The 51,196-nt window shown below is 43.9% G+C and carries 41 protein-coding genes and 1 riboswitch; of the genes, 13 read left to right on the top strand and 28 right to left on the bottom strand.

The genetic code is table 11. The features are described 5' to 3' along the window. Positions 1–517: hypothetical protein (locus tag AB4238_RS04885; RefSeq protein WP_372031888.1), on the top strand; the 517-nt coding region annotated here is incomplete at its 5' end. Positions 518–567: 50 nt separating this feature from the next. On the opposite strand, the gene AB4238_RS04880 is transcribed toward AB4238_RS04885, so the two are convergent. Beyond that, positions 568–1,473: a LysR family transcriptional regulator gene (locus AB4238_RS04880; protein WP_372031885.1), complete on the bottom strand. Its 906-nt coding sequence runs from the start codon at positions 1,471–1,473 to the stop codon at positions 568–570. A gap of 171 nt (positions 1,474–1,644) precedes the next feature. On the opposite strand from AB4238_RS04880, the gene AB4238_RS04875 reads away from it, so the two are divergent. Next, complete coding sequence (locus AB4238_RS04875; protein ID WP_372031883.1) at positions 1,645–2,832, top strand: hypothetical protein; 1,188 nt, start codon at positions 1,645–1,647, stop codon at positions 2,830–2,832. A gap of 124 nt (positions 2,833–2,956) precedes the next feature. Here AB4238_RS04875 and AB4238_RS04870 read toward each other — a convergent pair whose 3' ends face one another. After that, positions 2,957–3,535 (bottom strand): thymidine kinase, encoded by a 579-nt coding sequence (locus tag AB4238_RS04870; protein ID WP_372031881.1) that lies wholly within the window; start codon positions 3,533–3,535, stop codon positions 2,957–2,959. A gap of 376 nt (positions 3,536–3,911) precedes the next feature. Here AB4238_RS04870 and AB4238_RS04865 point away from each other — a divergent pair, with 376 nt between their 5' ends. Then, positions 3,912–6,050 (top strand): M3 family metallopeptidase, encoded by a 2,139-nt coding sequence (locus AB4238_RS04865; RefSeq protein ID WP_372031879.1) that lies wholly within the window; start codon positions 3,912–3,914, stop codon positions 6,048–6,050. Between the two features lie 99 nt (positions 6,051–6,149). On the opposite strand, the gene AB4238_RS04860 is transcribed toward AB4238_RS04865, so the two are convergent. From AB4238_RS04860 to AB4238_RS04850, 3 genes are all read right to left on the bottom strand, one after another. Further along, positions 6,150–7,721, bottom strand: a complete 1,572-nt coding sequence (locus AB4238_RS04860; protein ID WP_372031876.1) for a Na+/H+ antiporter NhaC family protein — start codon at positions 7,719–7,721, stop codon at positions 6,150–6,152. A gap of 79 nt (positions 7,722–7,800) precedes the next feature. Further along, positions 7,801–8,021, bottom strand: a riboswitch (Lysine riboswitch). A gap of 195 nt (positions 8,022–8,216) precedes the next feature. Then, positions 8,217–9,140 carry an electron transfer flavoprotein subunit alpha/FixB family protein gene (locus AB4238_RS04855; RefSeq protein WP_372031874.1) on the bottom strand — a complete coding sequence of 308 codons (924 nt, stop codon included), beginning with the start codon at positions 9,138–9,140 and terminating at the stop codon, positions 8,217–8,219. Beyond that, positions 9,140–9,889: an electron transfer flavoprotein subunit beta/FixA family protein gene (locus tag AB4238_RS04850; protein ID WP_372031872.1), complete on the bottom strand. Its 750-nt coding sequence runs from the start codon at positions 9,887–9,889 to the stop codon at positions 9,140–9,142. The genes AB4238_RS04855 and AB4238_RS04850 overlap by 1 nt, the downstream gene beginning before the upstream one ends. 340 nt (positions 9,890–10,229) lie before the next feature. Here AB4238_RS04850 and AB4238_RS04845 point away from each other — a divergent pair, with 340 nt between their 5' ends. The 6 genes from AB4238_RS04845 (at position 10,230) to AB4238_RS04820 (ending at position 17,101) form a co-directional block, all read left to right on the top strand. After that, the gene (locus AB4238_RS04845; protein ID WP_371993699.1) at positions 10,230–10,622 is read left to right on the top strand and encodes an H-NS family nucleoid-associated regulatory protein; all 393 of its coding nucleotides are present in this window, start codon (positions 10,230–10,232) and stop codon (positions 10,620–10,622) included. A 159-nt stretch (positions 10,623–10,781) separates the two neighbouring features. Beyond that, positions 10,782–13,829: an amidohydrolase family protein gene (locus AB4238_RS04840; protein ID WP_372031869.1), complete on the top strand. Its 3,048-nt coding sequence runs from the start codon at positions 10,782–10,784 to the stop codon at positions 13,827–13,829. Positions 13,830–13,918: 89 nt separating this feature from the next. Beyond that, positions 13,919–15,196, top strand: coding sequence for an amidohydrolase family protein (locus AB4238_RS04835; protein ID WP_372031891.1), 1,278 nt, complete (start codon positions 13,919–13,921; stop codon positions 15,194–15,196). A 130-nt stretch (positions 15,197–15,326) separates the two neighbouring features. Further along, positions 15,327–15,710: an Rcs stress response system protein RcsF gene (gene rcsF, locus AB4238_RS04830; protein ID WP_372031866.1), complete on the top strand. Its 384-nt coding sequence runs from the start codon at positions 15,327–15,329 to the stop codon at positions 15,708–15,710. Between the two features lie 22 nt (positions 15,711–15,732). Then, complete coding sequence (tsaA, locus tag AB4238_RS04825) at positions 15,733–16,485, top strand: tRNA (N6-threonylcarbamoyladenosine(37)-N6)-methyltransferase TrmO (protein ID WP_372031864.1); 753 nt, start codon at positions 15,733–15,735, stop codon at positions 16,483–16,485. Further along, positions 16,478–17,101 (top strand): DapH/DapD/GlmU-related protein, encoded by a 624-nt coding sequence (locus AB4238_RS04820; protein ID WP_372031861.1) that lies wholly within the window; start codon positions 16,478–16,480, stop codon positions 17,099–17,101. The genes tsaA and AB4238_RS04820 overlap by 8 nt, the downstream gene beginning before the upstream one ends. Positions 17,102–17,135: 34 nt before the next feature. Here AB4238_RS04820 and AB4238_RS04815 read toward each other — a convergent pair whose 3' ends face one another. From AB4238_RS04815 to AB4238_RS04805, 3 genes are all read right to left on the bottom strand, one after another. After that, the gene (locus AB4238_RS04815) at positions 17,136–17,600 is read right to left on the bottom strand and encodes a GNAT family N-acetyltransferase (protein ID WP_372031859.1); all 465 of its coding nucleotides are present in this window, start codon (positions 17,598–17,600) and stop codon (positions 17,136–17,138) included. 127 nt (positions 17,601–17,727) lie between these two features. Next, positions 17,728–18,150, bottom strand: coding sequence for a cupin domain-containing protein (locus AB4238_RS04810; protein WP_372031856.1), 423 nt, complete (start codon positions 18,148–18,150; stop codon positions 17,728–17,730). A gap of 56 nt (positions 18,151–18,206) precedes the next feature. Continuing rightward, the gene (locus AB4238_RS04805) at positions 18,207–18,557 is read right to left on the bottom strand and encodes a DUF805 domain-containing protein (protein ID WP_372031853.1); all 351 of its coding nucleotides are present in this window, start codon (positions 18,555–18,557) and stop codon (positions 18,207–18,209) included. A 797-nt stretch (positions 18,558–19,354) separates the two neighbouring features. On the opposite strand from AB4238_RS04805, the gene AB4238_RS04800 reads away from it, so the two are divergent. After that, positions 19,355–21,067, top strand: a complete 1,713-nt coding sequence (locus AB4238_RS04800; protein WP_372031851.1) for a proline--tRNA ligase — start codon at positions 19,355–19,357, stop codon at positions 21,065–21,067. 131 nt (positions 21,068–21,198) lie between these two features. Here AB4238_RS04800 and AB4238_RS04795 read toward each other — a convergent pair whose 3' ends face one another. The 8 genes from AB4238_RS04795 to AB4238_RS04760 form a co-directional block, all read right to left on the bottom strand. Beyond that, the gene (locus AB4238_RS04795; protein ID WP_372031850.1) at positions 21,199–22,419 is read right to left on the bottom strand and encodes a phenylacetate--CoA ligase family protein; all 1,221 of its coding nucleotides are present in this window, start codon (positions 22,417–22,419) and stop codon (positions 21,199–21,201) included. A 13-nt stretch (positions 22,420–22,432) separates the two neighbouring features. Beyond that, complete coding sequence (locus AB4238_RS04790) at positions 22,433–23,251, bottom strand: ABC transporter ATP-binding protein (RefSeq protein ID WP_372031848.1); 819 nt, start codon at positions 23,249–23,251, stop codon at positions 22,433–22,435. A 100-nt stretch (positions 23,252–23,351) separates the two neighbouring features. Then, the gene (locus tag AB4238_RS04785) at positions 23,352–24,638 is read right to left on the bottom strand and encodes an ABC transporter substrate-binding protein (protein ID WP_372031846.1); all 1,287 of its coding nucleotides are present in this window, start codon (positions 24,636–24,638) and stop codon (positions 23,352–23,354) included. Positions 24,639–24,713: 75 nt separating this feature from the next. After that, complete coding sequence (locus tag AB4238_RS04780) at positions 24,714–25,787, bottom strand: branched-chain amino acid ABC transporter permease (protein WP_372031843.1); 1,074 nt, start codon at positions 25,785–25,787, stop codon at positions 24,714–24,716. Between the two features lie 52 nt (positions 25,788–25,839). Beyond that, positions 25,840–26,733 carry a branched-chain amino acid ABC transporter permease gene (locus AB4238_RS04775; RefSeq protein ID WP_372031841.1) on the bottom strand — a complete coding sequence of 298 codons (894 nt, stop codon included), beginning with the start codon at positions 26,731–26,733 and terminating at the stop codon, positions 25,840–25,842. Continuing rightward, positions 26,730–28,694, bottom strand: a complete 1,965-nt coding sequence (locus tag AB4238_RS04770; RefSeq protein WP_372031838.1) for a long-chain fatty acid--CoA ligase — start codon at positions 28,692–28,694, stop codon at positions 26,730–26,732. Before AB4238_RS04770 ends, AB4238_RS04775 begins: the two co-directional genes overlap by 4 nt. Continuing rightward, the gene (locus AB4238_RS04765; protein ID WP_220737368.1) at positions 28,694–29,491 is read right to left on the bottom strand and encodes an ABC transporter ATP-binding protein; all 798 of its coding nucleotides are present in this window, start codon (positions 29,489–29,491) and stop codon (positions 28,694–28,696) included. Before AB4238_RS04765 ends, AB4238_RS04770 begins: the two co-directional genes overlap by 1 nt. 154 nt (positions 29,492–29,645) lie before the next feature. Further along, a complete protein-coding gene (locus AB4238_RS04760; protein ID WP_372031835.1) occupies positions 29,646–30,686 on the bottom strand; it encodes a DcaP family trimeric outer membrane transporter in 1,041 nt (346 codons plus the stop codon). Between the two features lie 268 nt (positions 30,687–30,954). On the opposite strand from AB4238_RS04760, the gene AB4238_RS04755 reads away from it, so the two are divergent. Next, positions 30,955–34,443 (top strand): PAS-domain containing protein, encoded by a 3,489-nt coding sequence (locus tag AB4238_RS04755; protein ID WP_372031832.1) that lies wholly within the window; start codon positions 30,955–30,957, stop codon positions 34,441–34,443. A 50-nt stretch (positions 34,444–34,493) separates the two neighbouring features. Here AB4238_RS04755 and AB4238_RS04750 read toward each other — a convergent pair whose 3' ends face one another. After that, positions 34,494–35,144 carry a response regulator gene (locus tag AB4238_RS04750; protein WP_372031829.1) on the bottom strand — a complete coding sequence of 217 codons (651 nt, stop codon included), beginning with the start codon at positions 35,142–35,144 and terminating at the stop codon, positions 34,494–34,496. A 404-nt stretch (positions 35,145–35,548) separates the two neighbouring features. On the opposite strand from AB4238_RS04750, the gene AB4238_RS04745 reads away from it, so the two are divergent. Then, positions 35,549–36,679 carry a patatin-like phospholipase family protein gene (locus AB4238_RS04745; RefSeq protein WP_372031826.1) on the top strand — a complete coding sequence of 377 codons (1,131 nt, stop codon included), beginning with the start codon at positions 35,549–35,551 and terminating at the stop codon, positions 36,677–36,679. Between the two features lie 53 nt (positions 36,680–36,732). Here the strand turns inward: AB4238_RS04745 and AB4238_RS04740 are convergent, their stop codons facing one another. Together AB4238_RS04740 and AB4238_RS04735 are read right to left on the bottom strand one after the other, a co-directional pair. Continuing rightward, positions 36,733–37,446 carry an SGNH/GDSL hydrolase family protein gene (locus AB4238_RS04740; protein WP_372031824.1) on the bottom strand — a complete coding sequence of 238 codons (714 nt, stop codon included), beginning with the start codon at positions 37,444–37,446 and terminating at the stop codon, positions 36,733–36,735. A gap of 22 nt (positions 37,447–37,468) precedes the next feature. Next, positions 37,469–39,418, bottom strand: coding sequence for a monovalent cation:proton antiporter-2 (CPA2) family protein (locus AB4238_RS04735; protein WP_372031823.1), 1,950 nt, complete (start codon positions 39,416–39,418; stop codon positions 37,469–37,471). A gap of 364 nt (positions 39,419–39,782) precedes the next feature. Here AB4238_RS04735 and AB4238_RS04730 point away from each other — a divergent pair, with 364 nt between their 5' ends. After that, a complete protein-coding gene (locus tag AB4238_RS04730; protein WP_372031820.1) occupies positions 39,783–40,673 on the top strand; it encodes a GGDEF domain-containing protein in 891 nt (296 codons plus the stop codon). A gap of 16 nt (positions 40,674–40,689) precedes the next feature. On the opposite strand, the gene tilS is transcribed toward AB4238_RS04730, so the two are convergent. The 9 genes from tilS to AB4238_RS04685 form a co-directional block, all read right to left on the bottom strand. Beyond that, on the bottom strand, positions 40,690–42,048 hold the full coding sequence (gene tilS, locus AB4238_RS04725; protein ID WP_372031818.1) for a tRNA lysidine(34) synthetase TilS: 1,359 nt from the start codon (positions 42,046–42,048) through the stop codon (positions 40,690–40,692). Between the two features lie 3 nt (positions 42,049–42,051). Beyond that, on the bottom strand, positions 42,052–45,522 hold the full coding sequence (gene dnaE, locus AB4238_RS04720) for a DNA polymerase III subunit alpha (protein WP_372031816.1): 3,471 nt from the start codon (positions 45,520–45,522) through the stop codon (positions 42,052–42,054). A 191-nt stretch (positions 45,523–45,713) separates the two neighbouring features. Further along, positions 45,714–46,322: a ribonuclease HII gene (gene rnhB, locus AB4238_RS04715; RefSeq protein WP_372031813.1), complete on the bottom strand. Its 609-nt coding sequence runs from the start codon at positions 46,320–46,322 to the stop codon at positions 45,714–45,716. Continuing rightward, positions 46,322–47,473, bottom strand: a complete 1,152-nt coding sequence (gene lpxB, locus AB4238_RS04710; RefSeq protein ID WP_372031810.1) for a lipid-A-disaccharide synthase — start codon at positions 47,471–47,473, stop codon at positions 46,322–46,324. Before lpxB ends, rnhB begins: the two co-directional genes overlap by 1 nt. Positions 47,474–47,541: 68 nt before the next feature. After that, positions 47,542–48,312 carry an acyl-ACP--UDP-N-acetylglucosamine O-acyltransferase gene (gene lpxA / locus AB4238_RS04705; protein WP_372031808.1) on the bottom strand — a complete coding sequence of 257 codons (771 nt, stop codon included), beginning with the start codon at positions 48,310–48,312 and terminating at the stop codon, positions 47,542–47,544. After that, entirely contained in the window at positions 48,309–48,770 is a 462-nt protein-coding gene (fabZ, locus tag AB4238_RS04700) for a 3-hydroxyacyl-ACP dehydratase FabZ (RefSeq protein ID WP_044555987.1), read from the bottom strand. The genes lpxA and fabZ overlap by 4 nt, the downstream gene beginning before the upstream one ends. A 38-nt stretch (positions 48,771–48,808) precedes the next feature. Next, positions 48,809–49,825 (bottom strand): UDP-3-O-(3-hydroxymyristoyl)glucosamine N-acyltransferase, encoded by a 1,017-nt coding sequence (gene lpxD / locus AB4238_RS04695; RefSeq protein ID WP_372031806.1) that lies wholly within the window; start codon positions 49,823–49,825, stop codon positions 48,809–48,811. Between the two features lie 4 nt (positions 49,826–49,829). Beyond that, entirely contained in the window at positions 49,830–50,327 is a 498-nt protein-coding gene (locus AB4238_RS04690) for an OmpH family outer membrane protein (protein WP_220737437.1), read from the bottom strand. Positions 50,328–50,386: 59 nt separating this feature from the next. Beyond that, positions 50,387–51,196 (bottom strand): BamA/TamA family outer membrane protein (locus tag AB4238_RS04685; RefSeq protein WP_372031803.1); only part of this gene is annotated, 810 nt, incomplete at its 5' end.

Genomic DNA, 51,196 nt, shown 5'->3' with positions numbered 1-51,196 from the left:
ATGCAATTGGTATAATAACGCACTCACAAAAGGAATTGAGAAAATGAAAACCTGTAAATCATGCCGTAAAGAAATTGAATCTAAAGCCAGTAAATGTGCATTTTGCCAGTCATATCAAGTTTGGTACCGTAACCCTCAACTTTATGGCTTTATCATAGCGCTACCTATGTTTGTGGTCATTTTCTGGAACTCAGGCTTATTCAACCAAAAAAACTTTATTGACTATGAGCCTAAATTTAAAATTGCTGTAGAGAAGGTGATCAGCGCCAATGATCCAAGATATACCCTGTTCACTTATAAGGTAATAAATGACACTGATTACAAGTGGAGTCGCATAAACTATCAAGTGGTGAGTAAACAAGATGGTGAGCTTTTATCATCAATGACAGGCAGCGACTACAGCTGGGTTATTCAACCAAACTCAGAGTCACTACTCACAGTGCGAGTCGCAAATGTCCCTAATGCTAATCAGTGGTTCTTTGAGATCAAAGATTTAAAATCAGATCCTTATTATTAATTATACAATGTTGTTATCTGGAGCCACATTTTGCAGTGGCTCAATAGCGGTTATTTTGCATAACCGAACCAACTCCTTAAAGCAGCTATTATCAGCTCAATGACCTCTGGATGTGGGTAATCCAACCGATAATAAAGCATTAATTGAATAGATTGATCGACTTCCCTTTGATCGAAATTGAGTGAGACGACTTGGCCTAACTTTATTGCTGTATGAACGATATATTCAGGTAGCAAAGCGATACCTAAATTCTTTTTTACTAAAGAAACGACAGTGTTAACATCGCTGCACTCTATCGCCTCCAAAGTATTAAATAAGGCAGTATCATTTTGCCCTGTTTTTTCATATGGCGAAGACCAAATTGCGGTCTGAGAAAGTAACATATCTAAGTTCACTTCCGATTCTCGGCATAATAGATTGTCCGGATGGGCAATTAAAGCGGTATTTTCTTCGCCAACTAATGCGCCGCCTAAGTTTGGATAAAGAGAGTCGGCAATGATGCCAAGGGCAAAGTCGACATCTTTATTATCAATAGCCAATTGAACGTGGGTCATATCGGCATTCTTAAGTGCAATATGCAGGTTGGGCCAAGCTCTTTTTAATTCATGAATGATATCTGCTACGCCCTCGCCATCAAGTAACTCGCCAAAACTTATCGTTACGCTTAAAGGGCTGGCGTCACTACTGATCGACAAAGCAAGGTTTTCTAACTTGGCCAGATAGTCTATGGCTATTTTTGCCTTAGGGAGCAATAACTCACCTTTCTCACTCAAGACGACCACCAATCCATTACTTTGTCTATCAAACAGTAAATAGCCGAGGTTATCTTCCAATTCGCAAATCCAACGACTTACTGTGGAGGGTGATTTTCCTAATTGCCGTGCAGCTTTATTAAATGTGCCGGTCTCTGCTGCTGCAATGAAGCATGCCAGATTATGGCTAGATAGTGATAACAATGGTCTGTACCTCTTCTGTGATAATCAATTTATACAACCATTCCAAATATGGGTCAATTTGAATTGTGAACATTTCCATTATGGTGTGAAAATTCATTTCGTCAACAAAGACAACTGAACTAGCAGGCAATAACACTCATATTGCCTTAACTACAATAAGGTGAACTCATTATGAAAAAATCTATACTAAATATCGTTATACTTTCAGCTCTTTCATTTGGTGCTGTCGCAGCTGATAACGTTGCAGGCGATAAACTTGACTACTGGAACCCAGAACGTCCAGCGGTGCAGCTCGGTGCAGAAGTTATTGACCTAACAGGAAAAGGACCAGAGGCCATAGCCCTGTTCCTTGCGACAGTGGATCGCCTACAAGCTGATGATGAAGTATTACAGATAGCAAAAAATGCTGTTGAGAATAACAAGAAGATTGCGCCTGAATACGCAAAAATAATGGAGAGACAGGCCCAAATCCGAGGTGTAGAAGTCCATGAATTATATGCAGCTCTACTGCAAATGGATTGGTCAGTGAATAAATTATTAGCTGAGGCTGACAAAAAGCTGATGGCGGAGAATTTTACTAAGATCCGCGGGTGTACGACTATCGCATTTAATGATAGTGGTATTGTTGCACAGAGCAACGACCTCGGTATCTCTCAACTACAAGAGTTTCCAACTCGCATTGTTAAAACAGACGATGTGATGTTTATTCCAACGGACGGTGGCCATTTCCAAGGTATGGGCAGACATGTAGGCGCTGTACTTAACATTATCGGTGAACCGAGTGCTAAAACGGCATCTGTTGATGCGGATAATCTAGTGACGATTGATGCTGTATTCGCCGCTATAACTCACTCTAAGAGCATTGAGGACGCAATCAGTAAGCTACAAGGTTATACAACGCCTGTCGCAATGAACTTTACCGTTGCCGATGATTCAGCAGCATTAGAGATCTCAGCTGAAGGGCTTGTTGTTGTCCGCGGTGCTGGCGGTATAGGCCATGCAAACCATAACGCTGCAATGAAAAAGCGGATCTTGGGGATGATGCCAATCACTGAAGCAAATGAAATATTTGCAGACTCATTTGCGCGAGAAGCTGCAGCTCAAAACTTTGTAGATTTCGCTAAAGAGAAAACGGTAGATGGCATGAAGTACATCCTTAATCAAAAGCCAATTAACATTACCCTTTATGATAAAGATTTCGTGACAGTTGAAACGATGATCTTCGATACAAAGAAAGGCTGTGCCCATATATCAGGTGATAACCCTCTATTTGGTGAATACTCACAAGTTTGCTTTGACTATGGATTGCTTAGTTCTAGCCTGCTCTCCATAGCAGGCTTTCCAACATTAATCCGATGAGAAGCCTGAGCTTGAAGCTTAATTTTAGCCCGCACCGAAACCCAATAAAAAACCAGTTGCTATCGGCAACTGGTTTTTATTATATAAATCGATAAGAGCAATGAACCGCGAATTAAATAAGCAATTAATCCCAGATAAACTCTCTAAAATGTTTACGGCAAACCGACTCATAGCTTTCGTTGCCGCCAATCGCGACTTGTTCACCTTCTCTCATCGGCTTACCCGTACCGTCAAGACGCACCACCATATTAGCTTTACGACCACAATGACAAATGGTTTTAAGCTCCACTAATTTATCAGCCCAAGCGAGTAGATATTGGCTACCGCTAAACAGTTCGCCTTGGAAGTCTGTTTTAAGGCCGTAACACAGTACTGGAATGTCGAGTATATCGACCACATAAGTAAGTTGCTTAACCTGCTCTTTGCTTAAAAACTGAGATTCATCGATTAAGATACAGTGTAAGGTCTGCTCTTCGTGAGCTGTAGCGACCATTTTAGTTAAATTATCACTGCTGCCAAAAACCTGCGCTTCGGTCTCAATACCGATACGAGAGGCGACTTTACCCACGCCGTATCGATCATCGATAGAGGCAGTCATGACTAAAGTATTCATACCGCGTTCACGGTAATTATATGAAGACTGCAATAATGAAGTCGACTTACCGGCATTCATTGCCGAATAGTAAAAGTAGAGTTGCGCCAAACTGAGAGTCCTTGAAGGATGAATTCAACGCTAGTCTAGCATTGTTGCCCCGCATAAATCATCTCAATTTCACTAGATAGTGAGCCGAGTCATGGCAAACTTTGCCACTGCATTTTGTTAGTTTCAGCAGCGTTTACGACTAGAAAAATACGACTAAGTAGTGAGTTGCCACCTATTTTAAGCTCATCAAATTAGGCATGATTTGGCGCACAACAACTTAGTTAACACCGCCCTACAATTGCACAACACTACCAACATGGCGCAACCTGCTTGAAACCAGATAATCACACCTATCAGAAGAGCTATTAACCAAAGCTTTTAAGAATCAGTTAACGAACCATTGCTAGTGTCAGCAGTAAGCTTTAAAACAACTATAATGAAGGAATTCTTTCCAATCATTGCAGCCGCTATCACGGCTACACTCGCATTAAGCGCCTGTTCAACGTCTAAAACAGAGCAATCAACTGCCACTATGGTTCAAACTCAAAATCCATTTTTACAAGCAAGTGTCTTACAATATCAAGCACCCGATTTTAGCCTGATTAAAGATGACCATTTTGCACCAGCACTCGAGCAAGGGATCAAAGAGCATTACCAAGAGATCCTCACGATTGCCAATAACCCTGATGCAGCCACCTTTGACAATACCATTGTGGCAATGGAGAAAAGTGGTGAGCTGTTAAACCGCATCTCTAAAGTATTTTACAATTTAACCGGTTCCAACAGCAACCCGACCTTGCGTAAAGTCCAAGGTGAGATGGCGCCCAAAATGGCTGCTCATTCAGATAACATTAATTTGAATCCAGCACTATTTTCTCGTGTAGAAAGCATCTATAACACTCGTGCAGATCTTAACTTATCAGCAGAAGCTAACCGCTTGGTTGAGGTCTATTACCAGCGCTTTGTACGCGCAGGCGCTAAGCTCAGTGATAGCCAGAAACAGCAGATTAGAACGTTAAACGAAGAGCAGTCCACCCTCACCAATGAATTTGCCCAGCGTTTAATGCGACTAACTAAAGAGATTGCTATCGTTGTCGATGATAAATCACAGCTAGTGGGTTTATCAGACAGTGCAATCAGAGCCGCTGCAGCCGACGCTAGCGCGAATGGCCATGAAGGCAAATATCAGCTCAATATAACCAATACCACTCGCCAGCCGGTGTTGACTCAATTACAAGATCGTCAGCTACGTCAGCAGGTATGGCAGGCTTCTGCTAACCGTGGTCTTGAAGGCGAAAATGAAACCGCATCTTTTGTTGCTCGACTAGCACAGCTTAGAGCGGAGCGCGCTGAGCTACTTGGGTTTGACAGCTGGGCAGATTATCGTCTTGCACCGCAAATGGCTAAAACACCAGAAGCGGTTTACCAGATGTTTGGCTCTATGGTGCCAGCAGTTGTGGCTAACACCAATAAAGAAGCCGTCGACATTCAAGCCATGATAACTAAAACGGGCGGCGATTTTGAACTTGCTCCATGGGACTGGGCTTATTACGCCGAGCTAGTACGTAAAGACAAATACGATCTTGATGCGAATGCCATCCGCCCATACTTTGAGTTTGACAGAGTATTAGAAGACGGTGTGTTCTTTACTCTAAAGGCACTCTACGGTGTAAGTTTAACCCCTCGCCCAGACCTGCCAGTCTATCACCCTGACGTGAAAGCTTATGAAATGTTTGATGAGGATGGCAGCAGTATCGCTATTTTCTATGCAGACTATTTTGCCCGAGAAGGCAAACGTGGTGGCGCTTGGATGAGCTCTTTTGTGAGCCAGTCCGAGCTGCTTAACAGCAAGCCCGTGGTGGTTAATGTCATGAACATTAAAAAAGCACCTGAGGGCGAGCCTACATTTGTTAGCTATGATGAAGTGACCACCATGTTCCACGAAATGGGCCACGGAACTCACGGTATGTTCTCCAAAGTCACTTATCCGACTCTTTCAGGTACCTCGGTTTCTCGCGATTTTGTTGAGTTCCCATCGACTTTCGAAGAGGATTGGGCCGCACATCCTGAAGTATTAGCTAACTATGCTAAGCACTATGAAACTGGTGAGCCAATCCCAGCAGAGCTACTCAATAAACTGCTAAAATCTCGTAGCTTTAATCAAGGCTTCGATACGCTTGAATATATGTCGGCCGCCCTACTCGATTTAGAATGGCACTCATTGAAAGCGGATGCGCCTCTGCAAGATGTCGCCAGTTTCGAAGCCGCAGCGCTTAAAAAGCACGGCGTTGATCTGCCAGCGGTTCCGCCAAGATATAAGTCAACCTACTTTGCGCATGCATTCCCTGGAGGCTACTCAGCGAGTTATTACGCTTATATGTGGAGTGAAATTTTGGCTGCAGACGCCTTTGCATACGTACAAACACAAGGCGGATTGAACCGAGAAATAGGCATGAAGTTTAGAAAAACTATTCGTGAAGTGGGTAACACCGTCGCGCCTATGGATGCCTATAAAGCCTTTAGAGGGCAAGAACCAACAACCGATGCCCTACTAGAGCGCCGTGGCTTAAACTAGTACTTATACCGACAAAAATGCCGCTCTAATTAGAGCGGCATTTTTTTATGTCTATAAAGCAGCTAATTGAACCACTGCTTTGTCTATCGAATACTCAGCTTAAGCTGTGGTTCGCTGACAAGACTTAATGCGCAGTATAATCACGCTAATCACAAACAATACACTACACGTCAATAAACCTGCTGTCACCGACTCAGTAAAACCAAGTACGATGTAACCCGCCAAACTAATACCTGCGACTATCAGTGCATAAGGCAACTGAGTGATCACATGGTCTATATGGTGGCAGTTTGCGCCTGTAGACGACAAAATAGTGGTATCTGATATTGGCGAACAATGGTCACCAAACACCGCGCCAGCAAGCACTGCGGCAAGCATTGGTAACATCATGCCAGTATGGCTACCCATCGCCATGTCTGCTGCAATCGGTAACATTATACCGAAGGTACCCCAGCTAGTGCCGGTAGAGAATGCTGTTAAGCCTGCCAATATAAATAGCACAGCTGGAAGCATCGCAAACGGAATATTACCAGTGGCTAAGCTCGCCATATACTTACCGGTTTCAAGTTGGCCAATCACGCCCGCTATCGTCCAAGCAAACAACAAGATGTAGATGGCTGGTAGCATAGATTTAGCGCCCTCAACCACACCTTTAACGATCATCTTCTTATCAACGCCTTGATAGATAACCAGTGCAAGAGTAACCACAAGACCAATTAAGGCACCAAAGAACAGTGAAGATCCCACATCAGTATTCTCAAATGCACCGATTAAACTAAATGCTTCGTTCTTAGCTGCGAGGGCGTCGCCGCCACTGCTAACCATAAAGTAAAAAGTAGCAAAAACTAATACTGTAATAGGTAAGAACAAACCAATTATCTTGCCAGTATCGGCTTCAGGCAGATCTGAGTTTGCTCCAGGAGGTAATCCTTTAGTTTCGTCATAAAGGTTACCCTTTTGCGCATTAAGCTCATGCTGGCGCATCGGACCAATATCCAGCCCCATCAAAGCAACACAAAGTAGCAATAACAATGCAAAAATAGCGTAGAAGTTCATCGGGATCATCTGTACAAATGTGCTTAGATGCCCTGAGTCGGTAAAGCCATGAGCCGTTAAAATGCCACCGATCAACGCGATAATATAAGCACCCCAGCTTGATACTGGCGAGATCACACAGATAGGTGCTGCCGTTGAATCAAGTAAATAGGCTAATTTACTACGAGAAATATAGTATCGGTCGGTAAGTGGTCTTGCGACACTGCCGACAACCAAACTATTGAAGTAGTCATCAATAAACACTACACAGCCAAGGAACATGGTGAGTAGTTTTGCATCGCGTTTATTACGAATATGGTTACGAGCCCAATCAGCAAACGCTCGGGCTGCGCCACTCACAGTGATCAATGCAGTGATCATTCCCAGTAGCACTAAGAAACCAAGAATATATAAGTTCCAGCTGTTGAGTGCACCGTCATCCCACACGAGCCCCATCACCTTTTCACCCACATATTGAGCAGTATTGGCTGCAGAAAAATCTGTCAGCAATAGTGCGCCCAGCAGGATCCCTACTCCAAGAGAAAGTAAAACACGACGAGTTAACATCGCCAGTACGATTGCAACTACCGGAGGCAGCAACGAAAGTGCCGAATCGGCATAGCTTAAAATTGTCATTTAATTATTATCTTCGCTAAGTACGAATGGAGGCCGACTGAACTGGTGGGAGTTAGCGTTGAAAGCTGATTACACCTGTCCTATCAGTAGCGCTCCACAGTAATATCGATGTTCGACATCGATATAAATCTTCTTATCTTCCGGATAAGAAATACTATGGCAGTGCTGTTCCTATTTGGTAACAGCCCCAGCAACAAGCCCCGATATGCTATGTCACTTCGGCATCAAATCCTTTCTCAACAAGTCATAGGTATCACCCTACTTGTCGGTACTAATATTAAATGCACCTCTACTTCTAAGGACGCTAAATAGACAGAGCTAATTAACGTGAATGACATAAAAACATAAGCGGCTTTAGGGATGCTACCCTAAAGCCGCTTATCGTGACACAGATCTCAAATATTACCAACTCAAACCCATTACCGATAACAGCGCCACAACCATCAAGTTACAACTGATTGTTTTTTAACTGTCATCAATAAGCTAGCTAATAAATTAAAGCTGTTCTAAAAGCTGAGGTACAGCTTCAAACAGATCAGCTTCTAATCCATAGTCAGCAACTTGGAAAATCGGCGCCTCTGGGTCTTTGTTGATTGCTACAATCACTTTTGAATCTTTCATACCAGCAAGATGCTGAATCGCACCAGAGATGCCAACTGCAATATACAGATCAGGTGCTACGATTTTACCCGTTTGTCCCACTTGCAGGTCGTTAGGCACATAACCCGCGTCGACTGCTGCACGTGAAGCACCTAGTGCACCACCCAGCTTATCTGCTAGTTGCTCCAGCATACCGAAGTGCTCGCTGTTACCTAAAGCGCGACCACCAGAAACAATAACACCAGCGCTACCGAGTTCTGGACGTTCAGATTCCGTTAGGCTTTGAGAAACAAATTCAACTTGTGGTGCAACTTCTTGTGAAAGCGTCACTAGATCTGCGCTGCCATCAGTTGCTACTGCATCAAATGCACTTGAGCGAACTGTCATCACTTTCTTATCATCTAAGCTTTGCACCGTTGCTAATGCATTACCTGCATAAACTGGGCGTACGAAGGTGTCGTTACTGACCACTTCTATCACTTCCGATAGTTGGTTGACGTCAAGCAATGCTGCAACGCGTGGCAATATGTCTTTACCGTGACTTGATGCAGCGGCAAGAACATGCTCGTAGTCTGCAGCAACTTCAGTGATGACATCAGCGATGTTTTCTGCCAAACCATTGGCATAAACGGCCGCATCTGCAACCAAAACATTACGTACACCATTTAGCTGTTGCGCGCTTTTAACTGCATCACCACAGTTATGACCAATAACCAGCACATCAATGTCACCACCAATGGCTTGACCACAAGCAACAACTTTAGCGGTATCCAGTTTAAGACTGGCGTTATCGTGTTCTGCTAATACTAAAATTGCCATTAGATCACCTTCGCTTCATTCTTTAACTTTTCAACCAACTCTTCTACAGAAGACACCATCACACCCGCACTACGTTGAGCAGGCGGGGTAACTTTAATAACGTTTTGATGCGCTTTTAATGTCACATCAAAATCAGCAGGAGTTAGCGACTCAAGCGGCTTGCGCTTTGCCTTCATAATGTTAGGCAACTTAGCATAACGAGGTTCGTTTAGACGTAAGTCAGCAGTGACTACAGCAGGTAAAGGCAGCATCAGCGTTTGTAAACCACCGTCGACTTCGCGGGTTACGGTGAGCTGGTTAGCATCAATCTTTACCTCAGAGGCAAATGTTGCCTGAGGCATTTTGCCAATGGCAGCTAACATTTGACCAGTTTGGTTGTTATCACTGTCAATTGACTGTTTACCTAAGATAACTAAATCAGCCTGCTCTTTTTGCTGTACAGCATGGATAAGTTTGGCCACCGATAACGGAACTAGGTCTTCATCGGTTTCGATATGAATAGCTCGGTCAGCCCCTAGTGCAAGCGCCGTTCTCAACTGCTCTTGTGACGCTTTAGGGCCAATACTGAGTACAACCACTTCAGAAGCGTTACCCGCTTCTTTCAAACGAACAGCTTCTTCTACTGCAATCTCACAAAACGGGTTAATCGCCATTTTAAGGTTTGCGGTATCGACACAAGTATTGTCAGCATTAACCCTGACCTTAACATTGGCATCGACGACACGTTTTACTGGCACCAATACTTTCATAGGGCTTCCTTCTTACGTCTCTTAATGAACGGGATTGTGTGAATAGCCACTTATATAGCACAGTCGCTATTACAGAATTTAGAGTCACTTTACGTGCTGTTGACGTTAACGTCAACCTAGAGTCGAACACCTGTTCATATTTATCTGTTCATCAACAGAGTATTTACCTTATATCTATACTTTTTCATGAATATAACAAGCCTTTTCCAGTTAAATTATAATTAATCCTTTTTAATTATTAATAAAACTAAAATAATATTTGATCCTTATTGAAATAGTTTCTATTATTTAGCCAGAATATATAAATCCATATCAATTTTTTTAATCGGACTTAATCATTATGAGCGAATTTTTAGATATTTTGACCCACGGTCGCCGTTTTAAAGCAGCTGTAAAAGAGTTATCTCTTGAAGACTTGAAAGAAGTTTCAGTAAAGCTAGAAAAAATCATCGAAGAAAAAGCATCTCAAGCAGAAGCTGAAAGCGAAGCAATGGCTGAGCGTAATGCTAAAATTGAAGAAATTCGTAAACAAATGGAAGCCATTGGTTTATCAGTTGATGATATTGGCGGCGCTGGTGTTAAACCTGCTCCTAAGAAGCGTGCTCCACGTCCTGCTAAATACCAAATCGAAGTTAATGGCGAAATGGTGCAATGGACTGGTCAAGGCCGCATGCCAACCGTATTTAAAAATGAATTAGAAAATGGCCGTACTATGGAAGACTTCCTTATCTAAGTTTTCTCATACCGCCTTTAAAAACCCAGCTTTTGCTGGGTTTTTTGTTAATTATCGCTACATATACATTCAAGGTTACAAATACTACTTAGTAATTGGCATTAAGTTAAGATATGCTCACATCTCCACCACTTCCTATAACAAACAATAAGTACGATAATGCATAAACATAAAATAAAAGCCCTTGTCGCCCTACTTAGTGTGTTGAGCAGCCATAGTGTAATAGCCAATGAGCAGCTGACAGATAATACGCCAAAAATCACAGCCTTAAGTCATGCAACTCTGATGTTAGAACCTGGAGAAGTACTGACTAATGCCACTTTATTAATTGAAAACAATCGAATCAAGTCAATTATAAAAGATAATGATATCCCAGCAGGAGCCTTAGAAATAAACCTGTCAGGTCATATTATTTACCCAGGTTTTATTGACCCATTCACTGAATATGCAATCGAATATGAATCCCAGAGTGAAGATAGCGATGGTCCGGTTTATGAAATAAAACGAATTGGTGGTAATGCCGAAAATGGCGCAATTCATTCAGAGAAAGAATGGTTTAATTATGTATACCCCGACAAAGATCAAGCTGAAAAATGGATTAACAATGGCTTTACCAGTGTGCAGTCTAGCTATTTAGATGGCATATTTAGAGGCCGAGGAGTCAGCTTATCTCTGGCAGATAAAAAAGCAAACGATATAATATACAAAGCAAAAGCCAATCAATTTATGGCATTTGATAAAGGCTCATCTATTCAAGACTATCCACAATCATTAATGGGTAGTATGGCGCTCATTCGACAAACGTTCTCCGATGCACTTTGGTATAACAGTAATATAGACAAAAGTACTAGTTCACCTAATAGTGTTGAATTCAATATTGCATTGGAGCGTCTTTCAAACTTGAAAGAACAACGCTTCATCTTTCAAACAAAGAACTTAAATAATCAATTAAGAGCTGCTAGATTATTAAATAAGCAAAAGCTAAAAGGTAGCTTAGTTGGTAATGGCCATGAATACGCTAGAATTGATGAGCTAAAATCTTACCCCTATAGTTTAGTATTGCCTTTAAATTATCCTGCTGCACCAACGATTATCGATAGCGATAGTGAACGAGATGTCAGTTTGGCATCTTTAAGACATTGGGAAACTGCCCCGAGTAATGCCGCCATGGTGGCCAAAGCTGACGTGCCTTTTGCGCTAACGCAATACGGTATTGATGAAGACAAATTTTGGCCTAGACTCAAGCAAGCTATTGAGCGCGGGCTCGATCAGGAAACCGCACTTGCTGCGTTGACCACTGAGGCTGCAGAAATAGCAGGGATCAGTAATATCGCTGGTCAACTGAAGCCTGGCTTTATGGCCGATTTAGTCATTAGTAACGGTAATGTATTTGAAGATGGCAAAATCACCAGCATCTGGTTACAAGGTGAAGAGCGCCAGCTTATCAACCGTGATCTAACCTTACTCGCGCAGCCGTACCAACTCCAAATTAATGAGTTAACTTTTGACCTTAACATTAAACAAGAGCCGAGTTTATCGGGTACCTTGTCCAGTGGCGAACAAGAGATCAGCCTAGCCAATGTTAACTTCCACCAAGGTCGAATGACCTTTAGTGCTGATTTAGCCGACGCTGGTATTGCTGGGATTAGCCGTTTCACATTGTGGTTTGATGACAATGGCATTCGTGGTCGCCTGCTCGATAGCAATAATCAAACTATACCTTTTGGCGGCACTAAGCTTGAACAAATAGCATTAGATGATAACGACTCACTGAATTCGAAGAGCGCAGAGTTACCGCAAATCGCTAAGCAAACGTCACCCAATGTTGCCTATGGTTTATTAACACAACCCGCTCAAGACAAATTGCATATCAAAAACGCCACGATTTGGACATCAGCTGAAAACGGTGTATTGCACAACACTGACTTGATTATCTCTCGCGGAAAAATCGAGGAGATAGGTAGCCAATTAAGTACCCCGTCAGGATATAAAGTCATCGATGCCGCAGGCATGCACCTCACTGCAGGTATTATTGATGAGCACTCACATATTGCGCTAAATGGTGGTACAAACGAAGCGACAGATGCAGTCACTTCAGAAGTAAGAATTGGTGATGTGATTAACCCTGATGATATTGCCATCTACCGCGGCCTTGCTGGCGGTGTCACTACCGCACAGATTTTACACGGCAGTGCAAACCCTATTGGCGGTCAGGCGCAAATCATTCAACTAAAATGGGGAGATAACGCTGAGCAGTTAAAATTTAAAGGCGCTCCTGCAAGTATTAAATTCGCACTCGGTGAAAATGTGAAGCAAAGTAACTGGGGAGACAATTTCGACAGTCGATTCCCTCAGAGTCGTATCGGTGTTAAATCTCTGTTCAGCGAGGCATTTAACGAAGCCTTAGCTTACAGGAAAGCACAACGTGATTATAAAAAAATGCGTTCCAGCGAACGCCGACGCACTGTTGCCCCGCAATACAACTACCGCTTAGAAGCTGTTGCCGAGGTCTTAGAGCAAACACGTAGTGTACATATTCACTCCTATGTGCAATCTGAAATCTTAATGTTTCTTAGATTAGCGGAAGCTTACAACTTTAAAGTAGGTACTTTCACCCATATTCTTGAAGGTTATAAAGTGGCTGATGAAATGGCCAAACATGGTGCCTATGCATCTACCTTCTCTGACTGGTGGGCTTACAAATTTGAAGTTTATGATGCTATCCCGCAAAACACTTGCCTAATGCAAAACAAAGGCGTACTCACCAGCATCAACTCTGACGATTACGAAATGCAGCGCAGACTCAATCAGGAAGCAGCCAAATCGATGATGTATTGCGGCATGAGCGCAGAAGATGCTTGGAAGATGATCACTATTAATCCTGCAATACAGCTAGGCATCGAGGAAAAAGTGGGCTCACTGGTTGAGGGAAAACAAGCTGATATCGTGCTTTGGACTGACTCACCACTGTCGGTTTACGCCAAAGTTGACTCCACTTGGATTCAAGGACGTCGATACTTTAACCGCGAGCAAGATAAATTGGCTCAAATCGAGGTCGAAAAAGAGCGTGCCGCTTTGATCCAAAAAGTGTTACTTAGTGATGATGCCCACAAACAAGGTGAAACCAGTATCGAGTTAAATGAACCCGAATGGCACTGCGACACTCACTTTAATGCATGGCAACAAACTGCTCAAGGAGCACTGTAATGAAGCTCACTCAATCAATCAAAATAGCAGGCTCACTCGCTAGCGTTATTACTTCATGTTTGTTTAGCGGTGCGGTTTATGCCCACGACATGCTGCCAGCACCAGCGCAAACTTCAGCAATACTATTTACCAATGCCACTGTGCACACAGTGACTCAAGGCCAACTGGACAATACCGACGTACTGATCGCAGATGGCAAGATTATCGCTGTTGGACAAAACCTAGCAACCGCGGAACCAGCAGCGGATCTTAGCGAGCAATCAGGTAAGCCAGCAGCTCAATCAGAAACAGCGCTTATTGCCGCCAATGCAGCTATGTTCGATGCTAGCAATAAACACATCTATCCCGGTCTTATTGCACTTGATACCACAATGGGCCTTGTTGAAGTAGAGATGATGCGCCCAAGTAACGATGCCTACGAAGTGGGCTTTATTAATCCACAACTTGAGGCCATTTCCGCCTTTAACCCTGATTCTGAAATCATTCCCACTGTACGTGTTAATGGTATTACTCATGCTCAAGTCGTTCCGCAAGGTGATGGGCTAGCAGGTCAATCAGCACTCGTGTCGATGGACAGTTGGACCATTGAAGATGCATTAGTTGAGTCTAACAAACAGTTTCATCTCTATTGGCCTTATATCCGTTGGATCTCTTCTGATGCTGACAAACGCCAACAACAACTTGATGATCTTGGCAAGCGTGTAAACAAGGTTCATGATGCTTTTACTGACGCTTATCGTTATCAATTGGCACTTAAAGCCGGCAAGATAGCGAAAACAGACCTACGTTGGCAGTCTCTAACCCCACTATTTGACGGTGATGCGCAGTTGTTTATTCATGCACAATCACAAAAACAGATAGAGGAAGCGATTGCACTGAGTAAAATGTATGGCTTTAAAATTGTTATCGTTGGTGGCTATGATGCTTGGCGCTTAGCCGATGCTTTGAGCGAAGTGAATGCTAAAGTTGTCTATACCCAAACATTGAGCTTACCGAAGCGTAAAGATGAACCAATTGATCTAGCCTTCAAAATTCCAGCACTGCTTAAACAAGCCAACGTGCCTTTCGCACTCGGTTTTTCGTCTGATTGGAATAGCCGTAACTTGCCTTTTGCAGCAGGGCAAACAGTGGCTTATGGATTAACTAAGTCACAAGCACTTCAAAGCATCACCCTTGATGCCGCAAGAGTACTTGATATTGACGACATGGGCGCGATTGCGCCTGGCTTTAAAGCCAACATGATTATTGCAACGGGTGATATTTTAGACCCAATGCAAGCGGGCATTGAGGCGGTTTATATTGATGGTCGTAAAATTGATCTAAATAATCGTCATCAACAGCTTTATCAAAAGTATCTAAAGCGCTAGAATTTCAAACTTATAGCGCTAACAAGACCGTTTAATAAAAAGTGCTCTTTATGAGCACTTTTTTGTACGCCTCTGTAGTGAAGGTTAACCCCTTTTACTAACCTAATAACTCATATAACAGGCATTCATTATGAAATACCTACTGCCAGCAACTCTCGTCATTTTACTCAGCGCATGTGCGGGTGAATATGCCTTTAAAAGTAACCTCGATGGCGAAGCAATTAACGATTACTTTAAAGTTGGCGATGTCACCCTCTATGAAGGAAATATTCAACCTAAAGGGCCTTATGAAATAAAAGGTTTAGTTGAAGGCGAAACTTGCCAAATAGGTGAAAGCGATGCACCAGCTTCTATTGTTGAAGCGCGCACACTAGCTCGCCACGCAGCAGCAGATAAGCAAGCAAATGGACTGGTCATTAAAAACTGCCTACTGATCGAAGAGTCTACCCCGAACTGCGTGACTCGCGCGCTGTGTGTTGGCCAAGCCATTGTGACTACTACTGCGCAGGAATAGCCTAACCGCTAATGAAGTGACTATGTCTTTTACTAATCAGATCCAAGCTGTAGCATATTGCCGCACGCCCTATAAACAAAAGTTCGGTATCCCACGCCAACCAGGTCTTGTGAGTGCTGCACGTGGTTTTGTTGAGCTGGCTCCGCCTTTTAATCAAATTGATGCAGTAAGAGGCCTAGAACAATACTCCCACTTATGGTTACTGTTTTGTTTCCATGAAAACTTAGCCCAAGGCTGGAAAACCACGGTTCGCCCTCCTCGCTTGGGTGGAAATGAAAAGCTTGGAGTATTTGCTACGCGCTCAACTTTTAGGCCCAACGGTATTGGTCAATCAGTGGTGAAACTCCATGGCGTGCACAGCGATAACGGTAAAGTCCGCTTGGAGATCTCGGGCATGGACTTACTTGATGGCACCCCAATCGTAGATATTAAGCCTTATATCCCCTTTTCCGACTCGATTAAAGAGGCGGCAGGTGGTATTGCCCAAGAAGCGCCAGTTCTAGCAAAGGTTACTTTTTGCCAAGCAGCTCAACAGCAACTAGAGCTTTACCAGAAAAGCGATAACTATCCAAGACTTGCAGAGTTAATAACCGGGGTACTGGCACAAGATCCACGTCCAGCTTACAAAAAAGCCAAGGCCGACCCCAAGCTTTATCAAGTCGCTCTGTATGACTTAGATATCTTGTGGAAAGTGTTAGCCGATGGCATCGAAGTATTTGAATTACGGCCGTCACAAGTTGGCACCCCCGCCAAGTTGGAGAAAGCGGATGACTGAAGCAGACAAGCCTGACTACCAAACTCAACATAAAAAGCGCCTGTCGTACATGCCATGGCTGTATTTTTCCCTCAAAGAAAAACACCTATCATGGGCTAAACCTTGGCAAGATAAAGTGCAAGCACACTTTTGCAGTGTCGAAACCATCTCTATTGCCGAAAACAGCTTTGTTGCACCAGAGGCAAATCTGTTTGCAGAACGTGGTCGCGAGATTAAAGTCGGCAGACAGTGCATGATTGCCGCCGATAGTTTTATACATGGGCCGCTCACTTTAGGCGATGAGGTTGCAATAAATCATGGTTGCTCAATCGATGGTGGCCGTCATGGCATTATCATTGGCAATCAAACTCGCATTGCCAACAACGTTACCATCTACGCTTTTAATCATGGCATGGCACCGGAAACGCCAATCTATCAACAAGCTTCCAACTCAAAAGGCGTTGTTATTGGTGAAGATGTTTGGATAGGGGCACAAGCTGGTATTGTTGATGGCGTCACTATCGGCTCCCATGCCGTTGTCGGAATGGGGGCTGTGGTCACTAAAGATGTTGCAGATTACGCCATTGTCGCAGGAAACCCTGCAAAGGTGATTGGTGATAGACGAGATAAAACATAAGACTTTATCAATAAAATCAGCCCGTCTCTCTGTGTTAGAACAGTTGCTTCACCATTACGACTGATGCCATCTCAAAGCCTAAAGGGTGCACCCATAAGGTTTCTTCTTTAGCGACAAAACCTAGACCTTGATAAAATTTAACGGCATTTAAAGAGGAAGAGAGCGTTAACTGCTTAACGCCTGCGCGCTGGGCTACCAACAGCAGTTCACTCGCAATCAGCTTTCCATAACCTTTACCTGCGTAATCAGGGGTAACAAAAAGAGCCTCAAGACGACGTTGCTGAATATCGACAAAGCCAAAAGCCAGAAGCTGATTTTGAACCTCAAAAACCAGTGCCTCATGATGCACGAGTACGTCAGCAAACCCGTCAGGCATTGGCGCACTTGACCAGCTAGATACTGTTTCCTGACTATAATGGCTGGAGCAACTTATCAATATCGCCTGAGTCCTTATTTGCCATACCCTGTAAACATCTGCCTTGGTCGCTTTTCTAATCATCTATCCTCCAGTCTACAGGGTTAAATTTTGATAGTTATAAGCAAATTTGAGCGGGTTAGCACAAACTTTGATCGCTCAGTTATTATACATATCATTCGCTATGTATCTCTCTATTAATGAGAAGATGCTAAATAGAAACTTGAATGACCAATATATCAATCACGCTGTCTGAATTATTGACTAATCCGTGCTCGCCAAAAGGTTGATTTAAAATCATGTCGCCTTTCTTTATTGAGATGTCTTTGCCATTTAAATTCATCGCACCTTGTCCTTCAATAACGATATATATCTCTTCATTGTTCGCATGCTTGTGGTAACCCACTGTTGAATTAGGTGGAATCACCACTCTATCGATAAAATCAACATTGCTGCTAAAGTCAGCGCGGTTCCAAATCTCATACAGGTCATATTGGCCACTACCATCATGGGACTTTGCAAGAGATTGCTTTTTTGCATCAAGAAAATTTTTGATCAACTGAATGACCTCTTTATCAATAAACGATACTGTATTTTCAGAATGAGCAGTATTATCTATAACAACTATACGCAAGAAAAAGGCCGAGTCATCACTGAATTCGGCCTTAAAAATATCAATATACGCTTAACTTAACTTGCAGCAACTGCTTTTGGATTACTGCCGTAGCGATTTTCATCATGGCTGTCTTGTACAAAAAAGACGATCAGTACGATAAAGCCAATAATAGGGATGATAAACAGCAACTGCCACCAGCCACTACGGCCAGTATCATGCAATCTTCTAGCACCAATACTTAATGATGGCACAAGCAATGCTAATGAAAAGAGAAGCGAAAACAATTCAGTGCCAAGCAATGAACCCACTAGCGCTAAAGCCAAATAGAAAATAATATAAAACAACATAAACATCCAATACTCAGTTCGTCTTGCACGTCCTGAAAAATCAGCGTATTTCTTTAAAGCTCCGATAAAATAATCCATTACCTTGGACTCTCCTTGTTAGTATCAATTTCTATGCTCAATTTTAAGCGAATCTTCCAGTCTAAATATCTGAATATGGCTTAGCCAATACTCCGTTTCGATATTGCGTCAAAGTTAAATTAAATAGCGTTAATTAACAACCTTTAAAATTGACAAATCGTATTGATAAACACGTTAATCTGCATCCTTGATATAAAACCCAATCGCTAAAATCGACATGTTTGCAATGCTCGAAAGGGCATTCAGGTCTCGATGTAATTGCTAAGGAGTTTGCACTAAGCGCTCTAGACGAATTCACCTGCTAATTTTAGAGCAGATATTCATAGTTGTTATCCCCCAAGTTCACCAGCAAGCAGATCTATACCCGTGCTACCTGAAGTTGCAGGATTCAGTGGGAATTTAATGGGCTTTAATCAAGGTCAGTTATTGCTCCTGCTAAACAGACATTCGCACCATCCCTGGCGCTTGCATTGATTGCCATTAATGGTCGCTCCCTTAGTAAAATCAATAACACCGAGTAAAGCCCATGCTTTTTATATAAGAAACGCCCATCGCAGAAGGCATTGTGCCAGCCCACTTCGTTGTTGCACTAACTTAAAAGAGAATAACCATTTCTACATTAATACGCCTAGAATTGAACAGGCACAATGCCTCTGAAACGAGCATTTTCAAGTAGAACGGGTATATATAATTCCAACTAAAAGCAACAATTTTGATTATTGTCGAAATCCTTAGGTGACATCACTTCTACAAGTGATAAAATGGCGCCCATTCAACTCAAATTTGGACATTCGGTAATGCGCGTAAGCAAGTACCTGCTATCAACTCAAAAAGAAACACCGGCTAATGCAGAAGTCATTAGTCATCAGTTAATGTTACGTGCGGGCATGATCCGTCGTAATGCATCAGGCTTATACAGCTGGTTGCCGACAGGTTTACGTGTACTACGTAAAATTGAAGCGATTGTTCGTGAAGAGATGAACAAAGCGGGTTCTGTAGAGATCCTTATGCCAATGGTGCAGCCTGCTGATCTATGGGTTGAGTCTGGTCGTCTAGAGAAGTTTGGTCCTGAACTACTGCGTTTCCAAGACCGTCACAACCGTGATTTCGTCTTAGGGCCGACTCACGAAGAAGTGATCACTGACATCGTGCGTAAAGAGGTTAACTCTTACAAGCAGTTGCCACTGAATCTATTCCAAATTCAAACAAAATTCCGTGATGAAGTCCGTCCACGTTTCGGTGTGATGCGCTCACGTGAATTCTTGATGAAAGATGCATACTCTTTCCATTTAGATCAAGAAACAATGGACGAGACTTATGAGTCTATGTTCCAAGCTTATAGCAATATCCTTACTCGCTTGGGCCTATCTTTCCGCCCAGTAATGGCAGATACAGGTTCTATCGGTGGCAGCTTGTCACACGAGTTCCACGTATTGGCTAACAGCGGTGAAGACTTAATCGCTTACTCTACCGAAAGCGATTACGCTGCGAACATTGAAAAATGTGAAGCGCCAATGCCGACTGCAACACGTCAAGCAGCTACCGTAGAGATGACGCTAGTCGACACGCCTAAAGCGAAAACGATTGCAGAGCTTGTTGAACATCACGGCATTGCGATTGAAAAAACCGTTAAAACACTTATCGTTAAAGGCGCGACTGAAGAAGCGCCTTTGGTTGCTCTTGTTATTCGTGGTGACCATGATCTTAACGAAGTAAAAGCAGAGAAAATTGAAGCCGTTCTGGCTCCTTTTGAATTTGCAGATGAAGCAGACATTCGTAAAGCAATTGGTGCCGGACCGGGTTCTATCGGCCCTGTTGGTCTTAACATTCCAGTCTTCGTTGATCACGGCGTAGCGGTTATGAGTGACTTTGGCGCAGGTGCAAACCAAGACGATAAGCACTACTTCGGCATCAACTGGGAGCGCGATCTACCGAGTGCACCAGCATTTGATTTGCGTAATATTATCGAAGGCGAAGCCAGCCCTTGTGGTAAAGGCACTATCGCACTGCTTCGCGGTATCGAAGTGGGTCACATCTTCCAGCTGGGTAGCAACTACTCAGAAGCGATGCACGCTAACGTACTTGACCAAAATGGTAAGTCTAAGACACTCCTTATGGGTTGCTACGGCGTGGGTGTTAGCCGCATGGTTGCTGCTGCAATTGAGCAAAACCATGATGACCGCGGAATTATTTGGCCTGCAGCCATTGCTCCGTTCCAAGTCGGTATCTTACCAATGAACATGCATAAGTCTCACCGCGTTAAAGATATGGCTGAAAAGTTATATCAAGATCTGACTAATGCTGGTATGGAAGTCTTGTTTGATGACCGTAAAGAGCGTGCAGGTGTGATGTTTGCTGATATGGAGCTTGTAGGCTTACCAAATGTTGTAGTCATCGGAGACCGTAATATTGATAACGGCGTATTCGAGTATAAGAACCGTCGTACTGGTGAGAAGCAAGATGTACCATTCGATCAAATTGTTGAGTTCTTAAAGGCGCAACAAGCTTAATCCAAATATTAGCGAGCCTAATCCTTCAAAGATTAGACTCAACGAATTAAAATCGCCGATGACTTATCATCGGCGTTTTTGTTTAGTTCAACCTTTCAGCTTTCTATCGTCTATCGTCTATCGTCTATCGTCTATCGTCTATCGTCTATTACGATGCCATCATTAGGCAAACTACCTAAAGGCTCGATACACACCTCAGCAGATAGCTGTGTCACAGCCCGTATGGTTTGCTCAATGGCACTAACATCCACGCTATCTAACGCTGTTTCGGCCACCTCACACAATAAACACATTGTATCGTTATCATTATCTCGACTAACGACCATTCGCAAACGCTGGATTATATTGTGCTGCGATCTTATTCGCTCAACCTGCTCTGGGTGCACAAACAAACCTTTTACTTTAGTGGTTTGATCTGCACGTCCAAGCCAGCCTTTAATACGTATGTTACTGCGACCGCATGCGCTTGAACCTACTAGCTCAGCAGATAGATCCCCTGTGGCAAATCGAATCAATGGATAACTAGGATTAAAGCTAGTGATAACAACTTCACCCACCTCGTCGGACTCTACTGGCATTAGCGTACCGGGTCTCACCAACTCTAAAATAATATCTTCAGCAACGATAAGCCCATCATCAACACTTTCAAATGCAATCAATCCTATATCAGCGGTGGCATAAGCCTGTTTAACTTCGATATCGGCGTCAATAAAAGCCGCTTTTAATGCTGGGGTTAACGCCTCTCCGGTCACTAACGCTTTTGTGAATGGCAATTTTTGTTGCTGACTTTTGGCTTTATCCAGCAGGATTTTTAAAAACGACGGTGTACCGCAATAACCATTAGGCTTAAGGTTTTTAGCCATCTCTAGCTGTAACTCTGTTTGGCCCGGTCCCGCAGGGATCACACTACAACCACACGCTCTCGCCCCCGAGTCCATAATGAAGCCACCCGGTGTTAGATGATAAGACAAGCAGTTCTGTACAATATCCCCCTCCCTAAAACCTGCAGCAAAAAATGCTTGTCCCATGCGCCACCAATCACGCTCATCAACCTCAGGTTCATAAATTGGCCCAGGTGATTGAAACACTCTGCCAATATTGGCCATTTGAGGTACCATTCCAGCAAATGGCATGGCTGCCGCTTGTAGCTTAATTAAATCGGATTTACGGGTAATAGGCAACGTGGCTAAACTCTCTCTGCTATCTATTTGGCTAACATCAATATCAGCAAACAGTTGTTGATAGTAAACTGATGAATCCTTAGCAAAGCTTAAAAAATCACTTAAGCCTGACAGCAATGTTGATTCTCGCAGCGCCATCGACTGCTGCTCTTGAGCACTATAAAAAGACATGTACGAGACTCCTTTACAACCAACGTTTACGGCGTTTATAAGATTTCAAATTTTTGAAGCTTTTACGCTTTTCGTTACCACCGCCGAGATAAAACTCCTTCACATCTTCATTGTTTAATAGTTGCTCCTTGTTACCATCTAGCACTATCTTTCCCGACTCCATAATGTAGCCGTAATTAGCCGCCTTTAGCGCATAATTGGCATTTTGCTCCACCAGCAACATGGTGATCCCTTGGTCGCGATTGATCTTCTCTATGATGCCAAATACCTCTTTAACCAGCAGTGGGGATAACCCCATTGACGGCTCATCCAAGCAGATCATTTTAGGCCGTGCCATTAATGCCCTGCCTATAGCGAGCATTTGCTGCTCGCCACCCGACAAATAGCCCGCGAGGCCAGTTCGCTCTTTTAACCGAGGAAAATAATTGAACACCATATCGATATCTTGATTAACTTGACCATCGTTACGGGTGTAAGCGCCTAGTTTTAAGTTTTCGATAACACTCATATCTTCGACAATACGACGCCCTTCCATGACCTGAAACAAACCGGAACGCACAACATCTTCAGCATTTTTAACGTCAATCCTCTCGCCCATGAAATGAATATCACCGCGAGAGACTTCACCATTTTCTGTTTTCAGCAATCCAGATATCGCTTTCAGGGTGGTTGATTTCCCCGCGCCATTAGGCCCCAGTAAGGTCACGATTTCGCCCTGAGGAACATCAATACTGACCCCACGCAAAACTTGAATCACGTCGTCGTAGACCACTTCAATGTTATTAATCGACAACAATGGGGTCTCAGGCTTTAACTGCACAGCTTGTGACATAACAACTCCAACTTTAATGTTATTACCTAGCAGGTGACCGCTCACCCACTAGGCAGGTATACCGTTTAAGATTTAGTAAGCAAAATTTTGCTAGCGAGGCTTAGTAACCTAACCAATCAACACGGCGTTCCAGTGTCACCTGATTCACTTTTTCAACTCGTACATCACCACCATTAAAATTACCTTTATAGATGTTGACTTGATTGATACCGCGATGGTCTTCAGGTGTCCAAGTTGCCGCTAAGCAGACTCCTTCAAGCCCTTTCGGCACCCAGTTTTTACGTGCGTACATGCCCTTTTTAACGTTCTCTCCGGTAACACCGCCATTTGCTTTGGCCCACTCCATCGACTCTTTCATAAAGTAGGTCGAGCAGACACCGCGAATGTAATGATGCAGACGTTCCTCATCGCCATCGCTATCTGACATCTTTGAGATCTCGCGAACCAGCCTCATACCAGGTACATCATCGGTCCAAAACGGTGTCATTGTGGGGAAAATGTAATTTTTTACCCCCTCTCCCGCTGCCTTAAATACCAACTTGTCGCCGCCCCAAATATTCGACATAAACTGGATATCGGTACCGACGGTATTACAAGATTTAATCAGTGACTGCACCGAGCCACCTAAGTTACCGATGTAGCCGTAGTTGGTTTTAGAGCTTTTAAGGCTTAAGCATTGAGCTTTAAAATCACCGGGCTTCATAGAAATGACCACAGGAGGCTGAACATCAAAACCTAGCTCGGTTGCGTATTCAGCACATGCTGCCTTTGGAGCGTTAGGAAAAGGATGGTTAGCACCAATGTGAGTAAACTTTGGCTTACCTTGCCCTCCTTTGGTTTTCCAATCATTGGCCGCCCACTGCACTAAACCGCGACACGAATCTGAGTAAGATGCACCGTAGAAAAAGTTATAGGGAGCCGGTTTTTTTGTCTTAGGGTTCTTGCCTTGCGGGTCGGTTAAATGCCCTGAGTAGGATGCCGAAAAAACCGGTGTTTTATCTTTGGCTGCAAACGAGATTAACGCTTCAGTATCCGCCGTTCCCCATCCTTGCATCGCCACCATATTCTTGCGTGATTTCCACTTTTTATAAGAAGCGATAGCTTGCGGAACCTTGTAGGCATAATCGATAGTTTCATACTCAAGCTTAGTGCCGTCAATGCCACCATGGGCATTGATATAAGCTAACGAGTCTCGCACACCATCAGCGTATGGCTTACCTACAAACGCTGTTGGCCCCGACATATCAGCCAAATGGCCAACAAAAATGGTCTCCTCAGCGCTCACTAAACCGCTCGCGCTAGCAGTTAAACAAGCAATGCTTGAGCCCAGAGCCAATTTTAGATAGTTCACTTTGCTCAATCTGTTTTTCTCAGTTTTGTTATGCATTGTTATAATCCTTCAAATGTTCAGTCAAAGTTGAAAGCTGTATACCGCTGCTGTACAGCTCGGTAAAACTAGTGGTTAGTAAGCAAACGGGTAGAATTTCCAGTAATTCTTAATCTGGGCCCAACGATGGGCTAGCCCTTCCGGTTCAAAAATCAAAAACAGGATGATGACCAATCCAATCGCCATCTCTTTGATATAGGCAAGGCCATCTGTCACCATGGGGATGTTGCCCCAATCGGTATACTTCATTAGCCCAACAATGCTCTCGAGCATTTCCGGCAGTAACACCATAAATACCACGCCCATTAAGGTGCCTTTTATTGAACCCAAGCCGCCAATAATCACCATTGCCAGAAACTGAATAGACATCAAAATGGTGAAGCCTTCTGCCGAAACGTAACCTAAGTAGTGAGCATATAGCGCGCCGCCAATACCTGCGTAAAATGAAGATATTCCAAATGACAACAAACGATATTTGTTAAGCTTCACCCCCATGATTTCAGCTGAGAGGTAGTGATCTCGCACCGCAACAAACGCACGGCCATCGCGGCTACGCATCAAGTTACAGCCCCAGATATACATAAATACCAGTGCAAATAACGCGATGTAATAGAAGCTCTGATCAGTATCGAATTCAAAGCCAAACAGGTTTACTGGCGCCGCCATAGAGCCAGATGAACCGCCAGAGAACCATTCTGCTCGGGCAAAAAAGTCCTCGATGATGAACTGCGCCGCTAAAGTCGCAATGGCGAGGTATAAACCTTTAATCCTTGCAGCAGGCATGCCGAACATCATGCCAACGGCCATGGTCAGAAAACCTGCCAGCGGAATACACAACACCACCGGAATTTGAAAACTAGTGTTCAACCATGCCGAGGCAAAAGCACCAAAACCAAAGAATGCGCCGTGGCCCAGTGAAATCTGCCCTGTGAACCCCACCAAAATATTGAGACCAAGAGCGGCAATACCAAGGTATGAGATCTGAATAAACAGGGTGAGAAAGTAGCCATCAAGTACCAATGGCGCACCACAAGCAATGGCGATAAGCGCTACCGTCATCAGTCGGATAGTTTTAGTTTCAAATATTGTATTGTCGGCTTTATAGCTGGTGCGGAAATCACCACACGGACGCATCGCTAAGCTAGACATAAAAACTCCTTAAACAAAAAATTGGCGATAATAACTAACGTAGGACAGGCGCTTAAATACGCTCGATGTCACGAGTACCAAACAGGCCGTAGGGCTTAAACCATAGGATGATCAACAGCACGTAAAACGGCGCGATGTCGTACATGTTGCCGATATGCAGGTACTGACTATCAAAGAATTCAGCGACGTTTTCTAAAATGCCAATGGTGATCCCACCCACTATCGCGCCAACAATAGAGTCAAGACCGCCAAGAATAACCGCAGGAAAGACCTTGATGCCGATAGAGGAGAGAGAGTCTGAGACACCATTCACCATGCCGATCACTACACCTGCGGTTGCAGACACAGTCGCTGCAATTCCCCAACTCATGGCGAAAACTTGTTTCACTGATATCCCCAAACTTTGTGCTACTTGCTGGTCAAATGCGGTTGCTCGCATTGCCAAGCCATGTTTGGAGTATTTAAAGAACAAGAAAAAACTGACCATAATAATGAGCGCAATCACGGTACTCATTAAGTACGCCAACTCGATGTTAAGCCCAAAGATTGAGATTGATTGGGTATCGAAAACTTTTGGGTAGCTCTGTGGCGATACACCGAAGATCCACTTAGTCAAAGACTGGAAGAAGATAGATAGGCCAATCGTCACCATGATCACTGAGATAATTGGCTCACCAATCATTGGCCTAAGCACTATCATCTGTAGAAACACACCAAACACAGCCATAAAGCAGAGTGTAAGTAAAAAGCCTAAGAAAAACGGCAGTTGTAAATAGACAAGTAGCGCCCAGCAAACCCAGGCTCCCACCAGCAGAAATTCACCCTGGGCAAAGTTTACAATCTGGGTCGATTTATAAACTAAAACAAAGCACATCCCTACCACACCATAAAGCAGCCCGACAATCAGCCCGTTAATGATGAGTTGCAGTAACAGTTCAAAATTCATGATGCTCTCCTTTGAGATACACTGCCTTGCGCAGCCGCTGGTGATTCAATAACAGTTGCCACCTTAAGTTGAGTTTGAATGCGCGATTTACTGCCATCTTGGAAGGTAATCACGGTATCGATATCAACATGGGGTTTATCGCTATAGAGTGACTCGATAATGTCAGCGTATTTCTCAGCAATAACACCTCGGCGAACTTTACGGGTACGAGTCAGCTCGCCATCGTCAGCATCGAGCTCTTTGTATAGCAGGATAAATTTATTGATCTTCTGCGCATCCGGTAGCGATTGATTAACTATCTCTACCTCTTTAGTCAGTTGCTGATAAACCTCTGGTAACGTTGATAGATTGGTGTAGTTAGTAAACGCCAGCCCTTGTTGTTCCGCCCACTTAGAGACAATACTGAAACGAATACAAAGAATGGCTGATAGAAACGGCTTGTCTTTGCCTAAAATCACCGCTTCGCCGATGAATGATGAGAACTTAAGTTTATTTTCAATATATTGCGGCGAGTATTGGATCCCATGGCTGGTTTTGGCCAGATCTTTAATACGGTCGATGACCACCAAATGTCCCGATGGCTTGAAGTAGCCCGCATCACCGGTATGCATCCAGCCCTCTTTAACGTCTTCATCAAAAGCAGCTTGGTCGCCAAGGTAACCATTGAACATACCCACGGTTTTAGCGATGACTTCACCGACGCCTTCACTGTCGGTATTAATCACCTGCAGCTCGGCAGTATCAAAAGCAACACCCACACTGTCATAGTCAACATCATCTTGATGGTGAATGGTGTAAGCACCACACATCTCGGTTTGACCGTAAAGTTGGCGCAGTGGCACCCCTATACTCTGGAAGAACTTGAATGTGTCGGGCCCCATCGCCGCGCCGCCAGTTGCCGCAGACTTTAGAAATGAAAACCCCAGCCTGTCGCGCAGCGCTTTCATTAACAGGATATCCGCCAACGTCGAACGCTTATCCTGAGCAAGTGCTGTTTCTGCACGTTTCATCGCGAACTCAAACAGCTTTTTCTTCAGTGGCGTCGAGTCCATCATCCGCGCCTGCACGTCGGCTAAAATCCCCTCCCACACTCTCGGGGCGAGTAACACAAAGCTTGGGCCTATTTCACGAAGATCAGCCATCATGGTTTCTTGCTCTTCTACAAAATTAACTATCTGTCTGGCAATCAGTGCTTGGCCGACGGCGTAGACCTGCTCCATGATCCAAGGCAGAGGCAATACCGATACATAGTTGTCGCCAGGCATTCTTGGATCGGCACGCAAGTATGAGCAGCAGTGGTCAATGAACTTACTGCCTTGTAACAGAACAATTTTGGGTTTTGAGGTCGTGCCAGATGTGGTGCAGTAGATAGCAATATTGTCAGCTTTGCCCGCATCGACTAACTCGTCATAAGCACGTGGATGTTGCTTATCAAGCTGCTGACCACTCTTGTATATGTCTTCGATGTTTATCAATCGCGGGTCGTCGTACTTACGCATCCCTCTAGGATCGCAATAGACAATGTATTTTACAGATGGGATTTGATCACCAAGCTCAAGTAACTTGTCACACTGCTCCTCATCCTCAGCAATCACCACCTGCGCATTGCTGCGGTTAAGCAGGTATGCCACCTCTTCATGCAGCGAGTCTTGATAGATCCCTAAAGAGAAACAACATAAGGCATGCGCTGCAACTTCGCCCCAAACCCACTCTGGTCGGTTATCGCCTAATAATGCAATGGTTGTTTCGGCTTCAATGCCCAAATCGCGCAGGGTTAATGACAGCCATTTAACGCGGTTATGGTAATCAAGCCAGCTAAACTCGCTCCAAATGCCAAACTCTTTTTCACGCATGGCAATATCATCACTCCATAGGAGCGCGTTGTGGCGCAATATTTTGGGAAAGGTATCCATATCACCCATATCAAAACGTTCTGCAGCACCTTCATTTGCAGTTTTCATTAACCCACCTCCTGCAGCTGCTCATTATCATCTAGGCCTAAGTAAGCTTGCCTAACATGTTCGTTTGCCATAACTTCGTCCGGTAAACCGCTAACTAATTTCTTGCCGAAATCAAGCACCATCACTTCATGAGAAATATCCATTACCACTCCCATATCGTGCTCAATCATCACCACAGTAATGCCGAACTCTTCGTTGAGATCTAAGATATAGCGCGCCATATCTTCCTTCTCTTCTAGGTTCATGCCCGCCATGGGTTCATCAAGTAGGATTAGTTTGGGATTTAATGCGATGGCACGAGCCAGTTCGACCCGTTTACGCAAGCCGTAGGACAAGGTGCCTGCAATCGACTTTCGTACATGGGAGATATCGAGAAAATCGATTATCTCTTCAACTTGGCGCCTATGTTTAAGCTCCTCTTTTTGCGCAGGAGAAGCCCAGTAAAGCGGTCCGGTTAACCAGTTATTTTTCATCTGGTGATGACGCCCAACCATGATATTGTCGAGAACAGACATATGACCGAATAGCGCCAGGTTTTGGAATGTTCGACCAATGCCTAAATCTGCACGATCATTTGGTCGCATGTGCGTGACTTCTTGGTCATCAAAATGAATCGAGCCTTCATAGGGACGATAGCGACCTGAGATACAGTTAAGCATTGACGTTTTGCCAGCACCGTTAGGCCCAATAATTGAAAATACCGAGCCTTTTTCAACTTCAAAACTGACATCTGTTAGCGCTTTTACGCCACCAAATGCTAAGGAAATCTGTTCAACTTTTAAGATTTTATCTGCCACACCCATACTCCTTTACACTCAACATCGTTCTGCTTGTCGCACTTTTTGCCGCTAAGTACTTATGTCGGACGACTGCCATGGGAATCAAAACTGAATACAAAAATACTCATTCACATCAAAATGACAGCAGGGGGAAACCTGCTGTCATTAATGACTAAAGTGCGTAACGGAAAGAGAGTTGTGCGTAATCGGAGTCGACATCTTGATCGCCAATTTCAAAATTACCCACTTCAAAACCTATCGCTAAATGCGGAGTGAGGTTCTGGAAAAGGTTAAGGCTCCATTGGCTGCGCTCTGCATTACCGATGTCAGTTTCAACTCGACCATATAGCGCGGTACTTCTTAATGTGTCGGTCCAAAAATGACGGTAAGCGGCGAGATAAGATGTGGTGCTTTCAACTTCCTCACCAACTAGATCTCGCGCGACACCGATACCGACATAACGACCCACTTCGCCTTGGTGGAATTGAAAGCGCAGATCATCTTTACCGAAAGTTTTAATGCGTCCAGCAATAGAACCACCAAATGCCGTTTCACTATTGCCTAGATCAGTATTTAGGCTGCGACCAAGTGCAGATATTGAAATATCGCCCCAATCTCCTTTAAAGTTATAGCGGGCAACAACATCGGGAAGGTCATCGTTTGCGGTATCGCCACCAACACTTTCAGGGTTTTCTATTGAGAATTGAAAACCGCCGATGTCGTAACGAATTTGACCTTGACGAATAAAGGCCAAACCCACCGTTGCGCCAGCAAAATCTGCCGTCTCAGGAATCGCGCTCGTATTCATAAAGGTGGTCCAGGTTTGACCTGCGGTTAACCCTTCATATTTGATAAATGCATGACGTATTCTTGGGTTAGCGGAGTTGGAAACAACTTGATTACCACCACCTCCAAGAAAGTCCATTTCAATAAAGCCCATCACATCGCCGTGGACATATTTGGTGTTAAAGCGTGTTTCGTTAGCGAAGATTCTAAATTGAGAAGCACTTGCCTCAAGCGGCGTACCTGTACCAATCCAAAAGTCACGGTAACCAACATCACCACTGACATAACGCGCATCAACTTTAATGTAGCCACCAAATGTTAGCTTGCCATCTTCGCCAACTTCAAAGTCATAACCGGCAGCGGCTGAACTAGCTAGCAAACACAACGAACCTGCTAATGTGATTTTTTTTATTTTAGAAATGAGCATCTTTTATCCCCTTTAATGTCTGCACTCAAGATGAATAATTAAAAGTGTTTGCTCAATTGTGTAATGGTATTAGTGCAGCAGTATTAATACGTTAGGTGCAATACCAACGAATTAAACACATGTGATTAATCAAAATGGATTAATACTTAAGTCGATAGCTTTCAGTGCTCTTAACAACTAAAAAATGTGATATGTTAATTTCTATAACAATTAAGGGAGTTCTCGGTTATTAGTCGAAGGTCTCCCAATAAAAAGGTGTAACGACAGCATGTTTCCTAATTGGCTATTGGTGACTATCAGTATTAGCTATATTGGTTTGCTATTCCTGATGGCTTTTCTTGGCGATAGATATAGAGAAAAGCTTTTTAAACAGCAACATACAATTATCTATTCGTTATCTCTCGGCGTTTATTGCACCTCTTGGGGGTTCCTCGGCACCGCCGGACAAGCAGCCAGTAACTCGTTCTCCTATCTACCTGTTTATATTGCTCCGATTCTACTTTTTATATTTGCTTGGCCATTTATTCAGCGCATTATCCGCGTCTGCCTCAAGCTTAATATTACCTCGATTGCCGATCTACTTGCGGCAAGATTTGGTAAGTCGCAGCTGTTGGCAACTGTGGTCACCTTTGTTGCCCTATTTGGCACCTTGCCGTACATCGCGCTGCAGCTAAAAGCCATTGTTAACTCCTATGAAATTTTAAGACAAGATCACTTGCTCTCCTCTTGGCAGCTAGGCTTAGTTGTGAGTCTTATATTGGCCGGTTTTACCATCATATTTGGCGTGAGAGCCATTGATGTCACTGAGCGTCACCCAGGCATGATGCTAGCCATCGCCTTTGAATCTTTCGTCAAGCTCATCGCCTATCTGACTATTGGTATTTTTGTGTCTTTTTTTCTATTTGACTCTCCCATGGATATTTGGCGCCAAGCTAATGAAACGCTGCCAGTTTCGACTGAATTTACTTATCCAAATATGGTGTCGATGTTTGGTTTACTGTTTATTGTTATGTCGGCATTTTTGTGTTTGCCACGTCAATTTCAAGTATTGATTGTTGAGCTAAAAGAACAAAAACATGCCCTGTGGAGCCGCTGGACCTTCCCGCTTTACATCTTAGTATTTGCTTTTTTCGCCATGCCTTTGGGGCAAGCTGGCAACATACTCTATGGCGACTCACTACAAAGTGATGCCTATGTGCTGTTTCTGCCCGCTTTTAGCGGCGACGCTTGGCTCGGTTTGTTTAGCTTTCTAGGTGCAATATCAGCGGCAAGCTCTATGGTTATCATTTCAACCATTGCATTAAGCACAATGTTAAGTAATGAAGTGGTATTTCCTACTCTATTTAAAGTGACCAATATTCAGAGTACTGATTTTCATAAGTTTCGCTCTCACCTATTAAATATCCGTAAAGGGCTAATCCTGTTCGTTATTTTCTTGAGTTACGGTATGTTTCTACTCGCTCCACCCGACACGCTAGCCTCATTAGGGGAAGTGGCATTTGGTGCAATAGCTCAGATAGGCCCAGCACTGTTCGCTGCCTTTTTGTGGCGGCGAGTCACCCTCATAGGTGTGCTTGCAGGCATAAGCAGTGGTTTTACACTGTGGCTGACACTTAACTTATTCCCGCAGTTAGGTCTCTATTCTCACCCTTTTGCGGGAAGTGAGTACTCGATGACAACTATGGCGACTCTGGTTGGTTTGTTTGCCAATATCACCATGATATGGATAGTTTCATCATTTACCCGCCAAAGCGTGCACGAACAGATGCAAATAGCGCATTTTATCGAACGCCCTGACCTTGCGAAATTGCAACCGGCCCTGCCTAAATATATTAACCCTACCGAGCTGGAGTTACTGGTTGCTCGCTTTATCGGCAAAGAAAAAGCCGCTCAAGGATTTCATGCGTTTTTCTCAGCACAACAACCAATATCCGACAAAGCTGCATATAACCAAGTACTGACTTTTCATACCGAGAATATGTTGGCCAGCGTGATGGGGTCAGCCTCCGCTCGCTTAGTGATATCTTGCGCCCTTAATGGCCGTGATATTGCGATTGAAGATGTGGCACAACTAGTTGAAGAAGCCTCTAGCCACCGCACTGAATTTAGCCGTAGTGTGCTGCACAGTGCCATTGAAAATGCCAGTGAAGGGATCTCTGTCATCGACAAAGATCTGAATTTGGTTGCTTGGAACCAGCACTATTTAAACCTATTTAGCTACCCTGACGACCTTGTTTATATTGGTTCTCCAGTTAAACAACTAATCAAGTTCAACTTAAGTCATGCCTACCCTTTACAGCATGATTTGGCCCAACAAGTTGAACGACGTTTAGCTTACCTGCGCCAGGGTAGTCGCCATAGTACAGAACGTGTTCAGCCCGACGGAAAGACAATAAGAATTGAAGGTAACCCGATTCCTGATGGCGGCTTTGTGATGATATTTTCTGATATCAGTATGTACCGTGAAGCAGAAAAGCTACTTAAAGAACAGAATCTAGATCTGGAAGCCAGAGTATATGAACGGACCAAAAAGCTAGAGCAGGCAAACTTGAGCCTAGAGCATACCAATCAAGAGCTGGCGGTAGCGCTGCAAAAAGTCGAACAAGCTCACCAGAAAAAGAGCCAATACCTAAAAGCTTGTAGTCATGATTTATTACAACCACTCTCTGCCGCAAGACTGTTTTCATCTGCATTTTTACAAGATAGCCAACTCAGTCGTAAGCAACAACAGCAGATAGGTTATATCGATAACTCATTACAAGTTGCCAATGAACTGCTGCTCGACTTGAACGAAATTTCGCGCATTGAAAGTGGCACCATCATCCCGGAGATCACCGAGTTTGCCCTGCAAGAAGTCATTGACTCACTCGTTGACGAATTTGGCGCCATAGCTGCAACGTCCAGTGTAAAATTCAAATTTATTAACACTCAGCTTTGGGTTAGAAGTGACAAAGTACTATTGCGACGGATCTTGCAAAACCTGATCAGCAATGCCTTTAGATACGCAGGCAAAGGCAAAATTCTACTTGGTTATCGCCGTCATGGAGATGATATCTCTATTCAGGTGGTTGATGATGGACCGGGGATCCCCAAAGAGAAACAAAAGGTTATATTTGAGCAGTTTACCAGGCTACAGCATTCGGGCCATGACGGTGTTAATGGTCTAGGCTTAGGGCTGAACATTTCTCAAGGTCTTGCCTCACTGCTTAACCATCAACTGACGTTATCATCAAAGGAGGATCGCGGCAGTATATTCAGCTTGCGTCTCGCCACTGTTAAGCCTCAACAACTTGTACCTAAAGCGCCAGTAGACATTCTGACCCTGAGCGGAGTGCATGTTTTATGCGTCGATAATGATCCGAACGTACTCGCAGGCATGGTGCAGCTTCTGCAAAGTTGGAACTGCCGCGTTTATCAAGCATCATCAGCTCAACAAGCAAAACAGGAATTTGCCAAACATGCACACAAGATTGATATCGTGTTGATGGATTATCAGCTTGAAGATGACCACAATGGGCTTAATTTGATGCAGGAGCTTCAGCAGCAAACCGACTTAACACTACCAGCAATATTGATAACCGCAACCATTGATGAAACTGTAGTAAATAGAGCAAAAGAGCTAGGCTATGGCTATCTACGTAAGATTATTAAACCTATCGCATTGAGAGCTGTTATGAGCGCAACGCTGGCCAAAAACCTCCATAGCAACTACGCAACAAGCAAGACATCGAATTATACCGTGGATGAGGAGTTGTAAACTGCAGTGTTAACCCAGCTAAAGGTTAACACTGTAGCTAGCGGCTAAAATCAAGCAATAAGAGGTGTTTTTTCAAGCTGCAGTTCGTTCATGGCAATCACAGCTTGGGTGCGGGTGTGCACCCCAAGTTTTAAAAAGATGGCACTCGCGTGGGCCTTAATCGTTGCTTCAGAAAGGCCTAATTCGTAAGCGATTTGCTTATTGAGCAAAGCATCAGCAAACATCATCAAGATGCTGTGCTGCCTAGGCGAAAGGCTAACAATTTTACTCGTCATACTATCGGCTTCTATCGCTTCAAAATTGCTGCAACCTGCAGGTACCCACTGCTGACCTGCTAATACCGACTTAATCGCACTAACCATCACCTCAACGGCTGTCGATTTAGGAATAAATCCTGCCGCACCAAACGACATACTCTTACTGACGGTGACTTTATCTTCCTGCCCCGAGATAACAACAACCCCCATTTGCGCATGACAATTACGAATACTCACTAAGGTATTAAAGCCATGAGCTTTGGGAATATTGAGATCCAGCAGCAATAAGTCTGCATCATGCAGCTTTAATACTTCATCGAGTTCGGCAACTGATTCCGCTTCAAACAAACTCACATTTTCAAAATGAGTGGTTAGGATATTGACCAATGCTTGTCTAAATAATGGATGGTCATCAGCTATTATTATTTTTAGTGGCTGTAACATGTTCGATCCCTCATATGTACATTTTTTCAGTCTACTCCATTGCCTTTTATTATCAACCAGCCACAATTATGCACCTGTTCGCCAAGCTCGAAATTTAACACTTTAATTACAAACAGATAGTCTTATCCATTGCGCAAAAAGCACGTTAGCCACTCGCTGAAACATAGACTTATTAACTAGGTTTTCTGTAAGGTTTTTGTGTTAGATGGAACTTTCCCCTAACTAAACGGTGTCGTATCACAGCGCAAACTCCGCAAAATTCAAATCAGCGCCATAAAATAACAGCCAACTAAACTCATCACTAAATTTGGTTTAAGGCTTGTACATAAAGCAACTCTCACATATTCTGAATTAAGCAGTATTTTTAAATTAGTTTTACTTTTCAAATGATAAGGAACGCCAATTTGCCAGATAAAATTGCATTAGTATTGGGTGGCGGTGGCGCAAGAGCGGCATACCAAATAGGCGTTCTTAAAGCGATTGTACAGTTTTATCCCCGTAACCAAGGGATCCCTTTCAAGATTGTTTGCGGTACTTCCGCCGGCGCAATTAACGCAACCTCAATTGCAACTCACGCCTCTTGCTTTCATTTAGGCGTGCGAAAATTGGAATGGGTTTGGCGCCATATTCACGCTAAAAAAGTCTATCAAGCTTCTATTGGCGGCGTGGTTAAGCACCTAAGTAAAATGGCATTAAAAGGAGTGCAAAGCGATGGTGCCTCTCACAGTGCCGGCAGTTTATTTAATAGTGAGCCTTTACGAGGGCTACTGAACGACTTAATTAGTTTTGAGCGCATAGGGCGAAATATTAGTAGTGGTGCGCTAGATGCTGTAAGCCTAGATACCTCTTGTTATAACAACTCTCGCTCAGTCACTTTCTTTCAAGGTAATCCACTTATAGAGGACTGGCAACGTGCACGTCGAAGCGGTCAGCGCACTCGCTTAAACACCGATCACCTATTAGCAAGCTCTGCCATTCCGTTGATTTTCCCGTCTGTGCGTCTTAAACAAGAATATTATGGCGATGGTTCGGTACATCAGCTTGCGCCATTGAGCAGCCCGATTCACCTTGGTGCAGATAAGATCATGGTGATCAATTTGGAAAGTCCCCATAAGGCTCAACCAAAGGAACTTGATCATCATCCTAAAACTGCAACCATTGCTGGTCACCTGCTCGACACGATATTTTCAGACACCTTAAACAGCGATCTAGAACGACTTGAGCGGATTAACAGTACTTTATCACTCATTCCTGAAGAGAGCCGACAAAAGCTGGCTTTGAAACAGATTGAGACCTTAGTCATTAAACCAAGTGAAGATTTAAGTGTTATTGCATCACGTTACTTTCAAGATATGCCATTTGCGATCAGAATGATGATGAAAGCACTGGGGATCAATGAACATTCAGACTCGAGTGTTGGCTCATACCTATTATTCGAGCAAGGATATTGCAGTGCGTTAATAGAGCTAGGTTACCAAGATGCCATGTGCCAAATTGATGAGATTAAGTCCTTTTTCAATATTCAGTCTCATTGATCATTAAGAGAATAAATAACTCCCTCATTTAAGAACCAAATGGTATTAGCGGGCTATTTCGGCACAACAGTGTCACCAATGGCCTCAACAATACTGTCCCCCCAATGTTGATAGATGAGTTCGCCAGGATGGAAACCATCACTGGCCATCTGCGCAGGTTCTGGCTTTGTGCCAAAATCTAACAAGATAAAAGGTTCAGACTTAGAAAGTTGTCTCAACAAGCCATTAAACTCATCACTACGCTTACCAAGAAACCAACGTAAAGGTTGCGGCAAAGCAGGAAAGCTTCCCATAGGTGGGACTTGAGTTAATATCAGTTTACGGCAGTTAACGCTTTGGGTAAGAAACGCTATGAGTTCTAGCTGTTGTTGCAACCACTCCCGCGCCGATAATGGACTGAGTACATCGTTAACCCCAAGTGACACCACCACGATATCGAACTCAAATGCTTGCTCATTATATCTCTTATTGAGCATTTTTAGCGTCTGAGCAGTATTAGCACCAGATTTAGCAATAAGCTGCCACGACACCTCAAAATGAGCAGCAAGACCAGCACTGATAGTGCCGCTCAAAGCATCCTTCTGCTGCGCAACGCCCACGCCAGCGGCAGCCGAATCACCTAAAACTAACAAGGAGACAGCGGGTCCTTCTCCCAAACAACCGCTGCGTTCACCGGCGGCTTCAGGTAACTTCGGCGTATTCTTCTTTACTCGTCGACCTTGAATAAACATCAATGGCAGTAGCAGTATAAAAATTATCTTGTGCAAAATAACGTCCTTATTATCTCTGTTAACCTTGTAGTAAAAAGGTTTCCGCCTTTTCTATTCGTCGAGGCTTTCCAAGCAATATTAGAATATCACCCGGTTTAATCTGCCAGTCCAGTTCAGGATTATCAACTTCAGCGCCCGCCCGGCGAACTGCACGCAGTTCAACTCGAAGCTTTTCCCAGGGGATATCTGCCAATGTCAGTCCTACGGCATTGGCCCCTTTCGGTAATGACACGGCATGAAGCAATTCAAGGGTAAAATCTGTTTCAGCCCCAGAGAAAAAACCATGTAAATATTGATAATGGTTGCGTCGCTCTGATTCCAAACGTTTTAGGATCCTTGCGAGCGGCACGCCACATTGATAGAGCACTTGAGAAACCAGCATTAAGCTGCCCTCTAGGGTTTCTGGAATAACTTGGCTAGCCCCAGCCTCCTCTAACTCCTCCATGCCCGAGTCATCGCGAGTACGTACCAAAATTTTAGCCTCTGGCGCCAACTGACGGCATAGAGGCAGCACCTCCTCCAATATTCGTTCACTACTAAAGGTAATAACGATCAATTTGGCATGGCGCACGTGCGCTTGTTTGAGAATACTGCGTTTGCACACGTCACCAAAGTATACCGGCTCTCCCGCCGTTCTGGCCTCAGAGACACGTTTGGGATCTAAATCGAGTACAAGATAGGGTATCGCCTCGGTTTTCATAAACCTTGCTATCGTTTGCCCAACGCGGCCATAGCCAAGAATAAGCACCATATCATCGGCAACATCAGCACCAACAGCAATCGGTTCACTTTTTTCAGGCTTAGGTTTTAACCCCTGCAGCATTCGTGCTATGTCTACACTATGGCGAACAAGCCAAGGAGCAAGTGCCATTGATAACACCGCAACCATAACTAATGTGGTACTGGTTTTCACATCCAATAATTGATAGTTAACTGCAAGCGCTAGCACAACAAAGCTAAATTCACCGACCTGCGCCAAGCTTAAGGCTGTTGACACAGAGACCCTAAATGACTCTTTAGCAAGTTTAAGTAACGAAAAAATGACTAACGCTTTACCGAAGATTACCGCAATTAACAGTATGATGATCTGCCACCAATACTGCGCGACGAGTTGAAAATCGAGCAACATACCGATGGAGATAAAAAACAAGCCCATCAGTAAGTCTCTAAAAGGGCGAATATCGGCTTCTAATTGCCGGCGGTATTGGCTTTCACCCAAGAGCATCCCCGCCATAAATGCACCTAACGCCATCGATAAGCCTAGCCACTGGGTAATAGCACCAGTGACTAACGCTACAACCAAAGTCGACAATACAAATAACTCATTTGAACGAGAACGCGCCACTTCATCGAATAGTCTTGGCAACGCCCATTTGCCAAAAGCCATTAGCGCAATGAAAGCCAATATGCCTTTTAATAACGCATAGGCTACATCACTTAATAATAGAGGTGCACCATCGCTTGCGAGCAGCGGCAGTAGGATTAATAGGGGAACAACGGCAATATCTTGAAACAACAGCACACTGACTGACAGCTCACCATGGCGGCGTCGCAACCAGCCTTGTTCATTAAGCAGTTTAAGCACAATTGCTGTCGAAGATAGCGCAATGGCCGAGCCTACAACAATTGATTCGGTCACAGTCAAATTACATAACAGAGCGATGACCATGCTCAGCGCAGCAGTCACCAGCACCTGAGCACTGCCTAAACCAAATACGGTTCTACGCATCGCCCAAAGCCTCGGCAGAGAAAACTCAAGCCCAAGGCTAAACATCAGCAGCACCACCCCAAGCTCTGCAACCGACTGCATTTGATGCTGGGTAAACCAATGGAAACCACTTGGACCACTAATGATCCCCGTCATTAAATACGCCAAAATGGCTGGCAGTCCAGCCCGCCTTAAAATGGCAATAGAGACAATGGCAACCACTAGCATAAGCAGTATTTGGATTAAAAAGCTGTGTTCCATGTGCTCTATTTACTCCTAGGGACGATATGAATGTTAAAGCGTAGGTTTAATACATCTATTTATCATAAAGAATATTACTTGTACTACAAGCCAAAGAAACGATTAAGCATTTAAAAGTGAAACACTAATTGGTGATTTCAACACCAAAATTGCTGAATTTGATATGACGTTTTTGCATTACTCTATATCGTCGAAATCACGCCACTTAGCGGTTTGTCAAAATCCTGCCGCCTCAATTTTTAACGTCTAAACCAAACAAGTAAACATATGATAATTAACAGTAATAAGCAAAAAACATGTTATTGGCACGATTAGTGCTTAATTCAGGGGTAGTTATAGCGCTAATTTATTTGGAGTTGAGTACATGGAATTTGGCCTAGCGACCGAGCTTTTTCCTAACGAGTATCGCATAGAAGCTGATCTAGAGTCGGCCTACCCGGTAGATCTTAACCTTGTCACCATCATCCAACAACTACACCAACACTTAGATCCGCGGACAGTGTTTGCCTGCTTCGGAAAAATCATGGGGCAATATTTGCCGCTCCATGGGGTGCAACTCAGTTATAAGCAATATCACTTTCAATGGGGACGCCAAGGCGGTTACTCGATTGAGCAGCATCTAACGCTGGCTGACACTATGGTTACGGTTAACTATAACCTAAAAGCGCCTTTAGTGCCGTCGCAAGCTCAGCGTTTGAATCAACTACAAGAACTGGTATTACAACCCTTGTTCAACGCGATTCAGTTTCAAGAGATATCCAAACAAGCAATGTTTGACGCGCTGACTCAGCTAGGAAATCGCCACTATTATCTTGAACAGATAAAAAAAGAGATCGCTCGCGCAGAGCGAAACCACAGCACTTTTTCATTAGTCACCTTAGATCTCGATAACTTTAAGCAACTTAACGATCGCTTTGGGCATCAGTTAGGCGATGAAGCATTGGTCTCTTTTGCCAAACTACTTAACCAGGTCGTTAGAGATACCGATCAAGCCTTTAGAATTGGCGGTGATGAGTTCACGATTTTAGTGCAAGGTGATGCACAAGCGGCTGCGATCCTGTGTGAAAGAATTTTGAGCGCCTTGGAGCAACTTGCAAATATAGAGAGTTATCAGGTTCGAACCAGTTTAGGTATTGCTCAGTGGGCTAACAATGATTCCGAGCAGAGTTTATACCAAAAATCAGATAGTGCTCTTTATCAAGCCAAAGCGATGGGCAGACAGTGCTACAGTATCTATCAGCCAAAAGATTGCTAATTAATTCAATAGGAAATTAATTAGCGGTAAACGACAGCCCTTGCTCACTCTCGGAGCACAGATAGGCTTTTTCATTCCAGTAACCGATGGCGCACACCAATTTACCGTTGTAGCACAATAGCGGTACTTTAGCTCTTGCCCACGGCGCTACGGCAAACTCCTGCCATAGTTTCTTCAACTCGCGACCTTTATTTCGATTATGCGGCTGACAACGAGTACTTCCTGGCAAAGCAAACTCGATAGTTACCTTTTCATTCGCATGTGGCAAGCGCACTCCAGTCCCCAGATCTAAACTCGCGTTAACCCGCTTCCCAGTACCACAGTTAATCCCCTGAACCAGAATTTCATCGATTGATGACACTCTGATGTTGCTCAATGGCGCTTCTTTAGTCAGCGTTAGAAAGTAACCAGCGCCTTTAAAACGCTTTATGACAACGTCTGCTAACTTTATATCAATATTGGCGTCAGCTTTAGCATCGAGCAATTGGCTAAGAATTTGTTCTACTTGCACTTTAGAAGGCGGCGCGAATCCCAACTGTTCCATATGGCCTCGCAGCAGTAGCGCTTGCCAAGCAGTTGAATGCTCAGCTAATGCAGTGAGTTCAATGACCAGCTCACCTTCTTGTCGACTCTGTATTGAGGGCAACCGCGTAGCCATCTCTTCATCGACAACACTTTGTTGCATCGCACATAACTCAGCACTGCGACTCGCAGTTGCAGCAATGGCACTCCAACGCTGTTTTAAAGCAGGGATGATAGATTGACGTAGAAAGTTTCTATCATATTTCTCATCAAAATTACTCTCATCTTGAATATGAGTAATGTGATGTTTCATGGCGTAGGCTTCAACTTCCGTTTTTTTCATATCAAGCAGCGGGCGTATCAACCACTTATCTTTATCGAATGGTTGTACTCTACCCATCGCTGATAGACCTTTTGGGCCAAGTCCGCGCTTTAAAGCTAGTAAAATAGTTTCAAGTTGATCATCTTGATGATGTGCTGTCATTAAAATATCAGCAGCGTCCATCTGGGCTAATAATGCTTGGTAACGCACCGAACGTGCCGCCGCCTCAACGCTGACCCTTGGTGCCTGTTTCACTTCGACATGAGCTACAGAGCAGGGTAACTGATATTTAGCAGCCTGCTCTTGGCAATGTAACGCCCAACTATTGGCGTTAGCACTCAAACCATGATGGACATGCAGCAACTGATATTCAAACTGTGGCTGTTGCTTGGCAAACAGCGACAAACCTTGTGCTAAGATCTCTGAGTCGACGCCACCACTATAAGCCAGCACAACTTTACGGGGCTTTTGGCTTAGCTCAATCGATGGTAACTCGTCGATACAACGTTGGATCAGCAGTGCAATATCCATAACTTAAAAGACTATCCGAACTTTGTTTGAGCCTGTTAGCGACTCAAGCGCCAACATTAAATCATCGGTTGGGTTCACCCGCCATTCATCACCCAGTGTAAACTGCGCTTTAGTTTCTGGCTGGGCGTAATTGATTAACACTGGTACAGCGCCATTTTTCCATGGTTCAACTGCTGCCTGAAAACGGTTTAACCAATCTCCATCAACCTCTGTTGACTGCAGGTCAACTTCAACCGCATTTGCAAAGTGGCTGCGCGCTTCGCCCATATCAATAATATTACGCGCAGTCATACGATTACCGCCGGAGAAATCATCGAAGCTAACTTCGCCTTCAATAATCAAAATACGATCTTTTTCAAGCAAGTGATTAAACTTCTCAAACGCTTCGGTAAATAGCATCACCTCTAAACGAGCACTCTTATCGTCCAATGTCACCAAGCCCATTTTAGCACCACGTTTGGTCATCATGACTCGTGTTGCTACCACGAGCCCAGCCGCTTTCATGGTTTTACCACGCTCCGTTGGATGAACGTCTTTAAGGCGACCAGAGGTGTAGTGCTTAAGCTCTTTGAGATACTGATTAATCGGGTGCCCAGTCAAATATAAACCAAGCGTGTCGCGCTCCCCTTCTAGCCAGACTTTGTCAGGCCAAGGCGTGCACTCTACGAATTGTTGTTTATCATCTTCTGGCTCGCTATTGAGCAAGCCAAACATATCGTGTTGACCTAAGGCTTCCGCTTTAGCATGCTGATCCGCTGCGCGTATAGCTTCTGGTAATGTTGCCACCAATGACGCTCGATGCGGGCCAAGATTATCAAGCGCGCCGGCACAAATTAACTTTTCAATCACGCGGCGATTAAGCTTTTTAAGATCAATTCGAGCACAAAAATCAAACAAATCGGTAAATGGACCATCTTTTCTGGCCTGTAGTATCGAGTCCACAGGACCTTCACCTACCCCTTTAACCGCACCGATGCCGTAGACAATATTAAGATCTTCATCAACAGTAAACCTAAATAACCCCTTATTGACATCGGGTGGAATAAGCGGCAAACCCATACGTTCACACTCATCAACTAAGGTTACAATCTTATCGGTGTTATCCATATCAGCCGACATCACCGCAGCCATAAACTGCGACGGGTAATGGGTCTTTAACCATAGTGTTTGGTAGGATACCAATGCGTAAGCAGCAGAGTGAGACTTGTTAAATCCATAACCCGCAAATTTTTCCACCAAATCGAAAATCTTCATCGATAGTGGGCCATCAACACCGTTCTTGATTGAGCCCTCTTCAAACGTTCCGCGCTGCTTTGCCATCTCTTCTGGCTTTTTCTTACCCATAGCACGACGTAACATATCCGCGCCGCCCAAGGTATAACCAGCCAATACCTGGGCAATCTGCATCACCTGCTCTTGGTACAAAATAATGCCGTAGGTTGGCGACAGTAATTCTTTTAATGATTCGTGCTGGTACTCTGCATCAGGGTAAGAAACTTCTTCGCGACCATGCTTACGCTCAATGAAGTTATCTACCATGCCAGACTGCAAAGGACCGGGTCTAAACAGTGCTACTAGTGCAATCATATCTTCAAAGCAGTCAGGCTGAAGGCGTTTAATCAAATCCTTCATACCCCGAGATTCCAGCTGAAATACCGCCGTGGTTTCGTAGCGCTGAAGTAACTTAAAACACTTAGGGTCTGTCAGCGAAATAGATTCAATTCGCACACGCTCTTCACCATTCTTGTCTTTAACGGCGTTCACCATCTGCAACGCCCAATCAATAATAGTCAGCGTTCTTAGTCCTAAGAAATCGAACTTAACCAAACCTGCGGTTTCTACATCGTTTTTATCAAACTGAGTAACCGGGTTAAGCCCTTCCGAGTCACAGTAAATAGGAGAGAAATCAGTAATTTTGGTCGGCGCGATAACAACACCACCAGCATGCTTACCCGCGTTACGCGTTACACCTTCCAATATGCGGCACATGTCGATGAGGTCTTTCACCTCCTCGCTGCCGTCATAGGATTCTTGCAGCGCTGGTTCGACCTCAAAGGCCTTTGCCAAGGTCATACCGGGTTCTGCTGGCACCATTTTGGAGATACGGTCAACAAAACCATAAGGGTGGCCCAATACACGCCCTACATCTCGTATTACCGCTTTAGCCGCCATGGTACCGAAAGTAATAATCTGCGATACCGCATCACGACCATAAAGATCGGCAACATGGTCAATCACTTCATCTCGGCGGTCCATGCAAAAATCGACATCGAAATCCGGCATAGAAACACGTTCAGGGTTAAGAAATCGCTCGAACAGTAAGTCATATTCTAGTGGGTCGAGATCGGTAATTTTAAGGGCGTAAGCCACTAATGAGCCAGCACCCGAGCCTCGACCTGGGCCAATAGGAATATCGTTATCCTTACCCCATTGGATGAACTCCATAACAATAAGGAAGTAACCAGGAAATCCCATCTCGTTAATCACTTTAAGCTCAATGTCCAAGCGTTCGTCGTATTCAGGTCGTTTCTCCGCTCGAACCTCTGCGTCGGGAAATAAAAACTCTAGTCGCTCTTCTAAGCCTTTTTCAGAAACATCAACCAGAAAGTCTTCAATGGTCAAATCACCCGTTGGGAAGTTAGGTAGGAAGTATTCATTCAAGCGCACTGTGACATTACAACGCTTAGCAATTTCAACCGTGTTCTGTATCGCTTCAGGAATATCCTCAAATAGCTCGCACATCTCCTCACTACTCTTGAAATACTGCTGGTCACTGTATTTTTTAGGACGGCGAGGATCGGCTAGCGTAAAACCATCGGAGATCGCCACCCGAATTTCATGCGCTTCAAACTGCTCTGGTTTATTAAACACCACTTGGTTGGTAGCAACTACAGGTAAATCTTTTGCCTGCGCTAACTCCACAGCCATATGCAAGTAACGCTCTTCATCTGGACGGCCAGTGCGTAACAACTCTAGGTAATAACGGTCTGGAAAATGTGTTTGGTAAAATTCAACTAAGGATTCAACTTGGGCGTAATTATCTTTGAGTAACGCTCGGCCCACATCGCCGTGCCGTCCGCCAGAGAGTAATATCAAACCATCGTTATACTTAGCTAACCATTCATGATCAATCACTGCTCTATCGTCAATATGACCGCGAAGATAGGCATCACTGATCAGCAAGGTTAAGCTTGAATAGCCCTCATTATTCATCGCTATAGCGGTAATTGAGCAGAGCTCGTCGACACCTGGGACTTGTACCCAAAACTCAGTGCCGATAATGGGCTTTATTCCGGCGCCATGACAACCGCCGTAAAATTTAACCAGTCCACACATATTGGTCTGATCCGTCAGCGCCACAGCTGGCATCCCTAGCTCGCTTACTTTCGCAAGAATAGGTTTCACCTTGGACAGCCCATCAGACATTGAAAAGTCACTGTGAACGCGCAAATGCACAAATAAAGGATCAGACATATGTGGAGTATCTTTCTTTTAGGTAGATGAAGACAAATAGTCAGTCTTACAGAGTAAAACATGGAATAGCAGCAAACAAGTTAAACTGCTAATTGACGCGCTAGATGAATAACTTTTTAGCAATCGCTGGCCCTTAACCGAGCATATAAAAGGTTACTTCGCTAGGGTATGGGCCAGTATATAATTGCAAGTTACATGGCTTCACGTACTGGACGAAAACTCTTGCGATGCTCAGCGAGTACACCGTAATTGGCTAATGCTTCAAAATGAGCCTTAGTCGGGTAACCTTTGTGTTTCTCAAATCCATATTGAGGATATTGCTGTGCAAGTTGCTCCATTTCACGGTCGCGGATCACTTTAGCAATAATTGAAGCGGCGCTGATGGCATCGATAAGACCATCACCTTTAATTATTGCGTGGCTCTGCATACCAAAATCTGGACAACGATTACCATCGACCAATACAGAGCTTGGCTTAATAGATAATCCTGCAACCGCACGCTGCATTGCAAGCATAGTGGCGTGCAATATATTCAGCTCATCAATTTCAATAGGCGTAGCAGCGCCAACGCTGACACTTAATGCTTTCTCTTGGATCTGATTAAAAAGCAATTCTCGCTTTTTCTCTGATAACTTTTTTGAATCGTTAAGGCCAACAATTGGATTATTGGGATCTAAAATAACCGCAGCGGTTACCACATTGCCTACTAAAGGACCGCGACCAACTTCGTCAACTCCAGCGTATTGTCCAATACAGATCAATTCAATTTGCTCTGGGGTTATACCTTTAAAAACGGCCACTAGTTTTGTTCCTCTATTAGCTTAACCACCGCATCTGCTGCACGTGCACTAGCATCACGACGGATCTCCTTATGCATCTGCATGAAACGATCATGTAGTGGGGTGAAATCGCTATCAAGCTGCACAGAGATTGCAGCAGCTATTTTTTGTGCGGTACAATTTTCTTGGATCAATTCAACAACAACATCATCGTCGGCCAATAAATTGGGGAGCGAATAGCGTTTTGTAAGCATCATACCCTTAGCAATACGATAGGTGATTGGGCTTACCCTATAAGCAACCACCATCGGCCTTTTAACCAGCATTGCTTCTAGCGTCGCGGTCCCCGATGCGAGTAATATACAATCGGCTGCTGCCATCACCTCACGAGAATGGCCTTCGACCAAGTGAATCTCCAAATCTGGAGCATACTCACTAAGTGCTTGTTCGAATTGGGCTCTGCGTTTTTCATTCACCAGTGGTGTGACAAATTTGATATCGGGATAACGCTGCTTAATTAAGCTCGCCGCCTTCACAAACGGCTCTGCAAGCATTTTTAACTCCCCGCCTCGAGACCCGGGTAAGATAGCTAAATACTCAGCTTCGCCATCCAGTCCAAGTAATTTACGCGCCTCAACTTTGCTGCTTTCTAACGGGATATCATCTGCCAATGTGTGACCAACAAAGGTACAAGGCACTTGATACTTATCGTAAAAGGCTTTCTCAAATGGCAGCAGCGACAACACCATATTGGTTGCTTTAGCAATTTTAAAAATTCGCTTCGGCCGCCACGCCCATACCGATGGGCTAACATAATGAACCGTTTTTATGCCACGAGCTTTAAGCTTTAACTCGAGGCCTATATTAAAATCTGGAGCATCAATTCCGATAAAGCAGTCAGGTTTAAGTTGAGTAATTTCATTAATCAGCGTTGACCGTACTTTAAGCAATCTAGGTAGACGTGAAAGCACTTCTACAATTCCCATCACCGCAAGCTCTTCATAGGAGAACAGAGATTCAAAGTCAAGCGCGTCCATGCGTGGGCCGCCAATGCCGACAAAGCGTGCATCTGGATAGCTTTGCTTAAGCGCTTTAATCAAACCAGCACCAAGAATATCACCCGAGATTTCTCCGGCGACCATAGCGAATATACGAGGAGTGTGTAGGCTCATAAAAAAAGTCTATTTTTAAAGATGATTGATAAAGAAAAAACCCGCTAGATAGCGGGTTCTTATTAGCACTATCGAACTATGCCTCGACTTGAAGATGCGACAAAGTCGACCAAGAATTTAACTTGTTCATCATCGACTGCCGCTTCTTTTAACTGCTCAACCGCTTCTTCAACGGTTAAACCATTGCGGTATAGCGTTTTATAAGCTCGTCGAACGGCAAGCTGAGATTCCTTACTGAAACCTCTGCGTTTGAGACCTTCACTATTAAGACCTCTTGGTACTGCAGGTTGACCCGAAGCCATGACGAACGGTGGCACATCGTTCAAAATTAAAGAATAGCCAGCCGTAAATGCATGAGCACCGATTTTTACAAACTGATGCACACCTGTCATGCCGCCAAGAATGGCATAATCGCCGACATGAACATGCCCAGCAATTGAAGCATTATTAGACATAATAACATTATTACCAACGACACAGTCGTGGGCAATATGCACATATGCCATAAATAAGTTATTTGAACCGATACGAGTTTCCCAATTATCTTGAGTCGTACCACGGTGTATCGTTACCGATTCACGAATAACGTTATTATCACCAATAATAAGACGTGTTGCTTCACCCGCAAACTTCTTATCTTGACAATCTTCACCTACTGAGGCGAATTGATAAAATTTATTACCTTTGCCAATAACTGTTGGGCCTTTCACAACAACGTGTGAACTAAACCAACAGTCATCACCAATTTCTACGTTTGCGCCAATATAGGTCCATGGACCTATAGTGACATTATTGCCAATTTTGGCATCTGGATGGATGTAAGCTAATTTATCGATCACTTGGAAATCTCTCTCCGTGCACACATTATCTCGGCTGAACAAACAACCTCGCCATCCACTTTGGCTTCACCAGTAAATACGCCTATTCCGCGGCGCTCTTTAATCATTTTGACTTCGAAATGCAACTGATCGCCTGGCTCAACAACACGCTTAAAACGTGCTTTGTCGATCCCAGCAAAATAATATAATGCATCATTCGAAGGTGCATCACTCATCGTCTTGAATGCTAAAAGACCAGTGGCTTGCGCCATAGCCTCTAAGATCAATACGCCTGGCATCACAGGTTGAACCGGGAAATGTCCCTGAAAGAATGGCTCATTAATGGTGACATTTTTGATAGCGTGTAAAGTTTCACCTGGGGTGAAGTCCAATACTCTATCAATCAATAAAAATGGGTATCTATGAGGTAAAAACTTTAGGATCTCTTTGATATCCATTGTATTCAATTGATTTGACACGAAACTTATTCCTTAGCCTGCCCAAGGCAGCTATTCATTTACTTTGTGTTGTTTTCTAACTTCTTAACACGCTGAAAAAGCCCATCAAGCTGTCTAAAGCGAACAGTATTTTTACGCCACAGTTTGTTATCCATCGCAACCGTTGCAGAAGAATATACACCAGGCTCTCGGATCACACTGGTAATATTAGTGCTTCCGGTAACATGTACACCGTCGCAAATACTTAAGTGCCCTGAAATTGCGCAATTACCGCCGATTATACAGTGTTTACCAATAGTGACACTACCGGCAACAACGGTGCTTCCCGCTATCGCGGTATTAGCACCAATAATATCGTTATGCGCTATCTGAACTTGGTTATCTAAAATAACGCCGTCATGAATTTCGGTATGATCTATCGCACCGCGATCTACGGTAGTATTGGCACCGATCTCAACACGGTCTCCAATTCGAACACCGCCAGTTTGTGGAATTTTAATCCACTGACCACGCTCATTGGCATAACCAAATCCATCTGAGCCGATAATAGTACCCGAATGAATAATACAATCTTGACCTAAATGTACGTCATGATAGACAGTGACATTCGCCCATAATAATGTGTTAGAGCCAATAACACTGTCTTGTCCAACAACACTGCCGGCACCAACTTGGACATTGTTACCAAGAACAACATTTTCACCAATAACTGCATTCGCACCAATAGCAACATCCTCTCCGAGCATAGCAGACGCTGCTATTTGTGCAGAAGGGTGAATATTTTCAGCCGCTTTTGGAGTGGTATCAAGGAATTGTGCAATGCGGGCAAAACCAACATAGGGGTCTTTCAAGACAATTGCATTGCCTTTAAACCCTTCTGCGTCTGCCGGACTCATTAAAATCGCCGATGCAGCTGTCGTTTCAAGCTGTGAACGGTATTTTGAGTTTGCCAAAAAAGAGATTTGACCTTTACCTGCACCATCCAAAGTGCCGACTGTTGATATTTCAACGGAGTCGTCACCTTGAACATCTGCATTAAGATGGTCAGCCAGTACTCTTAAAGTATAGCTAGTCATCTATTTACTTGCCTTTACCTAGAGCTTCAACAACCTTGTTGCTGATGTCAGCAGTTGGTTTAACGTAGATAACAGCACCACGTTGTAACACCATGTCATACTGCTCTTTTTCTGCAATGGTATTAATTGTCTTTTGTACTTCAAGAAGTAGTTTATTTTGCTCTTCACCGTTACGACGACGCATATCTTCGTCTAATGCTTTGCCTTTAAGTTGTAGCTCAGCCTTCATTGATTCCATTTTACGAACCATTTCAGTCTTTTGAGACTCACTCATAAGTGCTGCATCACGTTGTTGCTTTTCAAGCAAACCACGTAGCTCTTCTTGCATTTTCTGTACAGCGGCAACACGGTCACCAAACTCAGCTTTTAAAGTTTCGTTAACCTGTTCGCGTTGAGGTAGCTGTTCAAATACAGCTTGCATATCTACAACTGCAATCTTTTCAGCATGCGCAGCTAATGGTGCACCTAAAAGAACTAAAACCATCATTGCGCGATTTAACATCTTATTCAAAACAAACTCCTTTATCTCAGCAAAACTTGCCGATTACATTTAAATTATTTTTAGAAAGTTTTACCAATATTAAACGAGAAGATCTCAGTTTCATCATCCTCGTATTCCTTGATTGGCCATGCAAGACTAAACACCATAGGTCCCATTGGCGACAACCACTGCACGCTCATACCCCAAGAGGCACGAATACGACTCGGATCGCTATAATCTTCAAGTTTATTAAACTCTTCTATTGGAAGATAACGATACGACTCATAGTCAAACTCAGTATCCCATACGTTACCCGCATCCACAAAGAAGCTTGTACGAACAGAGTTGGTATAGGCTTCATCTAAGAACGGCGTAGGTACAATTAACTCTAAACTCGCGGTTGCAATAGCGTTACCACCAATTGAGCGACCTGAACTAACTTGAATTTGGTTCGGATCCCCAGGTAGTGTACAACCTGTTCCAGATGGATCTGGTGAACAAGGCTCGCTGCCACGGTATAAGTAGAATGAACGTGGACCAACCGAGTTAGACTTAAAGCCACGTAATGAACTACTACCACCTGAGTAATAGTTCTCCCAGAACGGCAGAATTTGATCATTGTCGTTAAACTGACCGTAGCCATTACCATAACCTAAACGGCCACGCGCTAACATAACAAAGCTGTGACTGCGGTTAATCGGGAAATAGAAGTTGGTATCAAAGTCTGCTTTAAAGTACTGAAGATCAGACCCTGGAACCGTCATCTTACCGTTCAAGCGCTGTGACGAACCGTCTGATGGGAAAGTACCGCGGTTCAAGTTGCTTCTTGACCAACCAAGACTTAACTCAAAGTTATCGAAGCTTAAGCCAGCATTAGGATCATCCGAATC

It is taken from the genome of Shewanella sp. 10N.286.45.A1 (genome assembly GCF_041470405.1).
Classification (GTDB): domain Bacteria; phylum Pseudomonadota; class Gammaproteobacteria; order Enterobacterales; family Shewanellaceae; genus Shewanella.
This window is presented reverse-complemented; position numbering and strand designations above follow the sequence as displayed.

What these genes read in the sequence shown, in the direction of transcription:
- AB4238_RS04875 (WP_372031883.1), top strand. Translation starts at nt 1,645, where the DNA reads ATGAAAAAATCTATACTAAATATCGTTATACTTTCAGCTCTTTCATTT.
- AB4238_RS04865 (WP_372031879.1), top strand. Translation starts at nt 3,912, where the DNA reads ATGAAGGAATTCTTTCCAATCATTGCAGCCGCTATCACGGCTACACTC.
- AB4238_RS04860 (WP_372031876.1), bottom strand. Translation starts at nt 7,721, where the DNA reads ATGACAATTTTAAGCTATGCCGATTCGGCACTTTCGTTGCTGCCTCCG.
- AB4238_RS04855 (WP_372031874.1), bottom strand. Translation starts at nt 9,140, where the DNA reads ATGGCAATTTTAGTATTAGCAGAACACGATAACGCCAGTCTTAAACTG.
- AB4238_RS04850 (WP_372031872.1), bottom strand. Translation starts at nt 9,889, where the DNA reads ATGAAAGTATTGGTGCCAGTAAAACGTGTCGTCGATGCCAATGTTAAG.
- AB4238_RS04845 (WP_371993699.1), top strand. Translation starts at nt 10,230, where the DNA reads ATGAGCGAATTTTTAGATATTTTGACCCACGGTCGCCGTTTTAAAGCA.
- AB4238_RS04840 (WP_372031869.1), top strand. Translation starts at nt 10,782, where the DNA reads ATGCATAAACATAAAATAAAAGCCCTTGTCGCCCTACTTAGTGTGTTG.
- AB4238_RS04835 (WP_372031891.1), top strand. Translation starts at nt 13,919, where the DNA reads ATGCTGCCAGCACCAGCGCAAACTTCAGCAATACTATTTACCAATGCC.
- rcsF (WP_372031866.1), top strand. Translation starts at nt 15,327, where the DNA reads ATGAAATACCTACTGCCAGCAACTCTCGTCATTTTACTCAGCGCATGT.
- tsaA (WP_372031864.1), top strand. Translation starts at nt 15,733, where the DNA reads ATGTCTTTTACTAATCAGATCCAAGCTGTAGCATATTGCCGCACGCCC.
- AB4238_RS04820 (WP_372031861.1), top strand. Translation starts at nt 16,478, where the DNA reads ATGACTGAAGCAGACAAGCCTGACTACCAAACTCAACATAAAAAGCGC.
- AB4238_RS04815 (WP_372031859.1), bottom strand. Translation starts at nt 17,600, where the DNA reads ATGATTAGAAAAGCGACCAAGGCAGATGTTTACAGGGTATGGCAAATA.
- AB4238_RS04805 (WP_372031853.1), bottom strand. Translation starts at nt 18,557, where the DNA reads ATGGATTATTTTATCGGAGCTTTAAAGAAATACGCTGATTTTTCAGGA.
- AB4238_RS04800 (WP_372031851.1), top strand. Translation starts at nt 19,355, where the DNA reads ATGCGCGTAAGCAAGTACCTGCTATCAACTCAAAAAGAAACACCGGCT.
- AB4238_RS04795 (WP_372031850.1), bottom strand. Translation starts at nt 22,419, where the DNA reads ATGTCTTTTTATAGTGCTCAAGAGCAGCAGTCGATGGCGCTGCGAGAA.
- AB4238_RS04790 (WP_372031848.1), bottom strand. Translation starts at nt 23,251, where the DNA reads ATGTCACAAGCTGTGCAGTTAAAGCCTGAGACCCCATTGTTGTCGATT.
- AB4238_RS04785 (WP_372031846.1), bottom strand. Translation starts at nt 24,638, where the DNA reads ATGCATAACAAAACTGAGAAAAACAGATTGAGCAAAGTGAACTATCTA.
- AB4238_RS04780 (WP_372031843.1), bottom strand. Translation starts at nt 25,787, where the DNA reads ATGTCTAGCTTAGCGATGCGTCCGTGTGGTGATTTCCGCACCAGCTAT.
- AB4238_RS04775 (WP_372031841.1), bottom strand. Translation starts at nt 26,733, where the DNA reads ATGAATTTTGAACTGTTACTGCAACTCATCATTAACGGGCTGATTGTC.
- AB4238_RS04770 (WP_372031838.1), bottom strand. Translation starts at nt 28,694, where the DNA reads ATGAAAACTGCAAATGAAGGTGCTGCAGAACGTTTTGATATGGGTGAT.
- AB4238_RS04760 (WP_372031835.1), bottom strand. Translation starts at nt 30,686, where the DNA reads ATGCTCATTTCTAAAATAAAAAAAATCACATTAGCAGGTTCGTTGTGT.
- AB4238_RS04755 (WP_372031832.1), top strand. Translation starts at nt 30,955, where the DNA reads ATGTTTCCTAATTGGCTATTGGTGACTATCAGTATTAGCTATATTGGT.
- AB4238_RS04750 (WP_372031829.1), bottom strand. Translation starts at nt 35,144, where the DNA reads ATGTTACAGCCACTAAAAATAATAATAGCTGATGACCATCCATTATTT.
- AB4238_RS04735 (WP_372031823.1), bottom strand. Translation starts at nt 39,418, where the DNA reads ATGGAACACAGCTTTTTAATCCAAATACTGCTTATGCTAGTGGTTGCC.
- AB4238_RS04730 (WP_372031820.1), top strand. Translation starts at nt 39,783, where the DNA reads ATGGAATTTGGCCTAGCGACCGAGCTTTTTCCTAACGAGTATCGCATA.
- tilS (WP_372031818.1), bottom strand. Translation starts at nt 42,048, where the DNA reads ATGGATATTGCACTGCTGATCCAACGTTGTATCGACGAGTTACCATCG.
- dnaE (WP_372031816.1), bottom strand. Translation starts at nt 45,522, where the DNA reads ATGTCTGATCCTTTATTTGTGCATTTGCGCGTTCACAGTGACTTTTCA.
- lpxB (WP_372031810.1), bottom strand. Translation starts at nt 47,473, where the DNA reads ATGAGCCTACACACTCCTCGTATATTCGCTATGGTCGCCGGAGAAATC.
- lpxD (WP_372031806.1), bottom strand. Translation starts at nt 49,825, where the DNA reads ATGACTAGCTATACTTTAAGAGTACTGGCTGACCATCTTAATGCAGAT.
- AB4238_RS04690 (WP_220737437.1), bottom strand. Translation starts at nt 50,327, where the DNA reads ATGTTAAATCGCGCAATGATGGTTTTAGTTCTTTTAGGTGCACCATTA.